This window comes from Dactylosporangium sp. NPDC006015 (genome assembly GCF_040614215.1).
Taxonomy (GTDB): Bacteria; Actinomycetota; Actinomycetes; order Mycobacteriales; family Micromonosporaceae; genus Dactylosporangium; species Dactylosporangium maewongense.
Genome location: NZ_JBEXUD010000002.1, coordinates 428981 through 486104 on the forward strand (window position 1 = coordinate 428981; position 57124 = coordinate 486104).

General features: G+C 70.6%; 51 protein-coding genes and 2 pseudogenes (1 of these 53 only partly in view). 15 read left to right on the plus strand and 38 right to left on the minus strand.

The genetic code is table 11. From position 1 onward, the window contains the following. On the minus strand, nucleotides 1-1146 hold the 5' portion of the coding sequence (locus tag ABZ321_RS04965) for an SseB family protein (protein WP_354889442.1). 3327 nt of this gene lie to the left of the window's left edge; 1146 of the gene's 4473 nt are visible here — the first part of the coding sequence; the start codon lies at nucleotides 1144-1146; its stop codon lies off the left edge, out of view. A 340-nt stretch (nucleotides 1147-1486) separates the two neighbouring features. On the opposite strand from ABZ321_RS04965, the gene mycP reads away from it, so the two are divergent. Beyond that, nucleotides 1487-2575, plus strand: coding sequence for a type VII secretion-associated serine protease mycosin (gene mycP, locus ABZ321_RS04970; RefSeq protein WP_354889444.1), 1089 nt, complete (start codon nucleotides 1487-1489; stop codon nucleotides 2573-2575). A 184-nt stretch (nucleotides 2576-2759) separates the two neighbouring features. Here mycP and ABZ321_RS04975 read toward each other — a convergent pair whose 3' ends face one another. Further along, nucleotides 2760-3056, minus strand: a complete 297-nt coding sequence (locus ABZ321_RS04975) for a WXG100 family type VII secretion target (protein WP_354889446.1) — start codon at nucleotides 3054-3056, stop codon at nucleotides 2760-2762. 16 nt (nucleotides 3057-3072) lie between these two features. Then, nucleotides 3073-3390: a WXG100 family type VII secretion target gene (locus tag ABZ321_RS04980; RefSeq protein WP_344509052.1), complete on the minus strand. Its 318-nt coding sequence runs from the start codon at nucleotides 3388-3390 to the stop codon at nucleotides 3073-3075. 126 nt (nucleotides 3391-3516) lie between these two features. Between ABZ321_RS04980 and ABZ321_RS04985 the strand changes: the two genes are divergently transcribed. After that, nucleotides 3517-4314 carry a Dam family site-specific DNA-(adenine-N6)-methyltransferase gene (locus ABZ321_RS04985; protein ID WP_354889448.1) on the plus strand — a complete coding sequence of 266 codons (798 nt, stop codon included), beginning with the start codon at nucleotides 3517-3519 and terminating at the stop codon, nucleotides 4312-4314. On the opposite strand, the gene eccB is transcribed toward ABZ321_RS04985, so the two are convergent. Next, complete coding sequence (gene eccB / locus ABZ321_RS04990; protein ID WP_354889450.1) at nucleotides 4301-5608, minus strand: type VII secretion protein EccB; 1308 nt, start codon at nucleotides 5606-5608, stop codon at nucleotides 4301-4303. The genes ABZ321_RS04985 and eccB overlap by 14 nt on opposite strands. Nucleotides 5609-5676: 68 nt before the next feature. Between eccB and eccE the strand changes: the two genes are divergently transcribed. The 3 genes and pseudogenes from eccE (at nucleotide 5677) to rarD (ending at nucleotide 9788) form a co-directional block, all read left to right on the plus strand. Next, a complete protein-coding gene (gene eccE, locus ABZ321_RS04995) occupies nucleotides 5677-7650 on the plus strand; it encodes a type VII secretion protein EccE (RefSeq protein WP_354889452.1) in 1974 nt (657 codons plus the stop codon). 712 nt (nucleotides 7651-8362) lie between these two features. Then, nucleotides 8363-8722, plus strand: a pseudogene (locus tag ABZ321_RS05000) (phage holin family protein); the annotation flags it as partial. 139 nt (nucleotides 8723-8861) lie between these two features. Beyond that, the gene (gene rarD / locus ABZ321_RS05005; RefSeq protein WP_354889454.1) at nucleotides 8862-9788 is read left to right on the plus strand and encodes an EamA family transporter RarD; all 927 of its coding nucleotides are present in this window, start codon (nucleotides 8862-8864) and stop codon (nucleotides 9786-9788) included. A 15-nt stretch (nucleotides 9789-9803) separates the two neighbouring features. On the opposite strand, the gene ABZ321_RS05010 is transcribed toward rarD, so the two are convergent. Both ABZ321_RS05010 and ABZ321_RS05015 read right to left on the minus strand, forming a co-directional pair. Next, on the minus strand, nucleotides 9804-10565 hold the full coding sequence (locus ABZ321_RS05010) for a zf-HC2 domain-containing protein (protein ID WP_354889456.1): 762 nt from the start codon (nucleotides 10563-10565) through the stop codon (nucleotides 9804-9806). 19 nt (nucleotides 10566-10584) lie between these two features. Next, nucleotides 10585-11109 (minus strand): sigma-70 family RNA polymerase sigma factor, encoded by a 525-nt coding sequence (locus tag ABZ321_RS05015; RefSeq protein WP_344509041.1) that lies wholly within the window; start codon nucleotides 11107-11109, stop codon nucleotides 10585-10587. Nucleotides 11110-11251: 142 nt separating this feature from the next. Here ABZ321_RS05015 and ABZ321_RS05020 point away from each other — a divergent pair, with 142 nt between their 5' ends. Beyond that, nucleotides 11252-13378, plus strand: a complete 2127-nt coding sequence (locus ABZ321_RS05020; RefSeq protein ID WP_354889458.1) for a PhoX family phosphatase — start codon at nucleotides 11252-11254, stop codon at nucleotides 13376-13378. Nucleotides 13379-13429: 51 nt separating this feature from the next. Here the strand turns inward: ABZ321_RS05020 and ABZ321_RS05025 are convergent, their stop codons facing one another. From ABZ321_RS05025 to ABZ321_RS05105, 17 genes and pseudogenes are all read right to left on the minus strand, one after another. Beyond that, nucleotides 13430-14209, minus strand: a complete 780-nt coding sequence (locus ABZ321_RS05025) for an IclR family transcriptional regulator C-terminal domain-containing protein (protein ID WP_344509037.1) — start codon at nucleotides 14207-14209, stop codon at nucleotides 13430-13432. A 402-nt stretch (nucleotides 14210-14611) separates the two neighbouring features. Then, nucleotides 14612-15634 (minus strand): polyprenyl synthetase family protein, encoded by a 1023-nt coding sequence (locus tag ABZ321_RS05030; protein ID WP_344509035.1) that lies wholly within the window; start codon nucleotides 15632-15634, stop codon nucleotides 14612-14614. A 103-nt stretch (nucleotides 15635-15737) separates the two neighbouring features. Further along, nucleotides 15738-17273, minus strand: coding sequence for an NADH-quinone oxidoreductase subunit NuoN (gene nuoN / locus ABZ321_RS05035; RefSeq protein ID WP_344509033.1), 1536 nt, complete (start codon nucleotides 17271-17273; stop codon nucleotides 15738-15740). Then, nucleotides 17270-18799 (minus strand): NADH-quinone oxidoreductase subunit M, encoded by a 1530-nt coding sequence (locus ABZ321_RS05040; RefSeq protein ID WP_344509031.1) that lies wholly within the window; start codon nucleotides 18797-18799, stop codon nucleotides 17270-17272. Before ABZ321_RS05040 ends, nuoN begins: the two co-directional genes overlap by 4 nt. Further along, a complete protein-coding gene (gene nuoL, locus ABZ321_RS05045; RefSeq protein WP_354889461.1) occupies nucleotides 18796-20706 on the minus strand; it encodes an NADH-quinone oxidoreductase subunit L in 1911 nt (636 codons plus the stop codon). Before nuoL ends, ABZ321_RS05040 begins: the two co-directional genes overlap by 4 nt. A 10-nt stretch (nucleotides 20707-20716) precedes the next feature. After that, nucleotides 20717-21016 (minus strand): NADH-quinone oxidoreductase subunit NuoK, encoded by a 300-nt coding sequence (nuoK, locus tag ABZ321_RS05050; protein WP_344509027.1) that lies wholly within the window; start codon nucleotides 21014-21016, stop codon nucleotides 20717-20719. After that, on the minus strand, nucleotides 21013-21783 hold the full coding sequence (locus ABZ321_RS05055) for an NADH-quinone oxidoreductase subunit J (protein WP_354889706.1): 771 nt from the start codon (nucleotides 21781-21783) through the stop codon (nucleotides 21013-21015). The genes nuoK and ABZ321_RS05055 overlap by 4 nt, the downstream gene beginning before the upstream one ends. Before the next feature lie 8 nt (nucleotides 21784-21791). Beyond that, nucleotides 21792-22340, minus strand: coding sequence for an NADH-quinone oxidoreductase subunit NuoI (nuoI, locus tag ABZ321_RS05060; protein ID WP_344509025.1), 549 nt, complete (start codon nucleotides 22338-22340; stop codon nucleotides 21792-21794). After that, a complete protein-coding gene (gene nuoH / locus ABZ321_RS05065) occupies nucleotides 22337-23686 on the minus strand; it encodes an NADH-quinone oxidoreductase subunit NuoH (protein WP_354889463.1) in 1350 nt (449 codons plus the stop codon). The genes nuoI and nuoH overlap by 4 nt, the downstream gene beginning before the upstream one ends. After that, entirely contained in the window at nucleotides 23683-26142 is a 2460-nt protein-coding gene (locus tag ABZ321_RS05070) for an NADH-quinone oxidoreductase subunit G (RefSeq protein ID WP_354889465.1), read from the minus strand. Before ABZ321_RS05070 ends, nuoH begins: the two co-directional genes overlap by 4 nt. Next, complete coding sequence (nuoF, locus tag ABZ321_RS05075; protein WP_344509370.1) at nucleotides 26142-27458, minus strand: NADH-quinone oxidoreductase subunit NuoF; 1317 nt, start codon at nucleotides 27456-27458, stop codon at nucleotides 26142-26144. Before nuoF ends, ABZ321_RS05070 begins: the two co-directional genes overlap by 1 nt. An 11-nt stretch (nucleotides 27459-27469) precedes the next feature. Further along, nucleotides 27470-28159: pseudogene (gene nuoE / locus ABZ321_RS05080) on the minus strand (NADH-quinone oxidoreductase subunit NuoE); the annotation flags it as partial. Then, complete coding sequence (locus ABZ321_RS05085; protein ID WP_354889467.1) at nucleotides 28159-29475, minus strand: NADH-quinone oxidoreductase subunit D; 1317 nt, start codon at nucleotides 29473-29475, stop codon at nucleotides 28159-28161. The gene ABZ321_RS05085 and the pseudogene nuoE, both read right to left, overlap by 1 nt. Continuing rightward, entirely contained in the window at nucleotides 29472-30170 is a 699-nt protein-coding gene (locus ABZ321_RS05090) for an NADH-quinone oxidoreductase subunit C (RefSeq protein WP_344509017.1), read from the minus strand. Before ABZ321_RS05090 ends, ABZ321_RS05085 begins: the two co-directional genes overlap by 4 nt. Further along, nucleotides 30167-30838: an NADH-quinone oxidoreductase subunit B gene (locus tag ABZ321_RS05095; protein WP_033363264.1), complete on the minus strand. Its 672-nt coding sequence runs from the start codon at nucleotides 30836-30838 to the stop codon at nucleotides 30167-30169. The genes ABZ321_RS05090 and ABZ321_RS05095 overlap by 4 nt, the downstream gene beginning before the upstream one ends. Nucleotides 30839-30841: 3 nt before the next feature. Continuing rightward, nucleotides 30842-31207 carry an NADH-quinone oxidoreductase subunit A gene (locus ABZ321_RS05100; RefSeq protein WP_344509015.1) on the minus strand — a complete coding sequence of 122 codons (366 nt, stop codon included), beginning with the start codon at nucleotides 31205-31207 and terminating at the stop codon, nucleotides 30842-30844. A gap of 183 nt (nucleotides 31208-31390) precedes the next feature. Further along, nucleotides 31391-32665, minus strand: coding sequence for a geranylgeranyl reductase family protein (locus ABZ321_RS05105; RefSeq protein ID WP_344509013.1), 1275 nt, complete (start codon nucleotides 32663-32665; stop codon nucleotides 31391-31393). A gap of 305 nt (nucleotides 32666-32970) precedes the next feature. On the opposite strand from ABZ321_RS05105, the gene ABZ321_RS05110 reads away from it, so the two are divergent. Continuing rightward, complete coding sequence (locus tag ABZ321_RS05110) at nucleotides 32971-33870, plus strand: hypothetical protein (protein ID WP_344509012.1); 900 nt, start codon at nucleotides 32971-32973, stop codon at nucleotides 33868-33870. Between the two features lie 562 nt (nucleotides 33871-34432). Here ABZ321_RS05110 and ABZ321_RS05115 read toward each other — a convergent pair. Continuing rightward, nucleotides 34433-35125 carry a demethylmenaquinone methyltransferase gene (locus ABZ321_RS05115; RefSeq protein WP_344509009.1) on the minus strand — a complete coding sequence of 231 codons (693 nt, stop codon included), beginning with the start codon at nucleotides 35123-35125 and terminating at the stop codon, nucleotides 34433-34435. Continuing rightward, entirely contained in the window at nucleotides 35122-36360 is a 1239-nt protein-coding gene (gene mqnC / locus ABZ321_RS05120) for a cyclic dehypoxanthinyl futalosine synthase (protein WP_344509007.1), read from the minus strand. Before mqnC ends, ABZ321_RS05115 begins: the two co-directional genes overlap by 4 nt. Before the next feature lie 80 nt (nucleotides 36361-36440). Here mqnC and ABZ321_RS05125 point away from each other — a divergent pair, with 80 nt between their 5' ends. After that, a complete protein-coding gene (locus ABZ321_RS05125; protein ID WP_344509369.1) occupies nucleotides 36441-37388 on the plus strand; it encodes an aldo/keto reductase in 948 nt (315 codons plus the stop codon). Here ABZ321_RS05125 and ABZ321_RS05130 read toward each other — a convergent pair. From ABZ321_RS05130 to paaA, 7 genes are all read right to left on the minus strand, one after another. After that, complete coding sequence (locus ABZ321_RS05130; RefSeq protein ID WP_344509006.1) at nucleotides 37378-38076, minus strand: anti-sigma factor; 699 nt, start codon at nucleotides 38074-38076, stop codon at nucleotides 37378-37380. The genes ABZ321_RS05125 and ABZ321_RS05130 overlap by 11 nt on opposite strands. Continuing rightward, the gene (locus ABZ321_RS05135) at nucleotides 38076-38684 is read right to left on the minus strand and encodes a sigma-70 family RNA polymerase sigma factor (protein ID WP_354889472.1); all 609 of its coding nucleotides are present in this window, start codon (nucleotides 38682-38684) and stop codon (nucleotides 38076-38078) included. Before ABZ321_RS05135 ends, ABZ321_RS05130 begins: the two co-directional genes overlap by 1 nt. A gap of 61 nt (nucleotides 38685-38745) precedes the next feature. Then, nucleotides 38746-39840: a 1,2-phenylacetyl-CoA epoxidase subunit PaaE gene (paaE, locus tag ABZ321_RS05140; protein WP_354889474.1), complete on the minus strand. Its 1095-nt coding sequence runs from the start codon at nucleotides 39838-39840 to the stop codon at nucleotides 38746-38748. Beyond that, a complete protein-coding gene (paaD, locus tag ABZ321_RS05145) occupies nucleotides 39837-40301 on the minus strand; it encodes a 1,2-phenylacetyl-CoA epoxidase subunit PaaD (protein WP_344509367.1) in 465 nt (154 codons plus the stop codon). Before paaD ends, paaE begins: the two co-directional genes overlap by 4 nt. Continuing rightward, nucleotides 40295-41101: a 1,2-phenylacetyl-CoA epoxidase subunit PaaC gene (gene paaC / locus ABZ321_RS05150; RefSeq protein ID WP_354889476.1), complete on the minus strand. Its 807-nt coding sequence runs from the start codon at nucleotides 41099-41101 to the stop codon at nucleotides 40295-40297. Before paaC ends, paaD begins: the two co-directional genes overlap by 7 nt. Next, the gene (gene paaB / locus ABZ321_RS05155) at nucleotides 41098-41367 is read right to left on the minus strand and encodes a 1,2-phenylacetyl-CoA epoxidase subunit PaaB (protein WP_344508998.1); all 270 of its coding nucleotides are present in this window, start codon (nucleotides 41365-41367) and stop codon (nucleotides 41098-41100) included. The genes paaC and paaB overlap by 4 nt, the downstream gene beginning before the upstream one ends. Beyond that, nucleotides 41357-42376: a 1,2-phenylacetyl-CoA epoxidase subunit PaaA gene (gene paaA, locus ABZ321_RS05160; protein WP_354889478.1), complete on the minus strand. Its 1020-nt coding sequence runs from the start codon at nucleotides 42374-42376 to the stop codon at nucleotides 41357-41359. The genes paaB and paaA overlap by 11 nt, the downstream gene beginning before the upstream one ends. 261 nt (nucleotides 42377-42637) lie before the next feature. Here paaA and ABZ321_RS05165 point away from each other — a divergent pair, with 261 nt between their 5' ends. Next, nucleotides 42638-43492 (plus strand): serine hydrolase, encoded by an 855-nt coding sequence (locus tag ABZ321_RS05165; protein ID WP_344508994.1) that lies wholly within the window; start codon nucleotides 42638-42640, stop codon nucleotides 43490-43492. Nucleotides 43493-43816: 324 nt separating this feature from the next. Here ABZ321_RS05165 and ABZ321_RS05170 read toward each other — a convergent pair whose 3' ends face one another. Further along, the gene (locus ABZ321_RS05170) at nucleotides 43817-44665 is read right to left on the minus strand and encodes a menaquinone biosynthesis protein (protein WP_344508992.1); all 849 of its coding nucleotides are present in this window, start codon (nucleotides 44663-44665) and stop codon (nucleotides 43817-43819) included. 120 nt (nucleotides 44666-44785) lie between these two features. On the opposite strand from ABZ321_RS05170, the gene ABZ321_RS05175 reads away from it, so the two are divergent. Continuing rightward, complete coding sequence (locus ABZ321_RS05175) at nucleotides 44786-45649, plus strand: hypothetical protein (protein WP_354889480.1); 864 nt, start codon at nucleotides 44786-44788, stop codon at nucleotides 45647-45649. On the opposite strand, the gene ABZ321_RS05180 is transcribed toward ABZ321_RS05175, so the two are convergent. Further along, a complete protein-coding gene (locus ABZ321_RS05180; RefSeq protein ID WP_344508990.1) occupies nucleotides 45555-46802 on the minus strand; it encodes an MFS transporter in 1248 nt (415 codons plus the stop codon). The two genes, ABZ321_RS05175 and ABZ321_RS05180, sit on opposite strands and share 95 nt — an antisense overlap. A 46-nt stretch (nucleotides 46803-46848) precedes the next feature. Then, a complete protein-coding gene (locus tag ABZ321_RS05185) occupies nucleotides 46849-47424 on the minus strand; it encodes a metalloregulator ArsR/SmtB family transcription factor (RefSeq protein WP_344508988.1) in 576 nt (191 codons plus the stop codon). A gap of 85 nt (nucleotides 47425-47509) precedes the next feature. Here ABZ321_RS05185 and ABZ321_RS05190 point away from each other — a divergent pair, with 85 nt between their 5' ends. The 5 genes from ABZ321_RS05190 (at nucleotide 47510) to ABZ321_RS05210 (ending at nucleotide 53642) form a co-directional block, all read left to right on the plus strand. Next, nucleotides 47510-48280, plus strand: a complete 771-nt coding sequence (locus ABZ321_RS05190; protein WP_354889483.1) for a VOC family protein — start codon at nucleotides 47510-47512, stop codon at nucleotides 48278-48280. Between the two features lie 320 nt (nucleotides 48281-48600). Beyond that, nucleotides 48601-49563: a ricin-type beta-trefoil lectin domain protein gene (locus ABZ321_RS05195; RefSeq protein ID WP_354889485.1), complete on the plus strand. Its 963-nt coding sequence runs from the start codon at nucleotides 48601-48603 to the stop codon at nucleotides 49561-49563. A 229-nt stretch (nucleotides 49564-49792) separates the two neighbouring features. Beyond that, nucleotides 49793-50728 carry a hypothetical protein gene (locus tag ABZ321_RS05200; RefSeq protein WP_354889487.1) on the plus strand — a complete coding sequence of 312 codons (936 nt, stop codon included), beginning with the start codon at nucleotides 49793-49795 and terminating at the stop codon, nucleotides 50726-50728. A gap of 175 nt (nucleotides 50729-50903) precedes the next feature. After that, complete coding sequence (locus ABZ321_RS05205; protein ID WP_354889708.1) at nucleotides 50904-52835, plus strand: AAA family ATPase; 1932 nt, start codon at nucleotides 50904-50906, stop codon at nucleotides 52833-52835. A gap of 54 nt (nucleotides 52836-52889) precedes the next feature. After that, nucleotides 52890-53642 carry a VOC family protein gene (locus ABZ321_RS05210; RefSeq protein ID WP_354889489.1) on the plus strand — a complete coding sequence of 251 codons (753 nt, stop codon included), beginning with the start codon at nucleotides 52890-52892 and terminating at the stop codon, nucleotides 53640-53642. A 6-nt stretch (nucleotides 53643-53648) separates the two neighbouring features. On the opposite strand, the gene ABZ321_RS05215 is transcribed toward ABZ321_RS05210, so the two are convergent. From ABZ321_RS05215 to mqnE, 3 genes are read right to left on the minus strand one after another with little or no spacing between them, the layout of a single operon-like run. Further along, nucleotides 53649-55436 carry a M14 family metallopeptidase gene (locus tag ABZ321_RS05215; RefSeq protein ID WP_354889491.1) on the minus strand — a complete coding sequence of 596 codons (1788 nt, stop codon included), beginning with the start codon at nucleotides 55434-55436 and terminating at the stop codon, nucleotides 53649-53651. A gap of 41 nt (nucleotides 55437-55477) precedes the next feature. Beyond that, nucleotides 55478-55762 (minus strand): DUF4229 domain-containing protein, encoded by a 285-nt coding sequence (locus tag ABZ321_RS05220; protein WP_354889493.1) that lies wholly within the window; start codon nucleotides 55760-55762, stop codon nucleotides 55478-55480. Nucleotides 55763-55771: 9 nt separating this feature from the next. Further along, nucleotides 55772-56941, minus strand: coding sequence for an aminofutalosine synthase MqnE (mqnE, locus tag ABZ321_RS05225; RefSeq protein ID WP_344508974.1), 1170 nt, complete (start codon nucleotides 56939-56941; stop codon nucleotides 55772-55774). Between the last annotated feature and the right edge of the window lie 183 nt (nucleotides 56942-57124).

Genomic DNA, 57124 nt, shown 5'->3' on the forward strand with positions numbered 1-57124 from the left:
CGAACTGGCCTCACCGGCGCCGGGCCGCGTCGGCAGACCAGACGAACCGGCGGACCCGGGAGCAGGTGACGTCGGCCGCATCGGCAGGCCGGACGACTTGGACTGCGCTGCCGGGCGGGTGTCGGCACCAGGTGACCAGCCCGGCGCGCGGCTGGGCGCCTCGGACTGCAGGTCGCCGAAAAGCTCGCGTTCGCCCGGCACGTCCAGCGACGAACGGTCCGAATCGTCGAAGAGCCCAGACCGGCCCGTCGGCGGCGGCACCGGCGGCGGAGCGGCGGCGGGCGTCACCGGCGGCCGGGGACGGCGGAAGTCGGCGGGCCGGTCATAGCCCGCGGCCCCAGTCGTGCGCTCGTAGTTGATCGGCCGATCGGCCCGCGTCGGCAGGAACGCCCCGGGCGGCGCCACGTCAGGCGGCGGCACGTCCCGCTTCGGCGGCGGCCCCGCAGGCGACCGCCCGGCGAGCCCCGACTGCCCCGCGCCCGCGAACCCACCGGCCCCCGAACCGCCGGCTCCCGGAGCACCGGCGCCGGCACCAGGCATCCCGGACCGGGCGCCGCCCGCTCCAGCAGCCCCGGGCCCGGAACCGGGCGGCGCGGAGGTCGGTGCGGGCGACGACGACTCGGCGGCCTTCATGCGATGGCGCTCGATCGGCGTCGGGGCGGGCTGGTTGGGCACGCCGCGGACCGGCACCTGCGCGGTCGCCCTGGCCCGCGGGCCGGACGCCTGCTCGATCCTCGCCCGGGCCCCGAGCGTGCGCCCGGGCAGCCGGACGTCGCCGCGAGTGATCTGGGTCACGAACCACGACGGCAGGTAGCCCTCGATGGGCAGGCCGGGGTTGACCGCCAGCCACCACTCGACGTTGGGCCAGATGCCGGACAGGTCACGGAACGGCACCCGCCGATGCGTGCCCGGATGCCCGGCGAGGCACTCCCGGAGCGCCTCGGGCGACGTGAACGCCAGCACGTGCGTGCGGCCCTCGGTCGTCCAGGTGCCCCAGCCGGAGTCGCCGCTCTGCACGCCCTCGGGCGCGATGGGCAGCAAGATGTCCGTCCGCGCCAGGATGCGGAAGTATTGCTCCTGGTCATTGGCGCGCAGGGCGTCACGCATGGCGCCCTCAGCCTCGGTGGCCGGCTGCCACTCGCTCACGGCCACCCCCTCTGTCGGGCTCGGAACCGCCGCGCTCGCGAAACTTAACCTATACGGCCACGGCAATCCGAGGGGTGCGACCCTGCAAGCGCTCCGGCCAGCATAGCGATCCAACCGCCTCCGAACCCAGGCCTGTCTCACGAGCGTCACCGTCCGAGGGTCGAACGACTACGATCTGCGCATGCCAGGAGCCGTCAGAACGGCCTTTCTGAGTGTTTCATGCTGCTTCGTCGCATTCTTTGTCGCACCTCCGACGGTCGAGGCGCACGCTCCATCTGCCTGCCCGGCCCCGATCCGGCCACCCGCGCCCGCCCCGACCTCGCTTCCCTGGCCTTCGCAGATGTACGACCACCGCAAGCTCGACCCCCTCGCCGACGGCCACGGCGTGACGGTCGCCGTCGTCGACTCGGGTGTCGACGCCGGGCACCCGCAGCTCCAGGGCGCGGTGCGGGAGGGTCCAGACCAGTTCCAGGAGGGCGGTTCGCTGGTCGACTGCGTCGGCCACGGCACGGGCGTGGCGGGCATCATCGCCGCGCGCCCGGTCGCCGGTTCACCGCTGCGGGGCCTCGCCCCAGCCGCGACGATCCTGGCGATCCGGGTGAGCGAACTGGTCGAGCTCGAGGACGGCAGCACCGCCGGCCGGCGCGGCACCCCGGCAGGCGTCGCCGCGGCGATCCGGTCGGCCGTCGAGCTGGGCGCCGAGGTGATCAACCTGTCGCTCGTGTCGTACCAGGACAATCCCGGCGTACGTGAGGCGGTCCGCTTCGCGGTGTCGCGCGACGTGGTCCTGGTCGCCGCGGCCGGGAACAGGTTCGCGGAGGGCAACCGGACCCCGTTCCCCGCCGCGTACGACGGTGTGATCGGCGTCGGTGCCATCGGCCCGGACGGCCAGCGCCTGCCGGGCTCGCAGACCGGCCCGTACGTCGACCTCGTGGCCCCCGGCGGCCGCGTCGTGACGACCTCCCCACCCCGCGGCCTCGCCACGGTGGAGGGCACGAGCTTCGCGACGCCGTACGTCGCCGCCACGGCAGCCCTGCTCCGCCAGTACCACCCGGAACTGACGGCACAGGAGATCGCCGCCCGCCTCACGGCAACCGCCGACGGCGGCACGGCAGGCCCGGGCTACGGCGCCGGCGTGCTGAACCCCTACCGCGCACTGACAGAGGAGACCGGCGCCCATCCGACCCGCGCGGGCCTGCCACTCCCTCCGATCGCCACGGACGCACACGCAGCGGAGCGCGCCGCGGCCGAACACCGGACGCTCCTCCTCGCCGCCCTGACCACCGGCGCGGCCGCGCTGCTCCTGCTGACCGCGGTCGTCCTGCCCCGCGGCCGCAACCGCCGCTGGCGCCCAGGCCTCCAACGCCTCCCCGAACCCACCGACACCACTCCCAACCGCTCAGCCCCCGCCTTCACCCCGCGCCGCTGACAACCCGGCCAGAAACACCGTGCCGTTCGCTTCCCTTCGGACGAAAGACACGGGCCTCTCCCAAACCGGCGAGCGCCGGGGGCGACCCCCGACGCTCGTCGAACCTGCCCGCAAACCGCGAGGCGACGGGCATGGCAGGGGCCCGGTCCGCGAGCAGGTGCGGACCGGGCCGTCTCCGGGCGCCTCAGCGATGGGGGAACAGGTGCCTGTTGCGCTGCTCCGTTTCCAGGTAGCGGCGCATGGACTCGTCCAGGGCGACCTTGATCTCCCGCAGCGTCGCGGCCAGGTCGGCGCCGGCGCGCTCCCAGTTGGCCTGGCGGGCGGCGTACGCCTGCTGGGACTCGCCCTGCCAGCCGGCGGTCAGGCGTCGGCCGAGCTGTGAGACCTCGTCGAGGCGGGCGGTGAGCGTGTTGAGCGCGCTCTGGATGGACTGCCCGGCGTGGTCCATGGCGGCGAAGTTGACCACCAGTGTGTCGTCCATGAGTGTCTCCCCCGGCTCAGAGCGGCAGCTGCTTGGTGCCGATGCCCCGGAAGCGGGCGCCGGCGTCGGTGTCGGAGACCTCGTAGTTGCGGCCGGTGGAGCGCAGGCCCTCGGCGGTCTCCAGCAGGTTCTTGTTGAGCGTGTCCTGGTCGCGGTGCCATGCCTGCTTGACCGTGTCGAACGACCGGCCGCCCGCGCCCTGCCAGCCGGTCCTCGTCGTCTCCAGCTCGCGCATCAGCGTGCTGAGCATGGTCTGCAGCTCGCCGTTGACCTGCTCGAACCGTTGTGCCGCCGATTGCAGCTCGGCCTGCTGCGCCTGTGTCGTCTGTGCCACGGTGCTCACCCCGTCTCTCGTGTCGCGGACTCGCCGACCGTATCGGCAGTCACCGATCCGCAACCAGACGTGATTCCTCCCTGTGGATAACTTCCGGCATTTCGCCGCTCCTTTACGATGGTGCGCGTGGCGGATGGCCGGTCGTTCATCAAGTGGGCCGGTGGGAAGACCCGGTATGCGACACAGTTGATCGCGATGGCGCCACCGTTCACGGGGCGCTATTGGGAGCCCTTCATGGGCAGTGCCGCGGTGTTCTTCGAGTTGCGGCCGGCCAAGGCGGTGCTGTCGGACGCCAATCCCGAGCTCGTCGCCTGTTTCCGCGCCGTGGCCGCGCATCCGGAAGCGGTCATGCGGCGGCTGGACGCGCTGCCCAACACGGCCGAGCGGTTCGCCGCGGTCCGGGCGCAGAATCCCGACGATCTGACCGACATCGAGCGGGCCGCCCGGGTGATCTACCTCAACAAGACCGCGTTTCGCGGGCTTTGGCGGGTCAATCGACGGGGCGGGTTCAACGCACCTTATGGCGCTTACGACCGCCCGTACTATCGCCGGGAAACGCTGCTCGCGGCGTCGGCGGCACTCGCCGGGGTGGACATCCGGCTGTGCGATTTCGAGGAGCCGCTGCGTGAGGCGGCGGCGGGCGACTGGGTGTTTCTCGACCCGCCGTATCTGCCCGAGGGCGGGTTCGCGGATTTCAAGCGGTACACGCCGGGGCAGTTCCGCGACACGGACCACGAGCGCCTCGCCGCCGCGATGCGGGCCGCCACCGGACGCGGAGTCCTGATCACCATGACCAACAGCGACACCGACGCCACCCGTCGCATCTACGGCGACTTCACCGCCACGACGATGGCCACGCGCCGCGACATCAACCTGCGGTCCGACGCGCGGGCCAGCTCGGACCTGATCCTCACGAACTACTGAGCGCGACCTCCGGGTCGAGCGCCGGTCCGGCCGGCAGCAGCGCGACGAACTCGCCGGGCACCATGACCGGCTCCACGCCCTGATAGCCGAGGCCGGACAGGACGCCCGCCACGGGAAGGGCGTGCCTGCGGCCGAGATCGGTGACCAGTGTGAGGTTTCCGGAGTCGGTACGGACGAGCGCGCCCCCACCCGGCGCCACCACGATCCGGTCGGCCAGCACCGCGCCCGAGGCCGACGCCGAGGACGTCTGCAGTGCGGCCCCGAGGTCGGGCAGCGTGTTGCCGGTCGTGATGGTTGCCTCGCTGGTCGTACACGCGACGCCGGAGACATCGTCGAGAAGCTCAGGCACCTCGGAGGGCAGGCCGGCGCCGGACGCGAGCGGGTGGACGGGCCGGTCCCCGACCAGCGCGGCGAACTCCCCCGGCGTCAGCGGCTGTGGCCTGACCTGCAGGAGCGCGGCCTGCAGCGGGGTCACCGAGGCGAGCCCGCCGGCCGTCACGACGAACGCGTCGGCCCTGTCCCCGGTGCGGACCTCGAACAGCTGCCCGACCGTGCCCGCGGCGACCTTGCGCCCACGGTCGGCGATGTCGGGGACGACCAGGTCAGGGCCTGATGGGATGGCGTGCAGGAGCGCCTGGGCGACCTTGGCCTGGCCGCGTCCCGACCACACCAGCGCGGGCAGGACGCTCCCAGGCTGTCTGATGAGGTGTTTTCGCCCGTGTACGACCAGGTACAGGCTTTCTGTCGTTCCTTTCGCCAGCAGCGCCCCGGTCCCGAGCGGCGCGCCGTCGCGTGGCGCGTTCGCGCCGACGAACAGCACCGACTCGCCCTGCTGCGCGCAGACTGCCCATGTCCCGCGGTGGAGGCTCTTCGCGGGCGGCAGCGACGCGGGCGCGCCCGGGATGCCGAGCGGCGCGCCGCGGGGCGCCCCGGCCAGCGCCTTCCTGCCGACCGACACGGTTTTCGCTCCGGCGCGGTTGATGATGAGCAGCGCGGACGCCTGATTCAGGACTGGATGGACGCGTTGGTCGCGATACACAAATAGTGCGCCCGACTCCTTCTCCACAATGATCGCTGTTTCGTCGCGCCATTTGCCGGAGGTGCCGGGGACGATCAGCGCATAAGCCGCGGCGCCTCCGATGCCGAGCGCCGCGAGTAGCACGCCGACCAGCGTTGCCCCTGCTACGCGCCGAAACGGCGATCTCGGCGGGTCGCCCTCGCGCATGACCAACGCGGCCACGACCCGCTGGACCATGAACTGATACGAATGCAGCTGGTCCTGCCGCGACGCCATGCAGCCCCTCCGAAAATGTCGTACCGGCGCTCTACGATATTCCGTGGATCGCATAGGCGGGGGGCGATATGAGGAAGGTCCTGTACGTGGTGCTGGCGCAGGCCGCGCTGGCGCTGTCCGTCCTGGCGTGGACGGTGCACCCGGCGTGGGCCCTGGGGTTGGTGGTGGCGCCGGTCGGCCTGCTCGCCCGCTCGCGTGGCACCGCTGTCCGGCCCTTCATGACGTCCGTCGACATCGACGGCGTCGCCGCGGGCGTGGTGGAGGACGCCGACGGTCTGGCCGCGATGATCCAGGTCGGCAACCTGTCCGACCTGCTCGGCGACGCCCCGCCGCCGCTCCCGCCACTGAGCACGCTGCTGCCCCCGCCCGCCCCGGACCTTCCGGAGCTACGCGTCCAGCTGCTGATCAGCGCGACCGCCGCCCTCGACCGCGACGCGTCCCCCTCCGCGGTGTCCTACCGGCAGCTCACCGACGGCCAGGTCCTCGCACACCAGCGGGTCCTGTTGTGCGTGCGCGCCCGCCGCGCCGGCGGCTTTCAGCGCGAGGACCTGGAGCACACCCTCGTCGCCGCGGTCCGCCGCGTGTGCCGCCAGCTCACCAAGGCCCACCTGCCCGCCCACCCCCTCTCAGCACCGTCGGCCTCGGCCGCGCTCGCGGAGACCGCCGGCGACCGGCCCGGCCTGCCGACCCGCGAGACGAGGCGCGGCCTGGAGGTCGGCGGCCTGCACCAGGCGGTGTTCAGGCTGCGCCGCCGCCCGCGGGAAGGCCCGTTCGCCACGCATCTGCTGACGCTGCCGTGCGCCGCCGTGACGGTCGCCCTCACCGCCGCCGGCGACGACCCGTGCCGCGCCGAGCTGACGATCCGCCTCGCGGCCCCGACCCCGGCCGCCCTGGACCGGGCGACCGCCGCGCTGCACCGCCTGGCCACCACCCACGACGCCGCCGTCACCCGCCTGCGCGGCGCCCAGCTCGACGGGCTGGCCGCCACGCTCCCCCTCGGCGGCGGCGCCCCGTCGAGCACCGCCGCGCTCGCCGGCCTGCTCACCGGCCGCGACGACCTGACCCCCGACGGCACCCCGGCCCGACCCGTCACCGCCGCCGACCTCGCCTCCCTCCAGCCCACCCCCGCCCCGGCCGGCCTGATGCTCGGCCGCGACCGCCGCGGCGCTCCCGCCGTCATCCACCCGTTCCGCGCCCAGCCCACCCGCGCCGTCCTGATCGGCGGCGCCCGCTGCGCCCAGCTCCTGACCCTGCGCGCCCTGGCCGTCGGCGCCCACGTCACGATCCAGTCGTCCCGCCCCGACACCTGGTCCCCGTTCCTGCGCTCCCTCACCGGCGAGCAGATCACCCTGCTCCCAGCAACCCAGCCCGCCGCCCTCCCCGCCCCAACCCCCACCCACCCCCAACTCCTGATCCTCGACCTCGACGCCGCCCCCACCGCCCGACCCGCGGCCGCTGCTCACCGCACTCCCACCGCCAGCTCCAGGCCCGCCGCCACCCCTGCTCACGCCAACAGCCCCAGATCTGCCTCAACGCCCGCTGCCAGCTCCAGGCCCGCCGCCGCTACTCACGCCGACGGCCATGAACCCGCTCCCGCGCCCACTTCCACCATCGGCTCCAGGCCTGCCGCCACCCCTGCTCGCGCCAACGCCCCCAGACCCGCTCTCACGTCCACACCTGCGCCGTCGACCGGCTTCACTCCCACTCCCGTCGATGGCCCTGACGCAGATCTCGTTGTCGGAGCCGGCTTCCCGGCCATCTCGACCGAGTCCGCCTGGCGCGCCACCCTCGTGATCCGTGACGGGCTGACGCTCGCCGATGCCGACCTGCTGACCGAGGCCGACCTCGTCTTCCTTCAGCCCCTGACCCCAGCCGAGGCCACCATCACCACCGACGTCCTCGGCCTGACCGCTTCAGCCTCCTGGCTGACCCGCATCCCACCCGAGATGCTCGGCACCGTGATCAACCACCACACCCTCCGCTGGACCCACCTGTCCCCAACCCCCATCGAGCTCCAGCTCATCGGCCGCGCCACCCGCTGACCCAGGCCACCTTGCGCGTGGCCACTCCGTCCTGACCCGACGGACCGCGACCGCTACCAACATCCACGAACTCCACAACGCACATCGCGGCCCACCACACCGGCCTCGTCCTTCTCGAACCCTTGACCCGAGCAAATGCCGCTGTCGCCGCCGATGTCCCTGGTCCAAATGCAGGAGCCGCCTATTCCCCCAAGCTCCAAATCCACCGACGCTTCCCGGGAATGCAACCCCCGGGCCTTGGAGATGCGCAGAAGGGCACCAGGATGCAGCAGCTCACCGCGTCCCGATCGGGCTTGACGGCCGTCGGCGCTTGTTCGGTGCAGCCGGCTGGGGCAAACGGCGAGGGTCGATGGCTGGACTCGATGGGGCACGGCGGACGCCGGGCACCGGATGCGGCGCGCATGCGCGGAAGCCGCCGCCTCGCGCCGCAGGCGCGCGGTAAGCGCAGCGCGCAGGCGGTGCGAGCGCAGCGAGCATCGGGGTGCGGGTGAGAATCCCCACCGGAACCCGCCGCGACAGCGGTGGGCGGAAACACAGCGGTCGGGTGAGAAGCCCCGCCGGGACCCGCCGCGCCAGCGGTGGGGCGGAAACACAGCGGTCGGGTGGGAAGCCCCGCCGGGACCCGCCGCGCAGCGGTGGGGCGGACGTACAGCGGCGGAAGTACAGCGTCGCAGCTAGCACCACCTTGGTGGGGCGTGGCACGATCACCCGCATGGGAATCCTGATCCGGCTCGGCGTGAGTGCGTTCACGGTGTGGCTGGCAACGCTGGTGATCCCGGGCATCACTGTTGGGGGGACGACTGGGCGGACGGTGCTCACCGTGCTCGTCGTCGCCGCGATCTTCGGGATCGTCAATGCGGTGTTGCGCCCGATCATCAAGACCATTGGGTGCTGGGCGTATCTGCTGACGCTCGGACTGATCTCGCTGGTCGTCAACGGGCTGCTGTTGATGCTGACGAGCTGGATCGCCGAGCAGTTGGACCTGGCGTTCCACGTCGAGAACTTCTGGCCGTCGGCGGTGCTCGGGGCGCTGTTCATCGGGATCGTCAGCTGGGTCATCAACCTCGTGATCCCGGACGGTGGCGACAAGGACCGAAACCAGCGCCGGCAGCCCCCGCCGTCGCGGCAGCAGCAGTACTACCCCCGCAACTACAGGTAGGCGAACGACCCGGTGAGGGGCGGTTGGCCGACCGCCCCTTACGGTAAGAGGCGTGGAACCGCTGCGCCGTGGGTATTTGTCCGCATTGTCCGCCAACATCATGTGGGGCGTGTTCCCGCTGTACTTCCGGGCGCTGCGGCCGGCGGGGGCGGTGGAGGTGCTCGCGCACCGGATCGTGTGGTCGCTGATCTCGGTGGCGGTGCTGCTGACCGTCCTGTCGCGGTGGAAGACCCTGAAGGCGCTGGTCAAGGACGGCAAGCGGCTCGCCGGGATCGCCGCGGCGGCGGTGTTCATCGCCGTCAACTGGGGTGTCTACATCTTCGCCGTCGACACCGACCACGTGGTCGAGGCGTCGCTGGGGTACTTCATCAACCCGCTGTTCGTGATCCTGCTCGGCGTGCTGGTGCTGCGCGAGCGGTTGCGGCGGCTGCAGTGGGTCGCGCTCGGCGTCGGTCTGGTCGCCGTCGTCGTGCTGAGCGTGGACAACGGGCGGTTGCCGTGGATCGCGCTGACGCTGGCCGGTTCGTTCGGGACGTACAGCCTGATCAAGAAGCGGCTCGGGCTGCCCGCCGGTGAGGGGCTGTTCCTGGAGTCGGCGGTGCTGACGCTGCCGGCGCTCGCGTTCCTGGCGTGGCTGGCGAGCCGGCACCAGGAGACGTTCGGCACAGTGTCGACCTGGCACACGATCATGCTGGCGGGCAGCGGCCTGCTGACCGCGGTGCCGTTGCTGCTGTTCGCGGAGGCGGCGAACCGGGTGCCGCTGTCGGGTCTCGGGATCCTGCAGTACCTGACGCCGACGCTGCAGCTGCTGCTGGGCGTGCTGGTGTTCCACGAGCCGATGCCGCCGGTGCGGCTGGCCGGGTTCGCCGTCGTGTGGTGCGCGCTCGCGATCTTCACCGCCGACGCGATCCGGCACAGCCACAAGCGAAGGGCGGCCGCCGTGAAGGAACCGGCGACCGCCGTCCGTGAAGCGGTGTGAGTCAGACGACGAAGGTCAGGCGTCGAGGGCGAGCAGAGGCGTGCCGTCCGCCCCGCGGATCTCGATCTTCTCGATGTTGTCGCGCCGGAACTGGCTGTGCGCCTTGAGCTCGTACTCGTCGCCGGCGCCGGCGGTCCACGAGTCGAGCTCCTCGGGCTCGCCGGACTTCGGCACGACGTAGAGCTTGTACGTCCACTTGCCGTAGCCACCGCCGGGCTTGTAGGCGCACCGCATCCGCACGAGGGTGCCGTCGTCGAGCCCTTCGATCGCGAGGCTGGCGGTCACCGGTACCGTCGCCGCGACCTCCTGCATGGCCACGAAATCGGGCTGTCCGAGCCCTGCGGACCGCACCCCGAGCACGGCGAGCACGCCCAGGCAGGCGGCGACGAGCGCCGTCCCCGCGGTCTGCCAGCGACGGCGGCGCCGCTCGGTGCGCCGGCTGTGCCGCGCCCGGTCGAGCACCCGCGGCAGCAGCGGATCAGCCCCCGAAGCATCGGCCGGCGAAGGAACGGCGGACGGACCGGCCCACGAAGACGAAGGCGAAGACGCGACCGACGGACCGGCCCACGAAAGGTCCGAAGACGAGGACGAAGACGAGAGCGAGGACGGCGGCACAGCCGAGGGACCGGCCCACGAAGCGACGCCAGGATCAAGCTTGCCGAGCAGCTCCGGCAGGTCGCCGAACTCCGCCACCTCCGCCTGGCACTCCGCACAGCTCGCCAGGTGCCGCTCATACGTGTCGCGCTCCTCGGGCGACAGCGCCCCGAGCACGTACACGGCCGAGTCATGGAGGTGTTCACACCTCATTGCCCACCCCCAACTCCTCCAGGACGACCTTCAGCGAACGCAGTGCGTAGTAGGTCCGCGACTTGACGGTGCCCGGGGGCACGCCCAGTCGTTCGGCCGCCTCGGCGACCGAGCGTCCCTGGTAGAAGCACTCCACCAGGACCTCGCGGTGCGGTCGGGAAAGCCGGTTCAGTGCCTCCGCCAGGACCCAGGACTCCACCGCGCGCTCGGTCTCGTCGACCGCGACCGGAGCCTCCGGCAGCTGGTCGGTGAAGACCTCGCCGACCCGCGCGGAGCGTCGCCGCCACGCGTCGATGGCAAGGTTCCGAGCGGTGGTGAAGAGCCAGGCCCGCACCGAGCCGCGCGCCGGGTCGAGCGCCTCCGGGTGTTGCCAGGCCCGCAGCAGGGTCTCCTGCACGAGGTCCTCGGCCCGTTGACGGTCTCCGCCGGTCATTCGCAGCGCGTGGGCGAGCAGCGCGTCTCCGTGCTCCTTGTGGAGCGCCTTCAGCAGCAGGTCAGCATCGTCTGTACTCACGCTTTGGCACTATCCGCATCCCTTCCACTGGCTTCTACGCACTAATACGCACAGCGGTTCAAGGCGGCGTCACATGTCATTCACCCGACATCCCTAGGGTCGCGTGTCATCCCCCGTCGCTGATCAGGATCAGGAGCCCGTAATGTCGGATACCCATCGCCGGCCGTTACCGTTCATCGGCGCGGCCAACGTGACGCACGGCGGCCGTGACCGAATGACCTGCCTGTACCGCTGTGGCAACGCCTGCGAGCACCCGGTGCCGAACCAGTCCGACAACCCGTACTTCACCGACCAGGTGAACGCGGTGTCGCGGCGGGGCGTCATGCGCGCCGGCGCGCTGGTGCTGGGCCTGGCCGGGGCGGGAGCCGCCGTCGGGACGCCCGCGTTCGCCGCGCCGGCTGGGGAGGCCGTCGAGCCTGACGTGGTGGTGCCCGAGTTCGACACGTTCGCGGCGAAGAGCCCCGAGCCGTCGCAGCTGACGTTCAAGGCGGTCACGCCCAACCAGGTCGACGGCATCGTCGTCCCCAACGGGTACGACCACGCCGTCGTCATCAAGTGGGGCGACGAGGTCGTGCCGGGCGCGCCGCGGTTCAACGTCGCGAAGCAGTCCGCCGACGCGCAGTCGAAGCAGTTCGGCTACAACAACGACTTCGTCGCGGTGCTGCCGCTGGACCGCCGGGGCGAGCGGGCGCTGCTCGTGTGCAACCACGAGTACACCAACGAAGACCTGATGTTCCCGAACTTCCCGGGCATCGACGGGCTGTCGGTCGAGCAGCTGCGCACCGCGATGGCGGCGCACGGCATGTCGGTGGTCGAGCTGGAGCGGGTCGGCGACTCGGGTCGCTGGACCCCGGTGTCGCGCGGGTCGCGGCGGTACAACCGCCGGATCACCGCACTGGCGACGCACTTCAAGATGACCGGCCCCGCGGCCGGCCACGCCCTGCTGAAGACCGCGGCGGACCCGTCGGGCCGCGACGTCATCGGCACGCTCAACAACTGCGCCGGCGGCGTGACCCCGTGGGGCACGATCCTGTCGGGCGAGGAGAACTTCAACCAGTACTTCGTCGGCGCCGAGACCGCCGTCGAGCCGGCGAAGACCCGGTTCAACCGGTACGGCATCGACACGGTCAACCACTACCCGTCAGGCAGCCGCAAGTGGGACCGCGCCGACGCCCGCTTCGACCTGACGAAGAACCCGAACGAGGCCAACCGCTTCGGCTGGGTCGTCGAGATCGACCCGTTCACGCCGGGCTCCACCCCGCGCAAGCACACCGCGCTGGGCCGCGTGAAGCACGAGGGCGCCAACATCATCATCGCCAAGAACGGCAAGGCCGTGGCGTACATGGGCGACGACGAGCGTTTCGACTACCTGTACAAGTTCGTGTCGGACAAGAAGTTCGACAGCGGGAAGTCCTACTTCGCCCGCCGGCACAACCTGACGCTGCTGGAGTCGGGTTCGCTGTACGTGGCGAAGCTCGGCTTCACGTCGGCGGCGGAGATCGACGGCAGTGGCAAGCTGCCCGCCGACGGCGCGTTCAACGGCACCGGCGAGTGGGTCGCGCTGGTCAAGGACGGCAGGTCGCAGGTCCCCGGCATGTCGGTCGAGGAGGTGCTGATCTTCACGCGCCTCGCGGGTGACGCGGTCGGCGCGACCAAGATGGACCGCCCCGAGGACGTCGAGCCCAACCCGAAGACCGGCAAGATCTACGTCGCGCTGACGAACAACACCGCGCGCGGCCCGGCCGGCAAGGCGCCCGCCGACGAGGCGAACCCGCGCACGAACAACAAGCACGGCCACATCTTCGAGATCACCGAGGACCGGGGCGACCACACGGGCACGACGTTCACCTGGACGATCCCGATCGTCTGCGGTGACCCGAAGGACCCGGCGACCTACTTCATGGGCTTCGACAAGGCCCAGGTGTCGCCGATCTCCTGCCCCGACAACGTCGCGTTCGACGGCGCCGGCAACCTGTGGATCTCCACGGACGGCAACGCGCTCGGCACCAACGACGGCCTGTTCGCGGTGCCGCTCGAGGGTCCGGAGAAGGGCCACCTGAAGCAGTTCCTGACGGTGCCCTACGGCGCCGAGACCTGCGGCCCGTGGATCCACGGCGACAACAAGAGCGCGTTCGTCGCGGTGCAGCACCCGGGTGAGATCACCGGCGCCTCGATCGAGAAGCCGGCGTCGAACTGGCCCGACGGCGACTTCGCCAAGCCGGGCGTCGCGGTGGCGTGGCGGGTGGACGGCCGCAACATCGGCGTCTGAGCCGTATCTCTGTGGCGGGTGTCTCCCCTGTACGAGGGGGAGGCACCCGCTTCACTGTTCGGCCAGGACCGTCGCCAGGTGGTGCGCGGTGGCCAGCAGGCGGGTCCGCACGACCTTCGCCGATGACATCAGCTCGGCGGGCGGCAGCGCGCACGCCAGCACGACCCGGCGGTCGGGGTCGCGGTCGTTGACGACCATGACGGCCGCGCAGGCGAGGCCCTGGCGGAACTGGCCGATCTCGATCTGCATGCCGCGGCGGTCGCCGGCGGCGAGGTCGGAGTCGAGCGCCTCGGGCGAGGTCAGCGTCGCCGAGGTGTAGGCGCGCATCCCGTACTCCTTCAGGAACCGCCACCGCTGGTCGGCGCTCATCGTCGCGAGCAGCGCCTTGCCCAGCGCGGTCGCGTGCGCGGCCTCGTCGTAGCCGGGCACCAGGTCGTCGAGCGGCGGCGTCCGCGGGCCCTCGGCAGCGGCCGTCACGGCGATCCTGCCGCCGATGAAGCGCCCCAGGTAGTGGCTGTACCCCGTCTCGGCGGCGGCGCGGCGCAGCCGGTCCGTGACGGCGCTGGGCCCCCGGAACGCGAGCACCAGCTCCCGGTAGCGGTCGGCGATCTCCAGGCCGACCACGTAGGTGCCGTTCTCGCGGCGGATGACGTAGCCCTCGTACGCGAGGGTGCGCACCAGGTGATAGGTAGTAGCGACCGTGAAGTCACATCGCCTGGCGATCTGCTTCACGGTGAGGCCGCGTGGTGACTGACCCACGGCCTCCAAGACTCGTAGTGCCCTCGAAACGCTCCGGATGAGGTCCGAGGGTTCGGCCTGTGGATCCCGCACCGCCGCCCTCCCCAGCCGCAGCAGTAACTGGATTCACACCATATGAAACTGGAGCGGGTCCAGGGAACACTTTGATCATTTCTGGAGCCAGGTCAGGGAATCCGACGGCTCTACACATAGCGATGAATAGCCCATTCTGGACATGGGTCATGTGCAGTCACGTTGTCGACACGCCGTGTAGCGTGAGTAATGCTCAGGCCGCGACCGTGGCATCTGTGGAAGTAATGGGTGTCCGCTTGAGTAACCGTCGCGCGAGTTCCGCCAAGCCGCTCCTGGCTGTCATCACGCCGTTGCGAGTTGTTGCGGGGGCAGGTACCGGCGCCAGGTTGCTATGAGCAATATGGCTGGACATGCCGAAGCCCCGGTGCGGTCGTCGTGACCGCCCCGGGGCTTCGGAAAGGATCAGTTGGTGCGGTCGGCGATGAAGTCGCAGAGCGACTCGAGGGCCGCGCGCGCCGGCACGTGCGGCAGCGGGGCCAGGGACGCCCGTGCGCGGTCGGCATAGCCACGGACGGTCTCGCGGGCCTGCTTCAGCGCCGCGGACTCCCGGAGCAGCCCCAGCGCCTCCGCGTGCAGCGCGTCGTCGGTGACCGGCCCCGCGGACAGGATCTCGCGGAGGCGGATCGACGCGGCGTCGCCGTCACCGGAGGCCAGCGCGTAGAGCACCGGCAGGGTCGGCACGCCCTCGCGGAGGTCCGTGCCGGGCGTCTTGCCCGACTGGGTGCTCTCGCTGGCGATGTCGATCAGGTCGTCGGACAGCTGGAAGGCGATGCCGAAGGTCTCCGCGAAGGTCGCGAGCGCCTCGATCTCCTCCTCGCTGCAGCCGCCGAACATGCCGCCGAAGCGGGCGCTGGTCGAGATCAGCGAGCCGGTCTTCTGCGAGATGACCCGCAGGTAGTGCGAGATCGCGTCCTCGCCGTGCATCGGGCCGGCGGTCTCGGCGACCTGGCCGTGCACGAGGCGGGAGAACGTGCTCGACTGGATCTTGACCGCCTCGAGGCCGAGCTCGGTGGCGCACGCGGCGGCACGGGCGAAGAGGTAGTCGCCGATCAGGATCGCCAGGGAGTTGCCCCAGCGCGAGTTCGCGCTGGGCGCGCCGCGGCGCACGTCCGCCTCGTCCATGACATCGTCGTGGTAGAGCGTGGCGAGGTGGGTCAGCTCGACCACCGCGCCGGCCATCACGACGTCGCGCGAGCTCGGGTCGCCGAAGTGCGCGGCGAGTGCCACGAGCAGCGGCCGGAAGCGCTTGCCGCCCGCGTTGACCAGGTGGCGGGCCGCCTCGGTCACCAGCGGGTTGGCGCTGTCGACGGAGTCGATCAGCACTGTCTCGACGTCCTTGAGGATCGCCATGACGCTGCTTTCCAGCGCCGAATCGGCGAATGTCAGGCCGACAGACGCACCCGATTGCACGGTTCCCGTACTCACCACAGCTCCAACGATGCCATAGCCTGTCCGATCAGCTTGCGGCGCCCTTCATACAGCGACGTCCCCACGTGGTTGGCCACGGGGGACGTCACGGTGTGCGGGGCTATTTTCCGAAGAATGCCCCGGCGTGCTCGGTCGCATCGAGCAGCACGCTCGGGGCGACACCAAGCACCAAGGTCGCGACGGTCCCGATGACCAGCGCCGCTGCCGTCATCGCGCCCGGGATCGACACCGCAGGGGTGGTCTCGCCCGGCTCCGACAGCCACATCATGACGACCACCCGCAGATAGGGGAAGGCCAGAATGGCGCTGCTCACCACGCCGGCGATCACCAGCCACGTCTGGCCGGCGTCGATGGCGGAGGCGAAGACGCCGAACTTCGCGGTGAAACCGCTGGTCAGCGGCAGTCCGGCGAAGGCCAGCAGGATGAACGTGAAGAGCGTCGCATACAGCGGCGAACGCTTCCCGAGCCCGGCCCAGCGGGACAGGTGGGTCGCCTCGCCGTCGGCGTCGCGGACCAGGGTCACCACGGCGAACGCGGCGAGCACCGTGAAGCCGTAGGCGACCAGGTAGAACATCGAGCTGGAGACGCCCTTGCTGAACGCGAGGACACCGACGAGCAGGTAGCCGGCGTTGGCGATCGACGAGTAGGCGAGCAGGCGCTTGATGTCGGTCTGCGTGACGGCCAGGATCGCGCCGACGAGCATCGTGATGACCGCCACGGTGCCGAGCACGTCCTGCAGCGCCCACTCGGTGCGGGAGAAGCCGACGTTGACCAGCCGCAGCAGACCGCCGAACGCGGCCACCTTGGTGCAGGCCGCCATGAGCGCGGTGACCGGGGTCGGCGCGCCCTGGTAGACGTCCGGGGTCCACACGTGGAACGGGACCGCGGCGGCCTTGAAGAGCAGGCCGATCGACAGCATCGCCAGGCCGACGTAGAGCAGGATGTCGTCGTTGGCGGAGCTCTGGATCGCGGTGTCGATCGCCTTGAAGTCGACCTGGCCGGCGTACCCGTAGATCAGCGCGATGCCGAAGAGGAAGAACGCCGAGGCGAACGAGCCGAGCAGGAAGTACTTGAGCGCGGCCTCCTGCGAGAGCAGCCGCCGGCGGCGGGCGAGGGCGCACAGCAGGTACAGCGGCAGCGAGAAGACCTCGAGCGCCACGAACATGACCAGCAGGTCGTTGGCGGTGCAGAAGAGCAGCATGCCGCCGAACGCGAACATCGCCAGCGGGAAGACCTCGGTGGCGCCGGCGGTGCGGGTGGCCTGGTCGCGGTCGGCGTCCGTGTTGGCGGTGACCGCGGCCTGCGCGACGAACGCGCCGCCGGTCTCCAGCGTCCGCTCCCCGATCAGCAGCAGCGACACGATGCCGAGGACGATCACCGACGCCGACAGGAACAGGCCCGGCTTGTCGATGGCGACCGCGGTGTGCGCCGTGAGCACCTCCTTGCTGCCCTGGTTGATCACCATGACGAGCGCGGCGACCATGCCGAGCAGCGACAGCGACAGCTGCACGGTGTGCCTGATCCGCCGGGGTACGAAGCCCTCGACGAGCACGCCGACGCACGCGACGCCGAAGAGGATCAGCATCGGCGACAGCGCCGCGTAATCCAGGTGCGGCAGTTGGAGTTTGTCGTTCACTTGCCGGCCTCCACGGTGCCTGCGGTGGCTTTCGGGTCGGTGACGTGCATGTCCGTCATCGTCGCCTTGATCGCCGGGTTGATCACGTCGATGACCGGCTTCGGGTAGAAGCCGAGCACCAGGATCAGCACGATCAGCGGCGTGACGACGACGGCCTCACGCAGCGACAGGTCGCGGGTCATCGCCTTGATCTCGAGCAGCTTCGGGTTCGTGGTGCCCTGCGTGGTGCGCTGGATCATCCAGAGCACGTAGCCGGCGGCCAGGATGATGCCGGCGGTGGCGATGACGGCCACCGTCTTGTTCACCGTGAACGTGCCGATCAGCACCAGGAACTCGGAGACGAACGGCGAGGTGCCGGGCAGTGCGAGCGAGGCGAGACCGGCGATGAAGAAGACGCCGGCGAGGACCGGCACGAGCTTGCCGGCGCCGCCGAAGTCGCTCACCAGGGCACTGCCGCGCCGGCTGACCAGCATGCCGACGACCAGGAAGAGCAGGCCGGTCGCGAGGCCGTGGTTGACCATGTACAGCACGGCGCCGGTGCCCGCCTGGGTGGTGAAGGCGAAGATGCCGATGCCGATGAAGCCGAAGTGGGCGATCGACGTGTAGGAGACCAGCCGCTTCAGGTCCTGCTGACCGATCGCCACCAGCGCGCCGTACACGATGCCGACCAGCGCGAGCGTCAGCCCCAGCCAGGCGAAGTACTTCGAGGCGTTGGGGAACAGCGGCAGGCAGTAGCGCAGGATGCCGAACGTGCCGACCTTGTCCATGACGCCGACGAGCAGCGCCGCCGAGCCGGCCTGCGCGGCGCCACCGGCGTCGGGCAGCCAGGTGTGGAACGGGAAGAACGGCGCCTTGATCGCGAACGCGAGGAAGAAGCCGAGGAACAGCCACCGCTCGGCGGTGACGCTGAAGTCCGCGGACACCAGCGTCTGCCAGTCGAAGGTGTGCCCGCCCAGCACCCACAGCCCGACCACGGCGGCGAGCATGAACAGGCCGCCGACGAGGGAGTACAGGAAGAACTTGACGGCCGCGTACTGCTTCTGGTGACCGCCGTAGGAGCCGATGAGGAAGTACATCGGCACGAGCATGACCTCGAAGAACACGTAGAACAGGAACACGTCCTGCGCGGCGAAGACGCCGATCATCGTGGATTCGAGGGCCAGCAGCAGCGCGAAGTACGCCGGCACCGACCGCTTGCTCTTGTCGGCGTCGTGCCACGAGGCGAGCACGACCAGCGGCACCAGCAGCGCGATCAGCGCGACCATCACCAGGGCGATGCCGTCGACCGCGAACGTGAACTTGGCGCCCCACTGCGGGATCCAGGTGTACGACTCGCGGAACTGGAACCGGGCGCCGTCGGGCTTGAACTGCAGCCACAGCCCGACGGTCAGCGCCAGGATCAGCAGCGACCAGCCGAACGCGGCGCGTTTGGCCAGCTCCGGCTTGTCCTTCGGCAGGAACGCGATCCCGGCGGCGCCGACGAGCGGCGCGACCGTGAGCACGGTCAGGTACGGAAAGGAGCTCATCCGAACGTCACCGCCAGCATGGCGGCCACCACGAGCACCGCGCCTCCAAGGATGGACAGGGCATAGGAGCGCACGAAACCGGTCTGCGCCCGGCGGAGCCGGCCGGAGCCGCCGCCCACACCCGCGGCGAGGCCGTTGACCAGCCCGTCGATGCCGCGGTTGTCGAGGTAGACCAGCGCGCGGGTCAGGTAGCGGCCGGGCGCCTCGAAGACCGCCTCGTTGAACGAGTCGGTGTAGAGGTTCTTGCGGGCCGCCGTGACCAGCACGCCGGCCGGCTGCTCCTGCAGGGCGGTGCCCTTGTTGAACAGCGCGACGGCCAGGCCGGCACCGGCGAGCGTCACCACGATCGAAAGGATCGTGATCAGCGTGTGGCCCATGACCGGCTCGTGCTCGACGTGCTCGCTGCCGTAGACCGGGGTCAGCCACTCGGGCACCGACGTCGACAGCAGATAGCCGGCGCCGACCGAGCCGACCGCCAGCAGGATCAGCGGGATCGTCATGATCTTCGGCGACTCGTGCGGGTGCCGGATGTCGTCGGTCCACCGCTCAGGGCCGTGGAACGTCAGCCAGAAGAGCCTGGTCATGTAGAACGCGGTCAGCCCGGCGCCCAGCAGGGCCGCGCCGCCGAACAGCCACGCGGTCCAGCCCTCGCGCTCGAACGCCGCGACGATGATCGGCTCCTTGGAGAAGAAGCCCGACAGCGGCGGAATGCCGATGATCGCGAGCCAGCCGAGGCCGAACGTGATCCAGGTGATCTTCATGTACTTCCACAGCCCGCCGAAGCGGCGGATGTCGGTCTGGTCGTGCATCCCGTGCATGACCGAACCGGCGCCGAGGAACATGCCGGCCTTGAAGAAGCCGTGCGCGAGCAGGTGGATCAGGGCGAGTGCGTAGGCGGCGCCGCCGAGCCCGACACCCAGGAACATGTAGCCGATCTGGCTGACCGTCGACCAGGCCAGGACCCGCTTGATGTCGTCCTTGGCGGTGCCGATGATGCAGCCCATCAGCAGCGTCAGCGCGCCGACCGCGACCACGACCGTCTGCGCCGTGGAGTTGGCGTCGAAGATCGCGTGCGACCGGGCGACCAGGTAGACGCCGGCGGTGACCATCGTGGCGGCGTGGATGAGCGCCGACACCGGGGTCGGGCCCTCCATGGCGTCCGGGAGCCAGGCCTGAAGCGGGAACTGGCCGGACTTGCCGGCCGCGCCGAGCAGCAGCAGGAGCGCCATCGTCAGGATCACGCCGCCGCTGAGCTTGTCGACGTTGTTGAAGACCTCGGCGTAGTCGACCGTGCCGAGGTAGGCGAACATCATGAAGATGGCGATCGCGAAACCGGCGTCACCGACGCGGTTCATCAGGAACGCCTTCTTACCGGCGGTCGCCGCGCTCGGGCGCAGGTACCAGAACGAGATCAGCAGGTAGGACGCGAGACCGACGCCCTCCCAGCCGAAGTAGAGCATCACGTAGTTGTTGCCGAGGACCAGCAGCAGCATCGCCGCGACGAACAGGTTGAAGTAGCCGAAGAACTTCCGGCGACCCGGGTCGTGGTCCATGTAGCCCACCGCGTACAGGTGGATCAGCGAACCGACACCCGTGATCAGCAGGACGAACATCGCCGACAGCGGGTCGAACAGCAGACCCAGCTCGACCTTGAAGTCCCCGACGCCGATGTAGTCCCACAGCTTCAGCTCGACGCCGCTGCGGTTCTCCAGCCCGCGGAGCGTGAAGAAGTAGGTCAGTCCCAGCACGAAGGACGTGGCGACGCTGAGCACGCCGAGCCAGTGTCCCCAACGGTCGGCGCGCTTGCCGAGCAGCAGCAGCACTGCCGCGCTCGCCAGCGGGATCGCGACGAGCAGCCAGAACGAGCCCAGCCACCCGGACGCCGCCGTGTAGGCGATTTGTTCCACAACCCGCTCCCTAGTACTTCAGCAGGTTCGCGTCGTCGACGCTTGCGGAGCGTCGAGTCCGGAAGATCGACATGATGATCGCCAGGCCGACGACGACCTCGGCTGCCGCGACGACCATGACGAAGAACGCCATGATCTGGCCGTCGAGCGAGCCGTTGATCCGGCTGAACGTGACCAGCGCGAGGTTGGCCGCGTTGAGCATGAGCTCGATGCACATGAACAGCACGATGGCGTTGCGCCGGATGAGCACACCCACCGCGCCGATCGTGAACAGGATCGACGCCAGGACGATGTAGTACGTCGGTGTCACTTCTCGGTCCCCTTCGGTGCGACGTCTGCCGACGTCAACTCCCGGGTCGGGAGGATCTTGGAGATGCTGCGGTCCGACGGGGTGCCGTCGGGCAGCCGCGCGGGCGTCGCCACCGAGTCGGAGGTGGCGAACACGCCCGGGCCGGGCTTCGGCGCGGGGTAGTTGCCCGGCCGGAACCGGGCGAGCATCCGCTCCGGCTGGCTGACCTTGTCTTCCTTGCGCTTCTCGATGTGCGCCAGGATCATCGCGCCCACCGCCGCCGTGATCAGCAGCGCCGAGGTCACCTCGAAGACGAACACGTACTTGGTGAAGATGAGGCTGGCCAGGCCGGTCACGTTGCCGGCCGCGTTCGCCTCGGCCAGCCCCTTCGGGCTGCTCCCGCCGAGCGCGCGGTACAGCCCCATGCCCATCAGCAGGGCCAGCCCGACGCCGAGCAGGATCGCCACCATCCGCTGGCCACGCAACGTCTCGATCAGCGAGTCCGAGGAGTCGCGGCCGACGAGCATCAGCACGAACAGGAACAGCATCATGATGGCGCCGGTGTAGACGATGATCTGCACCATGCCGATGAACGGGCCGGCCTGCAGGACGTAGAACACGCCCAGGCACAGCATCGTGATCACCAGGAACAGCGCGGAGTGCACCGCGTTGCGCGCCCAGACCATGCCGATGGCGCCGAGGACCGCGATCGGGGCGAGGATCCAGAAGGTGGCGGCCTCGCCGCCCTTCACGTCACCCGCGGCGGCCAGCAGGTTCAGGGCTTCCAGGGAGTGGTTCACGCCTGGCCCCCCTTGTAGTGCTCGGCGCCCGCGGACGTGCCGGGGTTCTCGAGCGCGCCGACGTAGTAGTCCTTCTCGGTGTCGCCGAGACGCATGTCGTGCGGCGGGCGCTCCATGCCCGGCAGCAGCGGCGCGAGCAGCATCTCCTTGGTGAAGATGAGGTCGCGCCGGTTGTCGCGGGCCAGCTCGTACTCGTTGCTCATGGTCAGCGAGCGGGTCGGGCAGGCCTCGATGCACAGTCCGCAGAAGATGCAGCGGGCGTAGTTGATCTGGTACGTCTGGGCGTACCGCTCACCGGGCGAGAAGCGCTCGTCCTCGGTGTTGTCGGCGCCCTCGACGAAGATCGCGTCCGCGGGGCACGCCCACGCGCACAGCTCACAGCCGATGCACTTCTCCAGGCCGTCCGGCCACCGGTTGAGGATGTGCCGGCCGTGGTACCGCGGGGCCGGAGGCTTGCGCTGCTCCGGGTACTCCTCGGTCACCACCTTCTTGAACATGTGCGAGAAGGTGACCCCGAACCCCTTGAGGGTTCCACCGATGCTCATGCTGACTCCTTGCCGGTCGAGACGGGCTCCCGCTCGACGATCACGCGCTTGGCCCGCGGGCTGGGCGGGACCTCAAGGTTGAGCGGCGGCAAGGGGAAGCCCTTGCTGCCACCGACCCGGCCGCCCGGGTGTGCCTCCGGGATCTCGACGACCGTGGCGCCGCGCCGCGACAGGACGACCGCCACCAGGCCGAGCGCCAGGGCCGCGACGATGATCGCGACGGAGACGCCGAACTTGCTCATCGAGCTGAGGCTGTCGGTGTTGATCGTCAGCAGGATGCCGGCGAGGGTCAGGATCCAGATCAGGTTGGCCGGGATGAGGACCTTCCAGCCGAACCGCATGAACTGGTCGTACCGCAGGCGGGGCAGCGTGCCGCGCAGCCAGACGAACACGAACAGCAGCAGCAGGACCTTGATGGTGAACCAGAGGACCGGCCACCAGCCCTGGTTGGCGCCGTCCCACAGCGAGATCGGCCACGGTGCCCGCCAGCCGCCGAGGAACAGCGTCGTGCACAGGCCGGAGACGGTGACCATGTTGACGTACTCGGCGAGGAAGAACAGCGCGAACTTCAGCGACGAGTACTCGGTGTGGAAGCCGCCGACGAGCTCCGACTCGGCCTCGGGGAGGTCGAACGGCGCCCGGTTCGTCTCACCGACCGCGGAGGTGAAGTAGATGAGGAAGCTGGGCAGCAGCAGGATGCCGTACCAGGCGGGCAGGTCAGCGCTCCAGCCGCCGATGTCGACGGTGCCGTTGCCGGCCTGCCTCTCCACGATCTGCGAGGTCGACATCGTGCCGGAGACCAGGAAGACCGAGACGATCGACAGGCCCATCGCGACCTCGTACGAGATCATCTGGGCGCTGGAGCGCAGGCCGCCGAGCAGCGGGTAGGTCGAGCCGGAGGCCCAGCCGCCGAGCACGACGCCGTAGATGCCCATCGACGAGCACGCCAGCACCAGCAGGACGGCCACCGGGATGTCGGTGAGCTGCAGCGGGCTGTGGTGGCCGAAGATCGACACCGTCGGGCCGAACGGGATCACCGAGAACGCGGTGAACGCGCAGATCGTGGAGATCACCGGCGCGAAGAAGAAGACCACCTTGTCCGCGAGCCGCGGCATGATGTCTTCCTTGAACGCCAGCTTCAGGCCGTCGGCGAGCGACTGCAGGAGGCCGAACGGGCCGTTGCGGTTCGGCCCCGGGCGGACCTGCATCCGGGCGACGACCTTGCGCTCGTACCAGATGGCGAAGAGCGTCATGACGACCAGGAACGCGAAGATCACGACGACCTTGGCGAGCACCAGCCACCAGGGGTCTTTGCCGAACTGGTCGAGGTTCGCGGCGAGGATCATGAGTTGGTACCCCCAGTGCTGATCTCGACCAGCGCGCCTTCGGCCACGCCGAGCGTGCGCCGCAGGGTCGAGCCGGGCGAGTTCGTCGGGACCCAGACGACGCGATCGGCCATGTCGGTGACCAGCGCCGGCAGGGTGATCGCGCCCCGTGCCGTGCCGACCGTCACCGGGTCACCGTCGGCGACCCCGAGGTCGGCGGCGGTGCTCTTGGAGATCCGCGCGACCGGCGTGCGGGCGGTGCCGGCCAGGTGGCCGTCGCCGTCCTGCAGCGAGCCGCTGTCGATCAGGTGGTGCCAGGACGCCAGGATCGCCTGGCCGCCGGCCGGCGTGGCGGCCACACCCGCGGCCACCGTCGGCACCTCGGCCCGGACGCTGGCGCGCAGCGCGGCACCGGCCGTGGCGGTGCCCGGCAGCGGCAGCTCCGCGAGCGTGGCGAGCTGCGCCCGCGCCGCGTCGACGTCGCCGACACCCAGCTCGATGCCCAGCTCACGGCCGAGCGCGTCCAGCACGCGGGCGTCGCTCATCGCGGCCGTCTTCAGCACCGTGATGAACGGCCGGACCCGGCCTTCCCAGTTGACGTAGGAGCCGCTCTTCTCGACCGCCGGGGCGATCGGCAGGACCACGTCGGCGCGCTTGGCGACGGCGCTGAGCCGCAGCTCCAGGCTGACCACGAACCCGACCGCGTCGAGCGCCTCCTCGGCCGCCCGCGGGTCGGCCAGGTCGCCCGTGTCGACGCCGCCGACGAGCAGCCCGCCGAGCTGGCCGGCCTTCGCGGCGGCGATGATCGCGTCGGTGTCCCGTCCCGACGCGCTGGGCAGGACGCCCGCGTCGAGCTGCCACGCGACGGCGACCTCGCTGCGCGCGGCCGGGTCGTACACCGGACGGCCACCCGGCAGGAGGGTCGGCAGCGCGCCGGCCTCGACCGCGCCGCGGTCACCCGCGCGCCGTGGCACCCAGGCGAGCTTGGCGCCGGTCTCCGTGGCGATCCGCGCCGCGGCGGACAGGCCGCCCTCGACGCTCGCCAGCCGCTCGCCGACGAACAGGATCGCGCCCTCGGCCGACAGCGCCTCGCGCAGCTGCTCGGACCCGCCGAGCACCTCCGCCTCGGCGCCCGGCGCGGTGAGCAGGACGGTCGCGCCGAGCTTCTCGAACCCGCGGCTGACGAACGGGGCGACCGCGTAGCTGGCCAGCCCCCGCTTCAGGTAGGTCTTACGGGCCCGCAGGTAGATGATCGGGCACTCTTCCTCGGGCTCCAGCCCGACGAAGACGACCGCGCCGGCGCGCTCGATGTCGGCGTACGTGACCTCGACCTGGCCGGCCACCGACGAGCCGAGGAACTCGGTCTCCTCCGTGGACAGCGGGCGGGCCCGGAAGTCGATGTCGTTGGTGCCGAGGGCGACCCGGGCGAACTTCGAGTACGCGAACGCGTCCTCGACCGTCAGCCGGCCGCCGGTCAGGACGCCGACGCCGCCGTTGTCCTTCGCCGCGGCGAGCCCGGCGGCCGCGACGGTGAGGGCCTCGGGCCAGCTCGCCTCGCGCAGCTCACCGGTCTTCGCGTCGCGCACCAGCGGCTTGGTCAGCCGGTCGGTGGCGTTGGTGTACTGGAACGCGAAGCGGCCCTTGTCGCAGTTCCACTCCTCGTTGACCGCCGGGTCGTCGCCCGCCAGGCGGCGCATGACCTTGCCGCGGCGGTGGTCGGCCCGCTGGTCACAGCCGGCCGCGCAGTGCTCGCACGCGTTCGGCGTGGAGACCAGGTCGAACGGCCGGGCCCGGAAGCGGTACTGCGCGCTGGTGAGCGCGCCGACGGGGCAGATCTGGATCGTGTTGCCGGAGAAGTACGAGTTGAACGGCGCGTCGTCCTCGGGCGACTCGGGGTTGCCCCGGAAGACGCCGATCTGCTCGTTGGACGAGCGCTCCATGAGGTCGATGAACTTGTCGCCGGCGATCTCGTCGGAGAACCGGGTGCAGCGCTGGCACAGCACGCACCGCTCGCGGTCGAGCAGCACCTGGGTGCTGATCGGCAGCGGCTTCGGGTACTCCCGCTTGTGCTCGACGAACCGGCTCTCGGCCTGGCCGTTGCTCATCGCCTGGTTCTGCAGGGGGCACTCGCCGCCCTTGTCGCAGACCGGGCAGTCCAGCGGGTGGTTGATCAGGAGGAACTCCATGATGCCCTCTTGGGCCTTCTTGGCCACGTCGGAGGTCATCTGGGTGCGGACCACCATGCCCTCGGCGACCGGCTGCGTGCACGAGGCCACCGGCTTGCGCTGGCCCTCCACGTCGACCAGGCACTGGCGGCAAGCGCCGGCGGGAGCCAGCAGCGGGTGGTCGCAGAAGCGGGGGATGGAGATGCCGATCTGCTCGGCGGCCCGGATGACGAGGGCGCCCTTGGGTGCCTCGACCTCGATGCCGTCGATGGTCAGCTTGACCGTCTCGACCTTCGGAACGACGTCCGTCATCAGTGGGCTCCTACCAGTTCGCCCTTGAACATCGGGGCCTTGCGGCCTTCGATGTAGTCCAGGTAGTCCTGCTTGAAGTACTTGATCGAGGACGTCACCGGGCTGGTGGCACCGTCACCGAGCGCGCAGAAGGAGCGCCCGAGGAGGTTGTCGCAGGCGTCCAGCAGGGTGTCGAGGTCCTGGTGGGTGCCCTGGCCGGCGAGGATGCGGTGCAGGATCCGCACCATCCAGTAGTTGCCCTCGCGGCACGGCGTGCACTTGCCGCAGGACTCGTGGTGGTAGAAGGCGATCCACCGGTACGTCGCGTAGACGATGTCGTCCTGGTCGGAGAACACCTGGACGGCGGTGGTGCCGAGCATCGTGCCGACGCCCGCCATGCCTTCGAAGTCCATCGGCACGTCGAGGTGCTCGTCGGTGAGCATCGGCGTCGAAGAGCCGCCCGGCGTCCAGAACTTCAGCTCGTGGCCGGCCTGCATGCCGCCGGCCAGGTCGATGAGCTGCCGCAGCGTGACGCCGAGACCGCACTCGAACTGGCCGGGGTTGTTGACCCGTCCCGAGATCGAGTAGATCTTCGGGCCGGGCGACTTCTCGGTGCCCATGCTGCGGAACCAGGCCGAGCCGCCGAGGACGATGTACGGGACGCTGGCGATCGTCTCGACGTTGTTGACGACCGTCGGCGACGCGTAGAGCCCGTGCGTCGCGGGGAACGGCGGCCGCAGCCGGGGCTGGCCGCGGTACCCCTCCAGCGAGTCCAGCAGCGCTGTCTCCTCGCCGCAGATGTACGCGCCGGCGCCGCTGTGGACGACCAGGTCGAGGTCGAAGCCGCTGCCGAGGATGTTCTTGCCGAGGTACCCCTTGGCGTACGCCTGCTCGACCGCGGCACGCAGGCGGCGGGCGGAGTGGACGGCCTCGCCGCGGATGTAGATCGCGGCGAAGTTGGCCCGGATGGCGTAGGAGGCGATGATGACGCCCTCGACCAGCGCGTGCGGGTCGGCCATCATCAGCGGCAGGTCCTTGCAGGTGCCCGGCTCGCCCTCGTCGGCGTTGACCACGAGGTAGTGCGGCTTGCCGTCGTTCTGCGGGATGAAGCCCCACTTCATGCCGGTGGGGAAGCCGGCGCCGCCGCGGCCGCGCAGGCCCGAGTCCTTGACCAGCTGGATCAGCTCGTCAGGGTGGGCCTTGAACGCCTTGCGCAGCGCGGTGTAGCCGTCGAGCCGCTCGTACACGTCGATCTTCCACGCGTCGGGCGAGAGCCAGCGCTTGGTCAGCACCGGCGTCAGCTTCGACAGCGACTCCTGGGAGGGCTGGTAGTCCAGCGTCACGGCTTCGCCTCCTCTTTCTTGGAGATCGGCGTTTCGGGGTCGAAGCCGGGGACCGCGATGCCGAAGCGCTCCGCGAGCCGGTTGCCGGCGAGGGTCGGCTCGCCCGCGGGGCCGTCGGCGATGACGTCGTCGCCCCGGTCGTCGGCGAAGCCGGCCAGCTGGACCGCCATCTCCTTGAGCGTGCACAGGCGCGTGCCGCGGGTCGGCTGCGGGCGCTCGCCGTTCTGCAGCTGCTTGACCAGGGTGAGCGCGCTGTCCTCGGTGATCTGGTCGAAGAACTCGTAGTTGACCGTCATCACCGGCGCATAGTCGCAGGCGGCCAGGCACTCGGCGTGCTCGAGCGTGATCTTGCCGTCAGCGGTCGTCTCGTCGTGGTCGACGCCCAGGTAGTCGCGCAGCGCCTCGTACGCCTTGTCGCCGCCGAGGACGCCGCACATGGTGTTGGTGCAGACGCTGACCAGGTAGTCGCCGGTCGGCTTGCGCTTGTACATGGTGTAGAACGTCGCGACCGCGCCGACCTGTGCCTTGGTGATGCCCAGGATCTCGGCGCAGAAGGCGATGCCCTCCGGCGAGACGTATCCCTGCTCCGACTGCACCAGGTGCAGCAGCGGCAGCAGCGCCGAGCGCGACCGGCCCTCGGGGTACCGCGCGATGATCTGCCGTGCACGCTCGCGCGTGACCTCACTGAACGCCATTAACGATCACACCCACCCATGACGGGGTCGAGCGAGGCGCCGCCCACGATGACGTCGGCGAGCAGCCCGCCCTCGGCCATCGCCGGAATCGCCTGCAGGTTGACGAAGCTGGGCTCCCGGTAGTGCACCCGGTAAGGGCGGGTGCCGCCGTCGGAGACCGCGTGCACGCCGAGCTCGCCGCGGGGCGCCTCGATCGGCACGTACACCTGGCCGGCCGGCACCCGGAAGCCCTCGGTGACCAGCTTGAAGTGGTGGATCAGGGCCTCCATCGACTGGCCCATGATCTTCGCGACGTGGTCGAGGGAGTTGCCGAGACCGTCGCCGCCGATCGCCAGCTGCGCCGGCCACGCGATCTTCTTGTCGCCGATCATGATCGGGCCGGGCTCGAGCCGGTCCATGGCCTGCTGGACGATCCGCACCGACTGGCGCATCTCGTTGAGCCGGACCTTGTAACGGCCCCACGCGTCGCCGGTCGACTCGGTCGGGACCTCGAAGTCGTAGGTCTCGTAGCCCGCGTAGGGCTGCTGCTTGCGGATGTCCCAGCCGAGGCCCGCGGAGCGCAGCACCGGGCCGGTGATGCCCAGCGCCAGGCAGCCGGTCGCGTCCAGCACGGCGACGCCCTGCGTGCGCTCTTTCCAGATCGTGTTGCCCGACAGCAGGTCCTCGTACATGTCGATGCGTTCGGGCATCCAGCCGAGGAACTCGCGGATCTTGACGAGGGCCTCCTCGGGGACGTCCTGCGCGACGCCGCCGGGCCGCACGTAGGCCATGTTCATCCGCAGGCCGGAGATCATCTCGAAGATGTCGAGGATGTACTCCCGCTCGCGGAACCCGTAGATCATCATCGACAGCGCGCCGAGCTCCATGCCGGTCGTCGCCAGCCACACGAGGTGGGAGGCGACCCGGTTGAGCTCCATCATCAGCACGCGGATGGTCTTGGCGCGGGGCGTGATCTGGTCCTCGATACCGAGGAGCTTCTCGACCGCCATGCAGTAGCCGGTCTCGTTGAAGATCGGCGCCAGGTAGTCCATGCGGGTGACGAACGTGGTGCCCTGCGTCCAGTTGCGGAACTCGAGGTTCTTCTCGATGCCGGTGTGCAGGTAGCCGATGACGGTCCGGGCCTCCGTGACCGTCTCGCCCTCCAGCTCCAGGACCAGCCGGAGCACGCCGTGGGTCGACGGGTGCTGCGGGCCCATGTTGACGACGATGCGCTCCTCGGCGCCCGCCTCGTTGACGACCGAGTCCCAGTCGCCGCCGGTGACGGTGAAGACCCGGCCTTCCGTGGTCTCCCGGGCGCTTGCGTAATCGGTGGTCACTGGTAACTCCTCCGCTGGTCCGGCGGTGGGATCTCGGCGCCCTTGTACTCGACCGGCACGCCGCCGAGCGGGTAGTCCTTCCGCTGCGGGAAGCCCTCCCAGTCGTCGGGCATGAGGATGCGGGTCAGGTTGGGGTGGCCGTCGAAGACGATGCCGAACATGTCGTAGGTCTCCCGCTCCTGCCAGTCGGCGGTCGGGTACACCTGGGTGACGCTCGGCAGGTGGGGGTCCTCGGTCGTGACCGCGGCCTCCAGCCGGACCCGGCGGCGGAACGTCATCGAGGTCAGGTGGTAGACGGCGTGCAGCCGCCGGCCGTCGGTGCCCAGGTAGTCGACGCCTGACACCGATGACAGCAGCTCGAAGCGCAGGGCCGGGTCGTCGCGCATGATCTGGGCGACCTCGGCGATGCGATCGGGCACGATGTGCAGCGTCAGCTCGCCGCGGTCGACGACGATCCGCTCGATCGCGTCGTTGAAGCCCGGGTAGGCCTCCTCGAGCGCGTCGACGACCTCGTCGAAGTCCCCGCCGAACGGCCGCGGCGAGTCCAGCTCGACCTCGCGGCGCCGGCGCAGACCGCCGAAGCCGGAGGTGTCGCCCGTGCCGTGCACGCCGAACATGCCGCGGCCGGCGGTGCTGGACGGGGGGAACTGCGCCGGGGCGCCGAGCTCGGCGCCGACCGGTTCTACCTCAGTCACTTCGCTCCTCCGGACAGGTTCGCCCGCTCTTCCATCCACTTCTGGATGCGCAGCTGCTCCTCGCGGCCCTGAGCGACGGCCTTGGTCCACTCGGCGCGCTTGGCCTTGTCGAACCGGTAGCTCGACGGCATCGCGCCCGGCGCCACGATCGGCGCGCCGTCGCGCTCGACCCGCGCCTCGATCATGCGGCGGCGACGGTCACCGAGCGGCTCGGCCATCACCTTGTCGTGCAGCCGCAGGATCGCGTCGATCAGCATCTCGGGCCGCGGCGGGCAGCCCGGTAGGTACATGTCGACGGGCACGATGTGATCGACGCCCTGCACGATCGCGTAGTTGTTGAACATGCCGCCGCTGGACGCGCAGACGCCCATCGAGAGCACCCAGCGGGGCTCCGGCATCTGGTCGTAGATCTGGCGCAGGACCGGGGCCATCTTCTGGCTCACCCGGCCGGCCACGATCATCAGGTCGGCCTGGCGGGGGCTGGCCCGGAAGACCTCCATGCCGAAGCGCGCCAGGTCGTAGCGGGCCGCGCCGGTCGCCATCATCTCGATGGCGCAGCAGGCCAAGCCGAACGTGGCGGGCCAGAAGCTGGCCTTGCGCGACCAGTTGACCAGCTTCTCGACGGTCGTCAGCAGAACGCCGGTCGGTACCTTTTCCTCGATGCCCATGGCTCAGTCCCAATCCAGCCCGCCGCGCCGCCACACGTAGGCGAACGCGACGAACACCGTGACGATGAACAGGACCATCTCCACGAACCCGAACACCCCGAGCATGCCGAAGTTCATGGCCCACGGGTACAGGAAGATGATCTCGATGTCGAAGACGATGAAGAGCATCGCGGTCAGGTAGAACTTGACCGGGAAGCGGCCACCGCCGACGGGCTGCGGAGTGGGCTCGATGCCGCACTCGTAGGCGTCGAGCTTCGCCTTGTTGAAGCGGCGCGGCCCGACGAACGGGGCCGCCGCCACCGAGAACAGCGCGAAGGCTGCGGCAAGGGCGAAGAGTCCGAGGATAGGTACGTACGGCGCGAGCGACACTGTGCTGCTCCGTCCTTTCGGCGAGCCCGGCGGGGCTGCCGCCCCTGGGGACCACTCAAGCTGTATGCGGTTTAACACTATTCGGTGAGGTCCGGACCGCTCCGTCCGGGGCTGTGCTTTTAGCTGTGCTTTGGCTGTTCAGTTGCGGTTTTCGGGATGTGCCGTCGTATGTCTGCCTGCTGGCTAAGCTGCCGGCGCGATCCGGGTCATCGCGTTGATCACACGGTCCATGGCGTCGCCACCCCGCGGGTCGGTGAGGTTGGCGAGGAGCTTCAGGACGAACCGCATGAGCATCGGGTGAGGCATGCCGTGCTTGGTGGCCATCCGCATCACCTGCGGATTGCCGATCAGCTTCACGAAGATGTTGCCGAGCCGGTAATAGCCGCCATACCGCGCCTTGAGCTCGGTCGGGTAGTTGGCCAGCACCCGCTCGCGCGCGGTGCCCTGCGGGCGGGCCAGGGCCTGGATGGCGATCTCCGCCGCCAGCTCACCCGACTCCATCGCATATGCGATGCCCTCACCGTTGAACGGGTTGACCATGCCGCCCGTGTCGCCCACCAGCAGGACGCCCCGGGTGTAGTGCGGCACCCGGTTGAAGCCCATCGGCAGCGCGGCGCCCTGCGGCTTGCCCTCGGCGTTGGCCGGGTCGGACAGGCCCCACTCGGCCGGCGTGTTGTCGACCCAGTCGGAGAGCAGCGTCTTGTAGTTGGTCTTGCCGTAGGCCACGCTGCTGTTGAGCACGCCCAGGCCGACGTTGACCCGGCCGTCGCCGAGGCCGAAGATCCAGCCATAGCCGGGCAGCAGCTTGTCGCCGGACTCGCGGCTGCGCAGCTCCAGCCACGACTCCAGGTAGTCGTCGTCGTGCCGGAACTCGCTGCGGAAGTATTGCCGGACGGCCACACCCATCGGCCGGTCCTCCCGCTTGGCGATGCCGAGCGCGAGCGCGAACCGGCCGGAGACCCCGTCGGCCGCGATGACCAGCGGCGCCCGGAACTCCAGCGGCTCCTTGCCGGGGCCGGTCGCGGTCACGCCGACCACCCGGCCGGTGCGGTCGAGGATCGGCCCCGTCACCGGCGTGCCGGTGCGCAGGATCGCGCCGGCGTCGGTCGCGGCCGTGGCCAGCATCTGGTCGAAGTCCATGCGGGTGCGGGTCAGCCCGTAGTCCGGGAAGCTCGCGAGGTCGGGCCAGTCAAGCTCGAGCCGGATGCCGCCACCGATGACGCGCAGGCCGCGGTTGTGCAGCCAGCCCTTCTCCTCGGTGGTGTCGATGCCCATCTTGATGAGCTGCTTGACCGCGCGCGGGGTCAGGCCGTCGCCGCAGACCTTCTCCCGGGGGAACTCGGTCTTCTCCAGCAGCAGCACCCGCAGCCCGTGCCGGGCGAGGTGGAACGCGGCGGACGAACCGCCGGGCCCGGCGCCGACGACGATGACATCTGCGTCTTGCCGCGTGTCGGTCACAGCCGCCACCTCCCTGCCCTTCGTCTCGCTGACCGGCAGCTCCCGGGGGTCGCTCCCGGTCGTTTCCGGCTCGTGAAAGTCTTCACAAAGTCACTCTGGTGCGAGTCTAGAACCGTGACGAGGTCCGCTGTCGGTTAGGCGACCCTAAGTTTTCACCCCGGCGGTCACCTAGATCGGCAAATAGGACGACAAGGCAGCGGTCGGTCTGATCCAGCGTCTCGGAGACGGTGATCATGGCGCTGGGTTATCCACAGAAAATTGTTGTGCGTCGACTTCGGGTGGGCGCATGACGATCCTCGGTCATCATGAACCCCGGGCAGCCGGACCGTGACCGGCTCGACGCACTTGCCGCTGACCAACGCGGCCTCTTCACTCGCGCACAGGCTCTGAGCTGCGGTTTCAGCACGCTGCGGATCAGGACCAAGGTGCAGGCCGGCGACTGGTCCCCGGTCGTCCGGGACGTCTTCGCCGACCGCGGCCTGCCGGTCACCCCCAGGCTGCGCGACGTCGCCGCGCAGCTCGCCCTTCCCGGCGCCGTGCTCGCCGGCCCTTCCGCCGCCCGCTGGCATGGGTGGGAGGTGCCGAGCACAGAGACGTTCGTCGCATTTCCCGGCCGCCGCCCCCGGCTCAGGCACGTCCACGTCGTGCCGGTGGACCTGCCCGCGACGGACATCTGCACCGTCGATCAGCAACAGGTCACGACGCCGTCACGCACCGTCTTCGACTGTGCCCGCCTGCTGCCCGACGGCGCCGCCTCGGCCCTGCTGGCGACCGCCCTGCAGGAGTGCTGGACGACGATGCCCGACCTGGCGACCCGCATCCGCGACGCCACCGGCCGACACGGGACGCCGCGGCTGGTCCGGCTGGTGCGGATGGTCGCCCTGGGCAACCGCACGGCCGCGCAGAAGCTGGCGGGGAAGCTGCTGCAGCGGGCCGGGATCTGGGGCTGGTCGCCGCACGAGCCGATCAGCGACCGGTGGGGCCTGATCGGCCTGGGCGACCTGGTCTTCCCCGAGGCGAAGCTGGTCATCGAGCTGGGCATCGACGAGTTGGAGCCGGCGCCGCTGCGGGAGCGGCACACCCGGCTGGCCGCCGCCGGCTGGACGGTCGTCAGCTACTCCTGGACCGACCTGACCACCCGCCCGTCCGACCTGGTGGCCGAGCTGCGCCAGCACCTGGACCGCCTGACCCCGGTGCGGTGGTGACGGTGCCGCCGCTCGACCCCGGTGCGGTGGTGACAGTGGCGCTCGGCCCGCTGCACTGGAAAAGCCTGGCCGGCGCCCCGCCCTCCGCCCCGTCCTTCATGATCCCGTGCGGTTCCGGTAGCCCTGGCCCCGGAACCGCACGGGATCACGGGCGGGTCGGTCGCGGAGCCTCAGCCGGAGCCACACTCAACGGCATCCGGCCATCGGACGTCGCCCGCTGGCGCGCCCCTGTTGGTGTGGTCGCAGCGGCGCGCCCCGCCGGGGTGCCGGCGTGCGGGGTGCCGGGGTGCCGGGGTGAACGCAGGTGAGCCTTCGTGACCACGCGCTGGGGCGACTCGTCGCGCCCGGCGAGGAGGACCAGATCTGACGGACCTGCCGCCCAGTTTCTGGAGCTTCTCGCGACGGACCGCCGTGCAATGTGGGCGGCCGGTCGCGCGGTGCGGAGTGAGCGTCTCGCAACGGGTCCGCCGCGCGGTGCGAGGTGAGCCCTCCCCCGACGCGAAACCGCCGGGGTGCAGGGTGAGCATCCCGGCGGCGGGCCGCGGTGAGGTGGTGGTCAGGGCTAGACGCGGAAGCCGCGGTGGAGGGCCACCACGCCGCCGGTGAGGTTGCGCCAGGCGACCTTGCGCCAGCCGTTGGCGGCGACGCGGGCGGCCAGGCCTTCCTGGTCGGGCCAGGCACGGATGGACTCGGCGAGGTAGACGTAGGCGTCGGGGTTGCTGGAGACGCGCTTGGCGACCTGGGGGATGGCCTTGACCAGGTAGCCGAGGTAGGCGCCGCGGAAGGGGCGCCAGGTGGGGTGGCTGAACTCGCAGATGACCAGGCGGCCGCCGGGCTTGGTGACGCGGGCCATCTCCTGGAGCGCGGCATCGGTGTCGACGATGTTACGCAGGGCGAAGGAGATGGTGATGGCGTCGAAGGTCTCGTCGGCGAAGGGCAGGGCCAGGGCGTCGCCGGCGAGGAGCGGGACCGCCGGGCGCTTGACGTGGCCGGCCTGGAGCATGCCGATGGAAAGGTCGACGCCGACGGCGAAGGCGCCGGACTTGGCCAGCTCCTCGGTCGAGACGCCGGTGCCCGCGCCGAGGTCGAGGACGCGTTCGCCGGGCTTGAGGCCGAGCGCGAGGCGGGTCTCGCGGCGCCAGATGCGGTCCTGACCGCCGGAGATCACGGTGTTGGTGAGGTCGTAGCGCTTGGCCACGCCGTCGAACATGGCGGCGACCTCGTGGGGCTGCTTGTCCAGCGAGGCGCGGCTCATGACGACACCGGCGTCAGCGGGATGGAGCGGCCGGTGCCGCCGCCGGGGATGGCGATCGAGGAGAAGTGTGATTGCACGCGGTCGTCCGTGGGGTCGTCGGCGGGGGTCAGGTGGACGCGCAGATGGCGGTACTGGGTGTCGCGCTGCGCGGGGATCCGGTCGGCGTCGCGGATCATCTGGACCAGCTCGGTGAGGCGGGAGCGGTGGCGGGCGCCGGCGGAGGAGATGACGTTCTCCTCCAGCATGATCGAGCCGAGGTCGTCGACGCCGAGGTGCAGCGACACCTGCCCGACGTCCTTGCCCGTGGTGAGCCACGAGGACTGGAGGTGGGCGATGTTGTCGAAGAACAGTCGCGAGACCGCGACGAGCCGCAGGTATTCGAGGCTGGTCGCCTGGGTGCGGCCCTTCAGGTGGTTGTTCTCCGGCTGGTACGTCCACGGGATGAACGACCGGAAGCCGCCGACGGTGCCGTCGAGGTCCGCCTCGGTCGTGTAGCCGTTGGCGACCGCCTTGTCCTGCACGTCGCGGATCATGCGCAGGTGCTCGATGCGCTCGGCGTTGGTCTCGCCGGTGCCCATCATCATCGTGGCGGTGGAGGAGACGCCGAGGCGGTGGGCCTGGGTCATGACCTCCAGCCAGCGCTCGCCCGACTCCTTGAGCGGGGCGATCGCCTTGCGCGGGCGCTCGGGGAGCATCTCGGCGCCGGCGCCGGCGATGGAGGCGAGGCCGGCGGCCTTGATCCGCAGGATCGCCTCCTCGATCGAGACGCCGGAGACCTTGGCCATGTGCAGGACCTCGGACGGGCCGATCGAGTGGATGACCAGCGACGGGAACGCCTGCTTGACGGAGGAGAACAGCTCCTCGTAGTACTCGACGCCGTACTCCGGGTGGTGACCACCCTGCAGCATCACCTGGGTCGCGCCGAGGTCGACCGCCTCCTGGCAGCGGTGCAGGATCTCCTCGGTGCCGTGCGTCCAGCCCTCGGCGTGCTTCGGCGCCCGGTAGAAGGCGCAGAACTTGCAGGCCGTGACACAGACGTTGGTGTAGTTGATGTTGCGGTCGATGAGGTACGTGACGATGTTGTCCGGGTATCGGCGGCGGCGCACCGTGTCGGCCGCCTCACCGAGCGGGTGGAACGGGGCGTCGGTGTAGAGCAGCAGCGCCTCCTCCGCGCTGATCCGCCCGCCGTCGGCCGCACGCTGCAGGATGTCGCTGATCACCGGAGTCTCCGTCACACCTCCGAGACTACGTTGGCGGCAAACGGGTATGGCAGGGCCCCGCGACCTCTCGTGCCTAGGATCACCAAGTGACTGACATGCGCTATCGACGCCTCGGCTCCTCGGGCCTGACCGTCTCCGTCGTCGGCATCGGATGCAACAACTTCGGCGGCCGCATCGACGCGGACCGCGCGGCGGGCGTGGTCCACGCCGCGATCGATCTCGGGGTGACCCTGTTCGACACCGCCGACGTGTACGGCGCGACCCCGGGCGCCTCGGAGGAGGCGCTGGGCAGGGCGCTGGGGAAGCGCCGGGACGAGGTCATCGTCGCGACCAAGTTCGGCATGGACGCGCGCGGCTCGAACGGGCCCGACTGGGGTGCGCGGGGCAGCAGGCGGTACATCGCGAAGGCCGTCGAGGCGTCGCTGTGGCGCTTGAAGACCGACTACATCGACCTGTACCAGCTGCACGCCCCGGACCCGGAGACGCCGATCGAGGAGACCCTCGACGCCCTCGACGCGCTTATCAAAGCGGGCAAAGTCCGGTACATCGGACACTCGAACTTCTCCGGGTGGCAGGCGGCCGACGCGGCGTGGACCGCGAAGACCACCGGGAAGGCGCCGTTCGTCAGCGCGCAGAACTACTACTCGCTGCTGGAGCGCGGCATCGAGAAGGACCTGGTGCCGGCGCTGGAGCACTACGGGGTGGGTCTGCTGCCGTTCTTCCCGCTCGCGCACGGGCTGCTGACCGGCAAGTACCGGCGCGGCGAGGTCGCCCCCGAGGGCACCCGCCTGGCGCGGGACGGCTTCGACAAGGTCCTCGCCGCCGCGCCCTGGGACACGATCGAGCGTCTGGAAGCGGTCGGCCGGGAGCGGGGCGTCGACCTGCTGGCGGTCGCCATCGGTGGCCTGGCCGCCCGCCCGGCAGTGACCAGCGTGATCGCCGGTGCCACCAGCCCGGAGCAGGTCGAGGCCAACGTCGCGGCCGGATCCTGGGTCCCCACCGCCGAGGACCAGGCCGCGATCGAGGCCGCCCTCACAGCGTGATCTGCCCGACCTTCGTGTCAGAGGGGCTCGACGAGCCGCTCGCGGGCTCCACGGTGACCGCGAACGTCGGCGCGAGGCCGGAGATGTACTGCCGGCCCGTCCCACCAGCGAGGACGCCGGCATTGTGCGCCGAGTCGTCGACCATCCACAGCTGGTAAGCCTTGCCGGCGCCGGGGTTGTCGAGGCCGTCCAGCACCGCCACCGCGGCGTTCCGCGACGGCGAGACGATCAGCGTCACCCGGCCGCCCGCCATCTCGGAGGAGACCAGGCGGGCGTCCGGAGCGGCGAGGACCGCGTCGACCCAGGCGTTCTCCCGCCGCACGTCCTGCTGCGCGACCGTCCACGTCGCCACCCCCACGCCGGCGGCCAGCACCGCGGCCGCCACCGCGCCGGCGGCCCAGCGCAGCACCCGGGCGCGCCGGGACCGGCCCGCGCCGGAGGCACCCCGCCGGGGACGTTCCTGCGCCGTCCGGCCGATCTCGGCCAGTACCGACTCCCGCAGCCGCGGCGGGGGCGCCTCGGCGACCGCGTGGGTCAGCCACGAGGCCGTCTCCCGCAGCTCGGCGACCTCGACCGCGCACGTCCCGCACTCCCGCAGGTGCCGGTCGAAGGCGGCGCGCTCCAGGTCGTCGACCGCGTCCAGCGCGTACGCGCCGGCCAGCGCGTGGATGTCCACCGTCTCGGCCATCAGAACGCCACCCCCAGGCAGTCCCGCATCCGGATCAGCCCGTCACGCATGCGTGTCTTGATGGTCGGCAGCGCGGCGCCGAGCAGGTCGGCGACCTCGCGGTAGCTGTTGCCGTTGTAGTACGCAAGCGTGATCGCCTCGCGCTGCAGGTCGGTGAGGCCGTCGAGGCACCGGCGGACCTGCTGCTGCTCGATGCGGGCCGTCGCAGTCTCGACCACGTCGTCGTACGGGGTGTCGACGCTGCTGGCGGCCACCCGCTGCGCCCGGTCGCTGCTGGCCTGCTCGGCGCGGACCCGGTCGACGGCCCTGCGGTGCGCGATCGTGAAGACCCACGCGGTCGCCGAGCCGCGGGTGCCGTCGTAGCGGCCGGCGTTGCGCCACACCTCGACCATGACCTCCTGCGCGACCTCCTCCGACTGGGCCGGGTCCCGCAGCACGCGGCGGATCAGTCCGTACACGCGCGGCGACAGCAGGTCGTACAGCTCGGCGAACGCCCGCTCGTCGCCCCGGGCGACCCGGCCCAGCAGCTCGTCGGCGTCGACGCGGCGCTGCGGGGCCGGCACGGCGACGAGTCGCTGGGTGGGCAGCTCCTCGTGTTCGGGTCTCATGTCGTTCATTCGGAGCCGCCGCGGCCGCGGATGGGATCGATCCACGGATCGAAGCACAGCGTCATGCGTCGTAGTCCACCACGACCTTGTCGGTGATCGGCAGGGCCTGACAGGTGAGGACATACCCGGCGGCGACCTCGTCGGGCTCCAGGGCGAAGTTGCGGGCCATCTCCACGGAACCGGACACGACCTTGGCACGGCAGGTGGAGCAGACACCGCCCTTGCACGCGTACGGCAGCTCGGGTCGCTGTCTGAGCGCGGCGTCGAGAATCCGCTCATCAGGAGCCATCGCTATGGTCGACGTCCGGCCGTCGAGCACGATGTCGACCGTCACGCCCGCTGCTTCAGAGGCGACACGGGCAGGCGCTGCCGGTACATCGGCGACATGAAACAACTCCGTGTGCACGGCGTTGTCGGACACGCCCCGGAGGCTCAGCGCGACCCGGGCGTCGAGGACCATGCCGTGCGGCCCGCACAGGAACCACTCGTCGACGGTGGCCGCCGGGACAAGCGTGTCGAGGATGGCGCCGATGCGCTGCTCGTCGAGGCGCCCCGACAGCAGCGCCGACTCCTGCGCCTCCCGCGACAGCACATGTACGACGTGCAGCCGCTCGCGATGGCGGTCCTTGAGGTCGGCGAGCTCCTCGGCGAACATGACGGTGCCGGCGGCGCGGTTGCCGTAGACGACGGTGAACCGGCTGGCCGGCTCGACCTCGAGGGCCGTCGCGACCAGCGACAGGACCGGCGTGATGCCGGATCCGGCGACCAGCGCACCGTAGTGCCGGGTGCGGGCGGGGTCGAACGCCGTGGTGAAGTGGCCCAGCGGCGGCATCACGTCGATCTCGTCGCCGGGGCAGAGGTCGGCGACCGCGTAGGACGAGAACGCCCCGCCGGGCACCGCTCTGATCCCGACCCGCAGGACCCCTTCGGCGGCGAGCTTCGAGGGGCTCGAGCAGATGGAGTACGAGCGGCGGACCTCGGTGTCGCCGTGCCATCTGCGCACGGTGAGGTGCTGCCCCGCCTGGAACGCGAACGCGGCGCGCTGCGGCACCGGGACGTCGAACGTCACCACGACCGAGTCGTCGGTGAGCTGCTCGACGTCGACGACGGGCAGCCGGTGGAACGTCGGGCGGCGCAGCTTGGGCGGGGCCGTCATAGCGCCTTCACCGCGTCGAAGGGCTCGAGGCAGGCGGTGCAGCGCCACAGCGACTTGCACGCGGTCGAGCCGAACCGGGACAGCTGCTCGGTCGCCGGCGACCCGCACCTGGGACACCGGATCGACAGCTGGACGGTCACCTTGGTGGAGCTCGGCGGCGCGATGCCGGCCGCGGCCAGCTTCGACCGGCCCTCCTCGGTGATCATGTCGGTGGTCCAGGGCGGGTCGAGCACGGTCCGCACCTTGACGTCTTCGACGCCCGCGTCGTGCAGGGCGGACTCGATGTCGGCGCGGATCAGGTCCATGGCGGGGCAGCCCGAATACGTCGGGGTGATCGTCACCGTGACGGCGCTGCCGTCTTCGGTGACGTCGACGTCGCGGAGGATGCCGAGCTCGGCGACGTTGAGGACCCGCAGCTCGGGGTCCTTGACGGCGGCGACCACGTCGAACAGCGTCACCAGCGGGCTCCCGGGTGTGCGCGGTGCAGCACCTGCATGTCGGCGAGCAGCTCGGTCAGGGCCTCGGTGTGCTCGGTCCTGCTCATGACCGCCGTTTCGGTCGTCGGCCTGCTCAGCTGGGACGCCGTTTCGGTCGTTGGTCTGCCCCGCTGGGACGCCGTTTCGGTCGTCGGTCTGCTCAGCTGGGACTCGGTCAGGACGGCGTCGATCGTCTCGAGCCAGGCCGGGCGGAGCGTCGGCGGGGCGACCACGACGCCGGCCAGGGCCAGGGCGTGCACGGCGGGGCCGGCCTCGAACAGCTGGTGCGTGTAGGGCCAGATCTGGTCGACGGCGGCCTGCATGCGGCGGTGCGACTCATCGGTGCCGTCGCCGAGCCGCACGACCCACCTGGAGCTGTGATCGACGTGGTACGCCGACTCCTTCCTGGCCTTGGCGGCGACCGCGGCGATCCGCTCGTCGCCGGCGCCGATCGACCGGTCATAGAGCAGCCGCTGGTACACCGACAGGAACAGCAGCTTGGCCATGGTGACCGCGAAGTCGCCGTTGTCGAGCTCGACCAGCCGGACGTTGCGGAACTCGTGCGCCTCGCGCAGGTATGCCAGGTCGTCCTCGGTGCGGCCCTGGCCTTCGAGCTCGCCGGCGTAGCCCAACAGCATCCTGGCGACGCCGAGCTGGTCGAGGGCGATGTTGGCCAGGGCGATGTCCTCTTCCATCTCCGGCGCCCGCGAGCACCACTCGCTCAGCCGCTGCGCGGCGATCAGCGCGTCGTCGGCGAGGCCCAGCACGTATCCGAAGTGGCTCATATGTGGCTCGCACCTTCGGGCACGTCGTAGAACGTGGGATGCCGGTACACCTTGTCGGCGGCGGGCGCGAAGAAGGCGTCCTTCTCGTCGGGGCTGCTCGCGGTGATCTCCGCGGCCGGCACGACCCAGATCGAGACGCCCTCCTGACGGCGGGTGTAGACGTCGCGGGCGTTGCGCAGCGCCATCTCGGCGTCGGACGCGTGCAGGCTGCCGACGTGGGCGTGGGACAGCCCCCGCCTCGGCCGGACGAACACTTCAAACAACACTGTTCTCTCTTTTCGCCGCGTACGCCATGGCGGCCTCACGCACCCAGGCGCCCTCCTCGTGGGCCCGCCGGCGGTGCTCCATCCGCTCCTGGTTGCAGGGGCCGTCGCCCTTGATCACCCGCATCAGCTCGTCGTAGTCGGGCTGGGTGTAGTGGTGCTGCTGACGCTCCTCGTCCCACCGCAGGTCGGGGTCGGGGATCCGCAGGTCGAGGACGCCGGCCTGCTGGACGCACATGTCGACGAACCGCTGCCGCAGCTCGTCGTTGGAGAACCGCTTGATCTTCCACGCCATCGACCGCTCGGAGTGGGTCGAGTCGCCGTCGGGCGGGCCGAACATCGCCAGCGACGGATACCACCACCGGTCGACGGCGTCCTGCGCCATCGCCTTCTGCCCGGGGGTGCCGTGCGACAGCGTGTGCAGGATCTCGAACCCCTGCCGCTGGTGGAACGACTCCTCCTTGCAGACGCGGATCATCGCCCGCGCATACGGCCCGTAGGAGCACCGGCACAGCGGCACCTGGTTGACGATCGCGGCCCCGTCGACGAGCCAGCCGATCGCGCCGACGTCGGCCCAGGTCAGGGTCGGGTAGTTGAAGATGGAACTGTACTTCTGCCGGCCGTCGATGAGCATCTCGACCAGCTCGTCGCGGGAGATGCCGAGCGTCTCGGCGGCGGCGTAGAGATACAGGCCGTGCCCGGCCTCGTCCTGCACCTTCGCCAGCAGGATTGCCTTGCGCTTCAGCGACGGCGCGCGGGAGATCCAGTTGCCCTCCGGCTGCATGCCGATGATCTCCGAGTGCGCGTGCTGGGCGATCTGCCGGATCAGCGTCTTGCGGTAGGCCTCGGGCATCCAGTCGCGTGGCTCGATCTTCTGGTCGGCCGCGACGATCGCGTCGAAGTAGCCCTGGAGGTCCTCACCAGCCGCGACGTCCCGGCCGGCGGCGTCTTGAAGGTCCCGCTCGGCGCTGTCCACCTGCTCGAGGAGCGGGGCGAAGTCGTTGCCGTACACCCCTTCAGTGTTACAGCAACCGACCGGATCGGCAAGAAGGTGTCACAGCCATCGAGGCAACTACCAGGGACCTTTGAGCGCGTCCGAGCTGCGAAGAATGCGTTGGAAGGAGAGACTGTCCGGGATCATCACGTGGCGTCACCCCTTGATTGCTTACGTGCTGGTTACCCCGGCTACATCTGCTCATGACCAGCGGTCGATGCAATGGGTGCGACCGCCAGGGAGGACCACCGACCCATGCGCAAGCGCGTCGGATTCACCATGCTCGTACTGTTGGCCGTCGCAGTGATGATCGGCGTCCCGTTCGTGTGGGGCAGCGACCTGCTGGACGACCACAGTTTCAGCGCCGCCGCGCCCGCGGCCGTGACCGAGTCCACGGCGCCGCAGGTCGAGGCGACCCGGAAGGCCGCCCCGGCGGCCCCGGCCGCCCCGTCACTCCCGCCGGCGCTGCTGCACCCCGCCGCCGTCACGGTCAACGCCACGGGTTTCTGGTCCTGGACGGTCCTGGACCGCCGCACCGGCGAGATGGCCGGCTCCCCCAACGCCGCCACCACCCAGCGCACCGCCTCGATGATCAAGGCCTGGCTGGCCGCCGACTACCTGCGCCGCACCCCGAACCCCAGCACCTCGATCCTCCGCCAGCTCACATCCATGATCCGCAACAGCGACAACACCGCCGCCTCGTACTTCTGGACCCTCGACGGCCGCTCGGCCAGCATCACGCGGCTCGTGCAGATGTGCGGGCTGACGGACAGCAAGGCCTACATCGACTGGGCCAGCACCCTGCTCTCGGCCCGCGACGCCGCCCGGATGGGCGCCTGCATCGGCGACGGCCGCGCGGCCGGTCCGAAGTGGACCGACTGGGTCCTCAACGAGATGCGCAACGTCGCCAGCAGCCAGGAGTTCGGCATCGTGCCCGCCCTGCCGGCCACGGAGCAGGCGGCGACGGCGGTCAAGAACGGCTGGATCGCCCGCAGCGACGGCAAGTGGCACGTCAACTGCCTGGCCATCGGCACCGAGTGGGTCCTCAGCGTCCTGACCGTCTACCCGTCCTCGAAGGGCATGGGCTACGGCGCCGAGATCTGCACCAGCGTCACCCGCCAGCTCCAGGCCTAGCGAACCCGCCTCCCGCCGCACCGGTCGCGCCAGGATCGGTCCCGCCGCCGCGCTGGTCCTGCCGGATCGGTCCTGCCACGACGGCCGCTCGCGCCTCGCCGTACCCCGGCCCTTCCCGCGGCCCGAGCCCTCGCCTGTGTCGGGCGCGCGATCAGGCAGCGAACGGGCGGCGACTCGACTCGGGGACGTCAGGCAGGGCTCAGGCCTCGTGTCGGCCGGAAGGCGGGGCGGCGGTCACGGTGGCGCTCCGCTTTCTCTTCACCGTACCTGACGCATACAAATTGATCACTTAGACCGTATACGCAACAGTCACCGAATGTAGTTCTAGCCGATGAAGAACTCCGGGCCGTTCGGGGGGAGGGCGGGCACGACGCCGCGGGCGGCGGTGCGGCGGGCGAACTCGCGGATGCCCTCGACCTGGCGGGCGCCGAGGGAGAAGTCCAGCACGCGGAAGTAGTGGGCGAGGGTCGCCGCCGATAGGGTCTCCCAGCGGGCGGCGGCCTCGGCGACCTCGTCGAGCTCGGTCAGGCAGAGCTCCTTGGAGCGCAGGAACGCCTGGTGGACGTCCTTGACCAGGCCGGGGTGGGCCTCGGCGAAGGAGCGCCGGACGGCCCAGGCGGCGAAGACCATCGGCAGGCCGGTCCAGTCGCGCCAGGCCTGGCCGAGGTCGGTGACGGTCCAGCCGTGCTGCGGGGCGTCGTGCATCGCGCGCAGGGCCACGTCGCCGATGATGACGGCGGCGTCGGCCTCGTCGAGCATGCGGGCAAGGTCGGGCGGGCTCTGGAAGTACGTGGGCGTGACGCCGACCTTCGACTCCAGGTACATCTGGGCGAGCATGACGCCGGTGCGGGACGTGGCGCCGAGCGCGACGCGCCGGCCCGAGAGCGAGGTGAGCGGCACGGTGGACACGAGGTTGACCGACAGCACCGGGCCGTCGCTGCCGACCGCGATGTCGGGTAGCAGCAGCAGGTCGGAAGCGTTGCGCAGGTACTCGACCATGGTGATCGGGCCGACGTCGAGGTCGCCGGCGACGAGGGCGGCGCTCAGCCGCTCGGGGGAATCCTTGTGCAGGTCGACGTCGATCAGTGCGCCCGAGCGCATCAGCCCCCAGTAGAGCGGCAGGCAGTTCAGGAACTGGATGTGGCCGACGCGGGGCCGCTGCAGTGCAGGCACACCGCCCATGGTGCCCCAGGATTCGCCGCTCAAGCAGGAGAGGCGGCCATTGTCACAGCGCGTGATCCGGCGGGACACGCAGGCGGGCGGGGCATTGTCACGGCGCGTACCCTCTGGGGGATGCGACGCCCCCTCGCAGTACTGACCTGCGCCATCATGCTGGCGGGCTGCAGCACACCCGCGGAGCAAAAGCCGCAAAACACCCAGCAGGCCGCCGCAGCGGCCTCGGAAGCCGCGGCGAGTGAGTCCGCGGCGGGTCCGGCAGCGAGTCCGAGCCCCAGCGGCCCGCTCTTCACGCCGACCAACCCGGTGACGATGAACGTCAAGGGCTTCTGGTCGTGGGCGTTCTACGACCTGAAGGAAGACAAGATGTACGGGTCGACCCCGTACACGACGAGCGACACCGCGAGCATGGCGAAGGCCTGGGTCGCCGCGGACTGGCTGCGCCGGCAGGCCGAGCAAAACAAGCAGCCCGCGGCCGCCGCGCTGCAGGAGCTGACGCGCATGATCCGCGACTCCGAGACGGAGAACACGTTCAAGTACCACGTCCAGAACGGCAACCTGACCTCGATCAAGCGCATGATCACGACCTGCGGGCTCACGGAGACCAAGGGCACGCAGAACTCGTGGAGCCTGACGCAGATGTCGGCGCGTGACGTGGCCCGGCTGGCGAAGTGCATCGGCGACGGGCGGGCGGCGGGGCCGAAGTGGACCGGCTGGCTGCTCAACGAGATGCGCAACGTGCGCGGGCCGGGGCGGTTCGGGCCGATCGAGGTGCTGCCGGCGGACGTACAGAAGGCGACCGCGATCAAGAACGGCTGGCTCGCCCGGGACGACGGTCAGTGGCACATCGCGTGCATGGCCGTCGGCGACGGGTGGACGATCGGGATCATGGCGCACTACCCGAGCACGCTGGGGAAGGACTACGGGACGAAGACGTGCCGGGAAGTGACGAAGCAGCTGCTGACCCAGCCGCCGCGCTGACCCGCCACATCCAGCCGCCGAGGGTCGCGGCGGCGATGAGGCCGGCGACGCCGCAGCCGATGACGATCTGCCGTGGCTCGAACCGGCCGACGAGCACGCCGCCGGCCGCGTAGCCGATGAGGTTGGCGGCGTTGATCACGGCGCCGAACCGGGCGAAGAACGCCCCTCGCACGGCCGCGGGGACGCGCCTGGCGGCGATGACGCCGAGGAAGTTGTTCTCCGCTCCGTTCACGGCGCCGCCCAGCAGCCACAGGGGGTACACCAGCAACACCGCGGTGACGAAGCCTGACAGCAGCACGACCAGCGCGGTCGCCAGGTGCATCAGCGCGAGGGCCCGGCCGAGTGCGCCGTCGTCCCGGGCGCGGGACGCGGCGAGCCATCCTCCGGCGAGCATGCCGGCCGTCCACGCCGCTTCGACGAGCCCGAACTCGGCGGGGCTGCCGCCGAGCGTCTCGCGGATGAAGAACACGCCCACGACCATGTCGACGTTGATCGTGAGCACGATGGCCCCGACCAGGCAGGTCAATGCGAGCAGGAATTTGTCGTCGCGGATTTTCCACGGTGTACGACCAGTGCCTGCCGCCTCTGTGGGCGCCGTGCGGCGGGTGCGCAGCAGGAGCCCGGCGGCGACGACGGCCAGGTAGGTGACGGCGTCGATGAGCAGCGGGACGCGCAGGCCGAACGCGCCGACGAGCACTCCGGCGAGGGCGGGACCGGCGAGCGTGCCGATCGAGTTGGCGGTCTGCCCGATCGCCATCGCCCGGCCGACGCCGTCGGGTCCGGCGCAGTCGGGCAGCAGCGCGTTGAACGTCGGTGAGGTCACCGCGACGCCGGCGGCCAGCAGCGCGACCAGCGTGATCAGCAGCCAGGTGTTGGTGGTGAGGGCCATCGCGGCGCAGCAGGCGGCCTGGCCGAGGCCGACGGCGGTGAGCAGGACGCGGCTGTCGACCCGGTCGACGAGCCGGCCGACGAGCGGGGCAAGCGCGACGACCGGCAGGACCGATGCGATGAGGACTGCTGCGACGGCGGATCCGCCCGCGCCGCGGTCCTGCAGCGCGAGCAGGATCGCGGTGGCGGCCATGAAGTCCCCGAGGTACGAGACGCCTCGCGCGACCGCGAGCAGGTACACGTCACGAGCGGATGTGAAGGACATACTTCGAAGTTAATGCTTCACATCTCGTGATCACCAGATGGTTGCCCTAACTGCGGGGAAAGGTCCGGTACGTCACGTTCACCTGGCGGGCGCCCTCCGGCGGGTCGGGGCGGCGGGACCGCGCGTACCGCTCGAACAGCGCGAACACCTCGTCGTTGAGCGCCTTGAGCTCGTCCGCGGTGACCTGGATCTGCATGTCGGCCGAGGTCGCGGCCGTGTACCACGCGTAGGGCTCCTCGTCGCGGCGGGCCAGCCACGCCCGCGCCCGGGCGTCCTCGATCTCCAGGAACATCAGTGACAGCTCCCGGTCCGCGGCCCGCTCCGCCGCGCCGCCCTCCGGGCCGGGCTCGATGTTGAGCCCCCGCAGCTGGCTGCGCCAGACCCGCTCGCGGCCGTCGCCACGGCTCGGCGCCTGCTCGATCAGGTTGACCTTCGCCAGCTCGCGCAGGTGGTAGCTGGTCGCGCTGGGTGACAGGCCGCAGACCTCGGCGAGCTCCGTCGCGGTCGCCGGCTCCCCGCCGTCGAAGAGCCGGTCGAGGATGGCGATCCTCGCCGGGTGCGCGAGCGCGCGCATGGTCGAGGCGTCGCGGATATTCGCTCGCACCGGGGTCTCATCAGCCACGTACCCAGGGTATTCATGGCCCTTCGGATGATCTAAGGTCAGACCTTTTTTCTTATCGTTGGGGATCTTCAACTGAGGGGGACTGGTGCGAGTACGTGGTTACGCCCCTGCTACGCCATGCTGGACCGTGCTGACCAGCCCCGACGCTTCGGCCTCCGCCGACTTCTACACCGGGCTCTTCGGCTGGACGGTGGCGCCCGCCGACGACGGGACCACCACGTTCCTGCTGCGCGACCTGGCGGTGGCCGGTCTGGCCGCCGCGCCCGGCCGCCCGTCGGCGTGGCTGACCTACGTGTCGACCGAGGACGTCGAGGCGACCGCGGGCCTGGTCACCAACGCGGGCGGCAGCATGCTCGCCCCACCGGCACAGGCCGGGACGCGTGGGCGCAGCGCCCTCTTCGCCGACGCGAGTGGCGCGGTGTTCGGCGTGTGGCAGCGCGGGACGTTCGCCGGCACGCAGGTCGTCAACGAGTCGAACGCGATCTGCTGGAGCGAGGTCGTCACCCCCGACGTACCCACGGCGGTGACCTTCTACGGGAATGTCTTCGGCTGGACCGAGCGCGCCGGCTCGGCGGGCGCCAACCAGGAGTACCACGAGTGGGTCGCGACGAACCGGGTGGTCGGCGGCATGAGCCCGATGGGCGCGCTCTACCCGCCGGGAACCCCCGCGCACTGGCGCACGATCATCCTCGTCGACGACTGCGCCGCGACCGCCTCGCGCGCCGAGTCGCTGGGCGGGCGCCTGATGGCCGGCCCGGTGGACGCGGGCATCGGCCAGGGCGCGTTCCTGCTGGACCCGACGGGTGCCGCGTTCCTCGCGTTCGAGCTGCTCCCCGAGCTGCGCGAGCACTTCTAGCCGCTGCGCGAGCACTTCTAGCCGCTGCGCGAGCACTTCTAGCCGCTGCCCGTGGACATCGCCGCCGGCTGACGGTCGGCCGTTCGGCCAGGGCCACGACGCGCCCTGGCCGGACGGAGGTAGACGTTCCACCCACCCGGGGCGGGTGAATCCGGAGGGTGATTTCCGAAATCACCCTCCGCAATTTCATCAGTACGCACCGATGGCCGCTACGTTCGGCGTCATGCGACCCCCGGCGCTGTTCGTGATGGTGTTCGAGGGCCGCGACGGCAACGGCCGCGGCTGAACCGGCGGCCCTGGGTGGAGGGAGCGGCCGGCGCATGACCGATCCCAGCATGACGGCCGCGTGCACGGCCGGGCCGGAACTCGACGACGAGCCGCTGCTGGTTCGTCCGTACGTCCGACTGCTCGCGGACCAGCTCGCGGCCGACGAGCCCTTGGACGACGTACCGGCGCCCGACGACCGATCCGAGGACGACGGCCGGCACGCGGGGACGCCCACCGACGTCCTCCCGACCCAGGCCGCCCGTCCGGGCAGGCGGGTCCGCTGGCGCCGCCTTGCCGTCGGCTCGGGCATGCTGGTGCTCGCGCTGGGCGCCACCGCGCTCGGGCTGGGCCTCGGCGACCGGCCCGCGGCGCCCGCCGCGAGCCCGGCCTGGACGGCGGCGCCGAGGGGTGGCCTCTTCGGGACGGCCGCCGCGCCGGGCCTGCCGGCGCCGGACACGGAGGCGGACACGAAGGCGGCGTCGGCCGGGGCGACGGCTGGGGCGTCGGACGCGCCGGCGACTGCCGGGGCGTCGTCAGTCCCCGGGAAGCCGCCGCTGCCCGGGGTGTCACCCGGCCCGTCGGATGCCGTCCCGCCGAGCGGTGACCCCGCGCCCAGCGAACTGCCCGGCGTGTCGCCGCCGCCCGGCGTCGAGTCCCGCACGGGCCGGATCACCGGCGCCTCCGGGCTGTGCCTCGACGGCAGCGCCTACCCGGACGACGGCGGCGACAAGGTCCGGCGGGCGGACTGCAACGGCAGCTCCGGCCAGGCATGGACCGTGGCGGGGGACGGGACCATCCGGGCCGTCGGCCGGTGCCTGCAGGCATCGGGCGACCAGCTCCGCCTGCGCGGCTGCGACGGCGGACCGGCCCAGCGGTGGCGGTCCGGACCCGCGGGCTCGCTGATCAACCAGGCGTCGGGGCTGTGCCTCGGGAGCCCGGACAATGTGAGCAGCAGGGCCCCGCAGCGGATGTCGGCCTGCAACCAGTCCGACGCGCAACGATGGACCCTGCCGTAGCGGCGCTTCCGCCGCATCCCACGGGGGAATTGCGCCGATCGGTCGGTGTTTCGACCAGCCACCGGCGATCACGATCTGCCCATCTGTAACGGGGTGGGCACGTAGCGCGCTACTTCGGGAGGGCACTCCGAAGTGGCATCGGCACCGGCGCGTTGAGCGCCGCTGGGTGGACGCGATGGCATCTCGGTCGTACCTCGCCGTCCTGGCCCCCTGCCGATGAGGTGCACGGATGCTTACCGCACTACGCCTGGAATGCGACACCACGCCTGATCTCGCGGCCACCATGAAGCTGCAGATCCCCGCCCTGGCCTGGTACAGGACCGGGGTCGGCGAGTGGCAACGCACCTACCACCCGAACGGGCGGGGCGTCCCGGTGCGGGTCGAGGCCGACCACGGCGGGCTGCGGTTCACCTTCCGGACCAGCGCGGAGGAGGCGCTGCTGCGTGACGTGCTGATCTCCACGTTCCGCAACGGCGAACAGGTCGGCGCCATGGCCCTCGCGGGTCACCCGGCGCTGAGAACGCTGCGCCGGCACCACCAGGGCATGATCCTGCTGAACGGTTCGCCGTTCGAGACGCTCGTCCTGGCCGTCCTGGCCCAGGGCCGGCCCGCCGAGGCGGTGCGGAAGGTGTTCCCCCGGCTCGCCGCCGCATGCGGTGGCCTCACCCCGCAGCGACTGTCCGCCCTGCCACTGCCCAGGCTGGCCCAGCTGGTCAGGCCGCTCGGCGAGGTCAAGGCCTCCCGCCTGCACGCCACGGCGGCCATCCTCACCAGGCGCGGCGCGACGGCGTTCGACCGGCTGATCGCCGGCTCCGGCGCGCTCGCCCTGAACTACCTGTTGTCGCTGCCCGGCGTCGGTACCCACACCGCCGCCCTCGTGGTGACGATCATCAACAACGTGCCCGACATGGTGCCGATCGACCAGCACCTGATGCGGGTCGCGTACCGTCTCGGCCTCACCGACCACGACGGCGGCCTCACCAAACCGGGCAGCCGCCGGGTCGCCGCGGACCTCCTCGCCTACGGCCCGGACCTGGCGCGCGTCCACCCCCTGCTTCAGCAGGTCGCCTACGACACGTGCACCGCAGCCACCCCGGACTGCCGTCGCTGCTTCCTCGCCGAGTCCTGCCGCCACGCCGCCCGCACCGCCGGCGCCCGCGTCTGAACCAGCGGAGCCGACACGACATTGGAAATGGGTGGAAGGGGTGGTGGGTGGGGCGTAAGGTGGTGGACCGCTTGACGGCCGCGGTGAGGTAGGCACCGCAGCGGACGTCCCTACGCGCCGGGTCGATGCGGTCCGGATACGCGAGCGAGCAGCTGCTGAGATTCCCCTGAAGGAAATCACCGTGCCCGCACTGGAAGACGAGCTCGCCGCTGAGCGAGCGCACCTGGAAGCCTCACGCAAAGCGCTCCGCAGGATGCGGGAGCATGCCGAGGATCTGTTCTCGACCGGGGATCAGGTGGCCGGGGACCCGTTCGCGGCGGAGACGCTGGGGCGGCATCTGGCCCGGCGGATCGCCGAGCTGGCGGACAGTCCCGACACCCCGTTGTTCTTCGGGAAGCTGGAGATCGAGCAGGACAAGTTCCACGTCGGGCGGCGGCACGTCACCGACGTCGCCGGAGAGCCGATGGTGCTGGACTGGCGGGCACCGATGAGCCGGAAGTTCTACCAGGCGAGCGTCAAGGACCCGCAGGACGTCAGCAGAAGGCGGCGGTTCGGGTTCGTCAAGGGTGAGCTGACCAGCTTCGAGGACGAGAACCTGCAGGCCGGCGAGGAGCTCGGCACCAGCAGGATCCTGCTGGAGGAGATCGAGCGGCCGCGTGTCGGGCCGATGCGGGACATCGTCGCGACGATCCAGCCGGAGCAGGACGAGCTGGTGCGGGCGGAGCTGGACGAGTCGATCTGCGTTCAGGGGGCGCCGGGGACCGGGAAGACGGCGGTGGGGCTGCACCGGGCGGCGTACCTGCTGTACCTGCACCGGGAGCGGCTCAAGCGGTCCGGGGTGCTGATCGTGGGGCCGAACAGCGCGTTCCTCGGTTACATCGCGAGCGTGCTGCCGGCGCTCGGCGAGATCGAGGTGCAGCAGTCCACGATCGACGGGCTGCTCGGTACACCGGCGAAAACGGACGACGACGAGGCCGCGGCGAGGGTGAAGCACGACCCGCGGATGGCGGACGTGCTGCGCAGACGCCTGGAAGGCAAGATCCGGAAGCCGGAGGAGCCGCTGACGGTGTCCGACGGGTCCTACCGGTGGCGGGTGTCGGCGGAGGCGTTGCGGCGGGTGGTCGACGACGTGCGGCGGGAGGCGCCACCGTACGGGATCGGCCGGGAGCGGGTGCGGGCCAGGATCGTGTCGCTGCTGATGCGGCAGTCGGAGGCGCGGCGCGGCGACTCGCCGAGCGAGGGCTGGCAGCGGCGGATGGGGAGGTCGCAGCCGGTGGTCGCGGTGCTGGATCACGCGTGGCCGGCGGTCACGCCGGAGCAGCTCGTGTTCGAGGTGCTCAGCGACCCGGCCGACGAGCTCCTCGAGCCGCACGAGCAGGCGGCGATCGCCTGGGCCAAGCCGCCGAAGACGGCGAGGTCCGCCCGTTGGTCGGCGGCGGATGCGGTACTGGTGGACGAGGCCGCCGGACTGATCGACCGGGTGCCCTCGTTCGGCCACGTCGTGGTGGACGAGGCGCAGGACCTGTCGCCGATGCAGGCGCGGGTGATCGCCAGGCGCTCCGAGCACGGGTCGATCACGCTGCTCGGTGACCTCGCGCAGGGCACGGCGCCGTGGGCGGCGCTGGAGTGGCGGACCCTGCTGGCGCACCTGGGCAAGCCGGACGCGCGGGTGGTGCCGCTGACGACGGGGTTCCGTGTGCCGGCCGCGGTGGTCGCCCTGGCCAACCGGCTGCTGCCGGCGCTCGGTGTCGACGTGCCGGAGGCGCGGTCGCTGCGGACCGACGGCGCGCTGACGATCGGCGCGACGCCGTTGCAGGACGCGGTGCGGCTGGCGCTGACCTTCGAGGGGTCGATCGGGGTGATCGCGGCGGACGCGGCGGTCCCGGCGATCGCCGCCTCGGTGGTCCACGAGCGGGTCACGGTGCTGCCGGCGAGCCTGGCGAAGGGTCTCGAGTACGACCACGTCATCGTCGTGGAGCCGGCCGACATCGTCGAGGCCGAGCCGCGCGGGCTGAACCGGCTCTTCGTGGTCCTGACGCGGGCGGTGTCGCGGCTGGACGTTCTCCACGAACGTCCGCTTCCTGCACCGTTGGATAGGGTGTCGTGATCACGTCCCGGATGTCACTATCTCGAAACAGTGTGACAACCGGGAGGACGCGGAATGCGAGTAAGGGGTTACGCGCCGGGTACACCGTGCTGGGCCGAGGTCGGCAGCCCCGACCCGGTCGCCGCGCGGGCGTTCTACGGCGGCCTCTTCGGCTGGCAGTTCAACGACGACGGGCACTTCACGCTCAACGGCCGCGCCGTGGCCGGCCTGCGCACCGCCAGCCGGCCCGCGTGGCTGATCTCGATCTCGACGGACGACCCGGCCCGCACCGCCGAGGCGGTCCAGCGGGCCGGCGGGTCCGTGAAGGTGCCGCCGGCGAGCGTGCGGGACCTGGGCACGGCCGCCGTGTTCGCCGACGCCGGCGGCGCGGTCTTCGGCACGTGGCAGCGCAGCAGGTTCGGCGGGGCGCAGGTGTCGTTCGAGCCGGGCGCGATCTGCTGGTACGAGCTGGCCGCCCACGACCTGGACCGGACGGGTGCCTTCTACGGCGAGGTCTTCGGGTGGCACGCGGTGGAGACGGAGAACGCCGAGCCGTACTTCGAGCTGCACCACCACAACGACGCCGTCGGCGGGCTGCTGCCGATCGACGGCCGGTTCCCCGCGGGCCTGCCGGAGCACTGGACGGTGTGCTTCATGGTCGACGACGCGGTCACGGCGTGCGAGCGGGTGGCCGAGCTGGGCGGCACGGTCGCCCGCAAGCCGATGGTGTCGTCGGCCGGCTGGTACGCCCGCGTCGCCGACCCGGCCGGTGCTCATTTCGCACTGATCGAGATTTCCGACGAGTACGGCTTTTCGGGCGGCCTCTAGTGAACGCTAGCCGCGGGTGATCTTGACGTCGTCGACGGCGGCCTCGATGAGGCTGGCGCCGGCGGCGTCGGTGGCCTCGATCAGCAGCTGGATCGTCTTGCCGGCGTAGGGCGTGAGGTCGGCGCTGGCCGCGGCCCACACCGCGGCACGGTCGGACGCCGTGCCGGCCCGGGTGAAGATCGCGGTCTTCGAGCCGTTCTGCACCACGCTGACCTTGAAATGGTCGGCGGCCGACGCGTTCGCGGCGTGCGCGAAGTACCACGACCAGCCCAGCGTGAGCGGGCCGGCGGCGGGCAGCGCGACCGACGGTGACCGCACGCCGGTCGTGCCGCCGTCGACGTCGTAGCTGCCGGCCGCGGTGCCCGCCTTGCGGCCGGTGACCAGGTCATTGTCGCCGCTGACGGTGTCGCCGAGCTGCTTCGGGCCGTTCTGCGTGGTCGCCTCGGGGTTGCCGCGCTCCCACAGCCCGGCGGTCGCGGTGCCGCTGGTGGTGGTCCAGCCCTTGGCGGTCTCGAAGTCGTCCGACCAGACCGTGTCGCCGCCGCAGTACTGCGCCTGCTTGCCGATCATCCGGTAGACGCAGTCGGCGTACTCCGCGAGCTGCAGGCTCGCCTCCTTGTTGCGGGCCGTCTGCGCCGCGATCACGCTCGCCGGCGGGTAGAAGCCGCTGGCGGAGCCGGGCCCGGGGTACATCTCGAACGTGTAGGCGAAGATGCCCTGCGTCGCCCACAGCCAGTCGATGACCGAGCCGTCGGTGATGTAGAGGTCGCTGGACTGCTGGGCGGTGTAGCCGTTGGACTTCGCCATCCCGGCGCCGAGCGCCTCGAACGCCGCCTGCTGGTCGGCGTTGAGCCCGGGCACCGTGTCGGCGACCGTGTAGCCGAACGGCCAGAGGATCAGCTCCGAGAACGTGTGGAAGTCGATGCTCGCCTTGATCTGCTGGACCCCGTTGACCCGCCGGCTGAGCACGAAGTCGCGCAGTCGCTGGGTCTCGGGCGCGGAGAACGCCGCGTCGCCGTGGTAGGTCTCCGACGACGGGTTCGCCGACGATCCCCCGCAGCACCCGAACTTGTAGCTCCAGTTGCGGTTGAGGTCCGTGCCGATGCTGCTGGACCCGGCGTTGGGCTGGCGGTTCTTGCGCCAGTTGCGGTAGCCGCCCGTGGCGATGTCGTATTCGCCGCCGTCGGGGTTGAGGTCCGGCACGATCCACAGCTCGCGGCTGTCGACGAGCTTCGTGATGCGGGGATCCTTGCCGTAGCCGTCGGTGTACAGCTTCACCAGGTACAGCGCCATCTCGACGGTCAGGTGCTCGCGGGCGTGCTGGTGGGCGCCGTAGAGGACCTCCGGCTCGTCCTCGTCGACCGCGACGTTGTCGGAGATCTTGATCAGCGGCATGTCGCGGCCCTGGAACGACTTGCCGATGCTCATCTTGCGGGCGATCGCCGGGTGGTCGGCGACGGCCTTGTCCAGCTCCGCGACCATCTCGGCGTAGTTGTGGTATCCCGAGTCGGCGACGGGGAAGTCCTCGGCGCGGACCTCGGCGACGGCGTAGCCCTGGTCGCGCAGCTTGCGCACCTCGGACGGCAGGGCGGTGATCTCGGCCCGCCCGTGGTCGATCCCGTCGATCGCGGCGCCGCTGCGGGCCACCCGGTTGCGGTCCTCGAGGGTACGGACGCCCTCCACCACGTAGCTGCCGGACCGCTCGGCGGGCGCGGCGCCGGCGGGGTTGACCCCGACGAGCAGCAGCAGGCCGACGCCGGCGAGCGAGAGTGAAACGGACAGCTTGCGGGCCATCGTGACTCCTTGGGTGGACTGCACCATCCAAGGTTTAAGCGCTATTGGTCCGCTTTGGTGGTGCTTTCACCCCCATCATCATCCCCGTTGAGCGCGGCGCGCAGTCGATCGCGCTTTTCCGTGCGGCGCTGGGCGGCGCCGACCGCCTGCACGGAGGCCTCCTCACGGAGGCTCTTCAACAGGAAGAAGGCGAGCGCGGCGGAGACCACCACGGCGATCATCAGCTTCAGCAGCACGCTGATGTCGAGCGGGACGGCGAACATCACCGCGGCGGCCAGGACGAAGAGCCCGAGCCGGGCGAGGGAGTACTTCAGCAGAGCGGACATGGTGTCGTTCTACGCCCAGACCTGCTGCGGCTCCGCCCGGCGCGCGGCGAGGGGCGTCGGCTTCTCGTACTCCCGGACGACCTCATACCGCGTGTTGCGCTCGACGGGCTGGAAGCCGGCGTCCCAGATCAGGTGGAGCAGGTCCTCGCGGTGCATCGTGTTGGGCGTGCCGTAGCTGTCGGCGTCGTGGGTGATCTTGTACTCGACGACCGAGCCGTCGAGGTCGTCGACGCCGAAGTTGAGCGAGAGCTGGGCGACGGACAGGCCGTGCATGACCCAGAAGCACTTGACGTGCGGCACGTTGTCGAACATCAGCCGCGACACGGCGAAGGTCTTGAGCGACTCCGCGGGTGAGGCCATCTTCGTGCGGGCCTGCAGCTTGTTGCGGATCTTGCCGTCGGCGGAGTCGACGAAGTCGTGCTGGTAGCGCAGCGGGATGAAGACGGTGAAGCCGCCCGTCTCGTCCTGCAGCTCACGCAGGCGCATGACGTGGTCGACCCGGTGCCGGGGCTCCTCGATGTGGCCGTAGAGCATCGTCGACGGGGTCCGCAGGCCCTTGCTGTGGGCGAGGCGGTGGATGCGGGACCAGTCCTCCCAGTGGCAGGCGTGGTCGACGATGTGCTGGCGGACCTCCCAGTCGAAGATCTCCGCGCCGCCGCCGGTCAGCGACTCCAGGCCGGCGTCCATCAGCTCGTCGAAGATCTCGTCGGCGGGCAGGCCGCTGATCTTCTCGAACCACTGGATCTCGGTGGCGGTGAACGCCTTGAGCTTGACGCCGGGCAGCGCGCCCTTCAGCTCGCGGAGCACCTTCGGGTAGTACTTCCACGGCAGGGTCGGGTGCAGGCCGTTGACGATGTGCAGCTCGGTGAGCTGCTCGTCCTCCATCTCCTTGGCCTTGGCGACCGCCTCGTGGATGCGCATCGTGTAGGCGTCCTTCTCGCCCGGCTTGCGCTGGAACGAGCAGTATGCGCAGCTGGCGGAGCAGACGTTGGTCAGGTTGAGGTGCCGGTTGACGTTGAACATCACCCGGTCGCCGTTGAGCTCGGTGCGCTTGTGGTGCGCCAGCTTCCCGAGCCAGACAAGATCGTCGCTCTCATACAGAGCGATGCCGTCTTCCCTGCTCAGCCGCTCGCCGGCGACGACCTTGGCCTCGAGTTCACGCTTCACACCTGCATCCACGAGGCCAGCGTACGTCGGCCCGTCCGGCGGGGAAGAGGCCCGGGCGCCAGTGCGGTGTTCATCTCTCTGTTCACCTCATCGCGAGCAAGCTGACATTGATCAGCTCTCGACGCTGATTGCTTCCGTGAGGTAAACAAAAGTGGGCAGAAACACGGTCGGGCGGCAGACCGACTGATCGATCGA

Bases quoted from the DNA above. Each gene is read 5' to 3' on its own strand.
- ABZ321_RS05210 (WP_354889489.1), top strand. From the start codon at position 52,890: ATGCGAGTAAGGGGTTACGCGCCGGGTACACCGTGCTGGGCCGAGGTC.
- ABZ321_RS05040 (WP_344509031.1), bottom strand. From the start codon at position 18,799: ATGAGCTCCTTTCCGTACCTGACCGTGCTCACGGTCGCGCCGCTCGTC.
- ABZ321_RS05070 (WP_354889465.1), bottom strand. From the start codon at position 26,142: ATGACGGACGTCGTTCCGAAGGTCGAGACGGTCAAGCTGACCATCGAC.
- ABZ321_RS05165 (WP_344508994.1), top strand. From the start codon at position 42,638: ATGCTCGTACTGTTGGCCGTCGCAGTGATGATCGGCGTCCCGTTCGTG.
- nuoH (WP_354889463.1), bottom strand. From the start codon at position 23,686: ATGATCCTCGCCGCGAACCTCGACCAGTTCGGCAAAGACCCCTGGTGG.
- ABZ321_RS05220 (WP_354889493.1), bottom strand. From the start codon at position 55,762: ATGTCCGCTCTGCTGAAGTACTCCCTCGCCCGGCTCGGGCTCTTCGTC.
- ABZ321_RS05125 (WP_344509369.1), top strand. From the start codon at position 36,441: ATGCGCTATCGACGCCTCGGCTCCTCGGGCCTGACCGTCTCCGTCGTC.
- ABZ321_RS05175 (WP_354889480.1), top strand. From the start codon at position 44,786: ATGCGACGCCCCCTCGCAGTACTGACCTGCGCCATCATGCTGGCGGGC.
- ABZ321_RS05215 (WP_354889491.1), bottom strand. From the start codon at position 55,436: ATGGCCCGCAAGCTGTCCGTTTCACTCTCGCTCGCCGGCGTCGGCCTG.
- nuoI (WP_344509025.1), bottom strand. From the start codon at position 22,340: ATGAGCATCGGTGGAACCCTCAAGGGGTTCGGGGTCACCTTCTCGCAC.
- mycP (WP_354889444.1), top strand. From the start codon at position 1,487: ATGTACGACCACCGCAAGCTCGACCCCCTCGCCGACGGCCACGGCGTG.
- eccB (WP_354889450.1), bottom strand. From the start codon at position 5,608: ATGGCGTCGCGGCAGGACCAGCTGCATTCGTATCAGTTCATGGTCCAG.
- ABZ321_RS05095 (WP_033363264.1), bottom strand. From the start codon at position 30,838: ATGGGCATCGAGGAAAAGGTACCGACCGGCGTTCTGCTGACGACCGTC.
- ABZ321_RS05195 (WP_354889485.1), top strand. From the start codon at position 48,601: ATGACCGATCCCAGCATGACGGCCGCGTGCACGGCCGGGCCGGAACTC.
- ABZ321_RS05115 (WP_344509009.1), bottom strand. From the start codon at position 35,125: ATGAGCCGCGCCTCGCTGGACAAGCAGCCCCACGAGGTCGCCGCCATG.
- ABZ321_RS05020 (WP_354889458.1), top strand. From the start codon at position 11,252: ATGTCGGATACCCATCGCCGGCCGTTACCGTTCATCGGCGCGGCCAAC.
- paaC (WP_354889476.1), bottom strand. From the start codon at position 41,101: ATGAGCCACTTCGGATACGTGCTGGGCCTCGCCGACGACGCGCTGATC.
- eccE (WP_354889452.1), top strand. From the start codon at position 5,677: ATGAGGAAGGTCCTGTACGTGGTGCTGGCGCAGGCCGCGCTGGCGCTG.
- ABZ321_RS05135 (WP_354889472.1), bottom strand. From the start codon at position 38,684: ATGAGACCCGAACACGAGGAGCTGCCCACCCAGCGACTCGTCGCCGTG.
- ABZ321_RS04975 (WP_354889446.1), bottom strand. From the start codon at position 3,056: ATGGACGACACACTGGTGGTCAACTTCGCCGCCATGGACCACGCCGGG.
- ABZ321_RS05180 (WP_344508990.1), bottom strand. From the start codon at position 46,802: ATGTCCTTCACATCCGCTCGTGACGTGTACCTGCTCGCGGTCGCGCGA.
- ABZ321_RS05200 (WP_354889487.1), top strand. From the start codon at position 49,793: ATGCTTACCGCACTACGCCTGGAATGCGACACCACGCCTGATCTCGCG.
- ABZ321_RS05130 (WP_344509006.1), bottom strand. From the start codon at position 38,076: ATGGCCGAGACGGTGGACATCCACGCGCTGGCCGGCGCGTACGCGCTG.
- paaE (WP_354889474.1), bottom strand. From the start codon at position 39,840: ATGACGGCCCCGCCCAAGCTGCGCCGCCCGACGTTCCACCGGCTGCCC.
- ABZ321_RS05110 (WP_344509012.1), top strand. From the start codon at position 32,971: ATGAACCCCGGGCAGCCGGACCGTGACCGGCTCGACGCACTTGCCGCT.